The sequence below is a fragment of the Ornithinibacillus liuyingii genome (genome assembly GCF_055550225.1).
The window spans coordinates 57,672-115,002 of sequence record NZ_JBPWOS010000011.1 but is presented as its reverse complement, the minus strand read 5'-3'; the positions used below and the strand labels follow the sequence as shown (position 1 = coordinate 115,002).

61 protein-coding genes and 2 pseudogenes (2 of these 63 only partly in view) are annotated in these 57,331 nt (G+C 36.8%); 37 read left to right on the top strand and 26 right to left on the bottom strand.

Going from position 1 to position 57,331, the window contains the following annotated elements; genetic code table 11:
- Positions 1-1,094, top strand: the 3' portion of a protein-coding gene (locus tag ACSKT4_RS15450) for an ABC transporter permease (RefSeq protein WP_186869335.1). The gene continues 115 nt to the left of window position 1, outside the view; the window shows 1,094 of its 1,209 coding nt (coding positions 116-1,209); its start codon lies beyond the left edge, outside the window; its stop codon occupies positions 1,092-1,094.
- Between the two features lie 267 nt (positions 1,095-1,361).
- On the opposite strand, the gene ACSKT4_RS15445 is transcribed toward ACSKT4_RS15450, so the two are convergent.
- Positions 1,362-2,531 (bottom strand): M20 metallopeptidase family protein, encoded by a 1,170-nt coding sequence (locus ACSKT4_RS15445; protein ID WP_465823654.1) that lies wholly within the window; start codon positions 2,529-2,531, stop codon positions 1,362-1,364.
- 130 nt (positions 2,532-2,661) lie between these two features.
- Here ACSKT4_RS15445 and ACSKT4_RS15440 point away from each other — a divergent pair, with 130 nt between their 5' ends.
- From ACSKT4_RS15440 to ACSKT4_RS15410, 7 genes are all read left to right on the top strand, one after another.
- Positions 2,662-3,306 (top strand): phosphatase PAP2 family protein, encoded by a 645-nt coding sequence (locus ACSKT4_RS15440; RefSeq protein WP_465823653.1) that lies wholly within the window; start codon positions 2,662-2,664, stop codon positions 3,304-3,306.
- 40 nt (positions 3,307-3,346) lie between these two features.
- Positions 3,347-4,627, top strand: a complete 1,281-nt coding sequence (locus ACSKT4_RS15435; RefSeq protein ID WP_255488098.1) for an MFS transporter — start codon at positions 3,347-3,349, stop codon at positions 4,625-4,627.
- Between the two features lie 13 nt (positions 4,628-4,640).
- Positions 4,641-5,393, top strand: coding sequence for a cell wall-active antibiotics response protein LiaF (liaF, locus tag ACSKT4_RS15430; RefSeq protein ID WP_186869337.1), 753 nt, complete (start codon positions 4,641-4,643; stop codon positions 5,391-5,393).
- A 15-nt stretch (positions 5,394-5,408) separates the two neighbouring features.
- Positions 5,409-6,446: a sensor histidine kinase gene (locus tag ACSKT4_RS15425; protein WP_186869338.1), complete on the top strand. Its 1,038-nt coding sequence runs from the start codon at positions 5,409-5,411 to the stop codon at positions 6,444-6,446.
- A 42-nt stretch (positions 6,447-6,488) separates the two neighbouring features.
- A complete protein-coding gene (locus ACSKT4_RS15420) occupies positions 6,489-7,127 on the top strand; it encodes a response regulator transcription factor (protein ID WP_186869339.1) in 639 nt (212 codons plus the stop codon).
- 75 nt (positions 7,128-7,202) lie between these two features.
- Complete coding sequence (locus tag ACSKT4_RS15415; RefSeq protein ID WP_186869340.1) at positions 7,203-7,628, top strand: disulfide oxidoreductase; 426 nt, start codon at positions 7,203-7,205, stop codon at positions 7,626-7,628.
- A gap of 3 nt (positions 7,629-7,631) precedes the next feature.
- The gene (locus tag ACSKT4_RS15410) at positions 7,632-8,108 is read left to right on the top strand and encodes a thioredoxin family protein (protein ID WP_186869341.1); all 477 of its coding nucleotides are present in this window, start codon (positions 7,632-7,634) and stop codon (positions 8,106-8,108) included.
- 148 nt (positions 8,109-8,256) lie between these two features.
- Here ACSKT4_RS15410 and ACSKT4_RS15405 read toward each other — a convergent pair whose 3' ends face one another.
- Positions 8,257-8,745: an antibiotic biosynthesis monooxygenase family protein gene (locus ACSKT4_RS15405; RefSeq protein ID WP_211741733.1), complete on the bottom strand. Its 489-nt coding sequence runs from the start codon at positions 8,743-8,745 to the stop codon at positions 8,257-8,259.
- Positions 8,746-9,180: 435 nt separating this feature from the next.
- Between ACSKT4_RS15405 and hemE the strand changes: the two genes are divergently transcribed.
- Genes hemE through hemY form a run of 3 tightly spaced genes read left to right on the top strand, consistent with a single transcriptional unit; the run spans position 9,181 to position 12,585 of the window.
- Positions 9,181-10,209, top strand: a complete 1,029-nt coding sequence (hemE, locus tag ACSKT4_RS15400; RefSeq protein WP_211741732.1) for a uroporphyrinogen decarboxylase — start codon at positions 9,181-9,183, stop codon at positions 10,207-10,209.
- A 37-nt stretch (positions 10,210-10,246) separates the two neighbouring features.
- A complete protein-coding gene (hemH, locus tag ACSKT4_RS15395; RefSeq protein ID WP_211741731.1) occupies positions 10,247-11,182 on the top strand; it encodes a ferrochelatase in 936 nt (311 codons plus the stop codon).
- The gene (hemY, locus tag ACSKT4_RS15390; RefSeq protein ID WP_211741730.1) at positions 11,182-12,585 is read left to right on the top strand and encodes a protoporphyrinogen oxidase; all 1,404 of its coding nucleotides are present in this window, start codon (positions 11,182-11,184) and stop codon (positions 12,583-12,585) included. The genes hemH and hemY overlap by 1 nt, the downstream gene beginning before the upstream one ends.
- Before the next feature lie 84 nt (positions 12,586-12,669).
- Here the strand turns inward: hemY and pepF are convergent, their stop codons facing one another.
- Both pepF and yhfH read right to left on the bottom strand, forming a co-directional pair.
- Positions 12,670-14,484 carry an oligoendopeptidase F gene (pepF, locus tag ACSKT4_RS15385; protein WP_186869346.1) on the bottom strand — a complete coding sequence of 605 codons (1,815 nt, stop codon included), beginning with the start codon at positions 14,482-14,484 and terminating at the stop codon, positions 12,670-12,672.
- A gap of 454 nt (positions 14,485-14,938) precedes the next feature.
- Complete coding sequence (gene yhfH / locus ACSKT4_RS15380) at positions 14,939-15,067, bottom strand: protein YhfH (RefSeq protein ID WP_186869347.1); 129 nt, start codon at positions 15,065-15,067, stop codon at positions 14,939-14,941.
- A 101-nt stretch (positions 15,068-15,168) separates the two neighbouring features.
- Between yhfH and ACSKT4_RS15375 the strand changes: the two genes are divergently transcribed.
- The 3 genes from ACSKT4_RS15375 to ACSKT4_RS15365 all read left to right on the top strand — a co-directional run bounded on the left by ACSKT4_RS15375 (position 15,169) and on the right by ACSKT4_RS15365 (position 19,287).
- A complete protein-coding gene (locus tag ACSKT4_RS15375) occupies positions 15,169-15,900 on the top strand; it encodes an MBL fold metallo-hydrolase (protein WP_186869348.1) in 732 nt (243 codons plus the stop codon).
- A gap of 79 nt (positions 15,901-15,979) precedes the next feature.
- Entirely contained in the window at positions 15,980-16,975 is a 996-nt protein-coding gene (locus ACSKT4_RS15370) for a lipoate--protein ligase (RefSeq protein ID WP_186869349.1), read from the top strand.
- Positions 16,976-17,085: 110 nt separating this feature from the next.
- Complete coding sequence (locus tag ACSKT4_RS15365) at positions 17,086-19,287, top strand: YhgE/Pip domain-containing protein (RefSeq protein ID WP_465823652.1); 2,202 nt, start codon at positions 17,086-17,088, stop codon at positions 19,285-19,287.
- Between the two features lie 143 nt (positions 19,288-19,430).
- Here the strand turns inward: ACSKT4_RS15365 and pssA are convergent, their stop codons facing one another.
- From pssA to ACSKT4_RS15350, 3 genes are read right to left on the bottom strand one after another with little or no spacing between them, the layout of a single operon-like run.
- The gene (gene pssA / locus ACSKT4_RS15360; protein WP_186869413.1) at positions 19,431-19,967 is read right to left on the bottom strand and encodes a CDP-diacylglycerol--serine O-phosphatidyltransferase; all 537 of its coding nucleotides are present in this window, start codon (positions 19,965-19,967) and stop codon (positions 19,431-19,433) included.
- A gap of 42 nt (positions 19,968-20,009) precedes the next feature.
- Positions 20,010-20,792 carry a phosphatidylserine decarboxylase gene (locus tag ACSKT4_RS15355; RefSeq protein ID WP_465823651.1) on the bottom strand — a complete coding sequence of 261 codons (783 nt, stop codon included), beginning with the start codon at positions 20,790-20,792 and terminating at the stop codon, positions 20,010-20,012.
- A gap of 11 nt (positions 20,793-20,803) precedes the next feature.
- On the bottom strand, positions 20,804-21,418 hold the full coding sequence (locus ACSKT4_RS15350; protein WP_186869352.1) for a DedA family protein: 615 nt from the start codon (positions 21,416-21,418) through the stop codon (positions 20,804-20,806).
- A gap of 236 nt (positions 21,419-21,654) precedes the next feature.
- Here ACSKT4_RS15350 and ACSKT4_RS15345 point away from each other — a divergent pair, with 236 nt between their 5' ends.
- Positions 21,655-21,807 carry a hypothetical protein gene (locus ACSKT4_RS15345; RefSeq protein WP_186869353.1) on the top strand — a complete coding sequence of 51 codons (153 nt, stop codon included), beginning with the start codon at positions 21,655-21,657 and terminating at the stop codon, positions 21,805-21,807.
- A gap of 120 nt (positions 21,808-21,927) precedes the next feature.
- On the top strand, positions 21,928-22,449 hold the full coding sequence (locus ACSKT4_RS15340) for a competence protein ComK (RefSeq protein WP_246521448.1): 522 nt from the start codon (positions 21,928-21,930) through the stop codon (positions 22,447-22,449).
- Here ACSKT4_RS15340 and ACSKT4_RS15335 read toward each other — a convergent pair.
- A complete protein-coding gene (locus ACSKT4_RS15335) occupies positions 22,397-22,786 on the bottom strand; it encodes a YhjD family protein (protein WP_186869354.1) in 390 nt (129 codons plus the stop codon). The two genes, ACSKT4_RS15340 and ACSKT4_RS15335, sit on opposite strands and share 53 nt — an antisense overlap.
- A 224-nt stretch (positions 22,787-23,010) precedes the next feature.
- Between ACSKT4_RS15335 and ACSKT4_RS15330 the strand changes: the two genes are divergently transcribed.
- The 3 genes from ACSKT4_RS15330 to addA all read left to right on the top strand — a co-directional run bounded on the left by ACSKT4_RS15330 (position 23,011) and on the right by addA (position 30,979).
- Positions 23,011-23,667 carry a TVP38/TMEM64 family protein gene (locus ACSKT4_RS15330; RefSeq protein WP_186869355.1) on the top strand — a complete coding sequence of 219 codons (657 nt, stop codon included), beginning with the start codon at positions 23,011-23,013 and terminating at the stop codon, positions 23,665-23,667.
- Between the two features lie 78 nt (positions 23,668-23,745).
- The gene (gene addB / locus ACSKT4_RS15325) at positions 23,746-27,246 is read left to right on the top strand and encodes a helicase-exonuclease AddAB subunit AddB (RefSeq protein ID WP_186869356.1); all 3,501 of its coding nucleotides are present in this window, start codon (positions 23,746-23,748) and stop codon (positions 27,244-27,246) included.
- Entirely contained in the window at positions 27,239-30,979 is a 3,741-nt protein-coding gene (addA, locus tag ACSKT4_RS15320) for a helicase-exonuclease AddAB subunit AddA (RefSeq protein WP_186869357.1), read from the top strand. Before addB ends, addA begins: the two co-directional genes overlap by 8 nt.
- A 90-nt stretch (positions 30,980-31,069) precedes the next feature.
- On the opposite strand, the gene ACSKT4_RS15315 is transcribed toward addA, so the two are convergent.
- From ACSKT4_RS15315 to ACSKT4_RS15285, 7 genes are all read right to left on the bottom strand, one after another.
- On the bottom strand, positions 31,070-31,288 hold the full coding sequence (locus tag ACSKT4_RS15315; RefSeq protein WP_186869358.1) for a spore germination protein: 219 nt from the start codon (positions 31,286-31,288) through the stop codon (positions 31,070-31,072).
- Between the two features lie 78 nt (positions 31,289-31,366).
- Positions 31,367-31,735, bottom strand: coding sequence for a spore germination protein GerPE (locus ACSKT4_RS15310; protein WP_186869359.1), 369 nt, complete (start codon positions 31,733-31,735; stop codon positions 31,367-31,369).
- 9 nt (positions 31,736-31,744) lie between these two features.
- Positions 31,745-31,921, bottom strand: a complete 177-nt coding sequence (locus ACSKT4_RS15305; RefSeq protein WP_186869360.1) for a spore gernimation protein GerPD — start codon at positions 31,919-31,921, stop codon at positions 31,745-31,747.
- On the bottom strand, positions 31,918-32,517 hold the full coding sequence (gene gerPC / locus ACSKT4_RS15300) for a spore germination protein GerPC (protein ID WP_186869361.1): 600 nt from the start codon (positions 32,515-32,517) through the stop codon (positions 31,918-31,920). The genes ACSKT4_RS15305 and gerPC overlap by 4 nt, the downstream gene beginning before the upstream one ends.
- Positions 32,518-32,608: 91 nt before the next feature.
- Positions 32,609-32,824: a spore germination protein GerPB gene (locus ACSKT4_RS15295; RefSeq protein WP_186869362.1), complete on the bottom strand. Its 216-nt coding sequence runs from the start codon at positions 32,822-32,824 to the stop codon at positions 32,609-32,611.
- Between the two features lie 19 nt (positions 32,825-32,843).
- Positions 32,844-33,056: a spore germination protein gene (locus ACSKT4_RS15290; RefSeq protein ID WP_186869363.1), complete on the bottom strand. Its 213-nt coding sequence runs from the start codon at positions 33,054-33,056 to the stop codon at positions 32,844-32,846.
- 314 nt (positions 33,057-33,370) lie between these two features.
- Positions 33,371-34,567 carry an ornithine--oxo-acid transaminase gene (locus tag ACSKT4_RS15285; RefSeq protein WP_186869364.1) on the bottom strand — a complete coding sequence of 399 codons (1,197 nt, stop codon included), beginning with the start codon at positions 34,565-34,567 and terminating at the stop codon, positions 33,371-33,373.
- A gap of 210 nt (positions 34,568-34,777) precedes the next feature.
- Here ACSKT4_RS15285 and ACSKT4_RS15280 point away from each other — a divergent pair, with 210 nt between their 5' ends.
- The 7 genes and pseudogenes from ACSKT4_RS15280 to ACSKT4_RS15250 all read left to right on the top strand — a co-directional run bounded on the left by ACSKT4_RS15280 (position 34,778) and on the right by ACSKT4_RS15250 (position 39,756).
- Positions 34,778-35,143 (top strand): YisL family protein, encoded by a 366-nt coding sequence (locus ACSKT4_RS15280; RefSeq protein WP_186869365.1) that lies wholly within the window; start codon positions 34,778-34,780, stop codon positions 35,141-35,143.
- A gap of 621 nt (positions 35,144-35,764) precedes the next feature.
- A complete protein-coding gene (locus ACSKT4_RS15275) occupies positions 35,765-37,264 on the top strand; it encodes an alpha-amylase family glycosyl hydrolase (RefSeq protein ID WP_186869366.1) in 1,500 nt (499 codons plus the stop codon).
- A gap of 140 nt (positions 37,265-37,404) precedes the next feature.
- Positions 37,405-37,833: pseudogene (locus tag ACSKT4_RS15270) on the top strand (DUF1801 domain-containing protein).
- A 62-nt stretch (positions 37,834-37,895) separates the two neighbouring features.
- Positions 37,896-38,372: a hypothetical protein gene (locus tag ACSKT4_RS15265; RefSeq protein WP_465823650.1), complete on the top strand. Its 477-nt coding sequence runs from the start codon at positions 37,896-37,898 to the stop codon at positions 38,370-38,372.
- A 60-nt stretch (positions 38,373-38,432) separates the two neighbouring features.
- On the top strand, positions 38,433-38,876 hold the full coding sequence (locus tag ACSKT4_RS15260) for an NUDIX domain-containing protein (RefSeq protein WP_465823649.1): 444 nt from the start codon (positions 38,433-38,435) through the stop codon (positions 38,874-38,876).
- Positions 38,854-39,348 (top strand): GyrI-like domain-containing protein, encoded by a 495-nt coding sequence (locus ACSKT4_RS15255; RefSeq protein WP_186869369.1) that lies wholly within the window; start codon positions 38,854-38,856, stop codon positions 39,346-39,348. Before ACSKT4_RS15260 ends, ACSKT4_RS15255 begins: the two co-directional genes overlap by 23 nt.
- 3 nt (positions 39,349-39,351) lie before the next feature.
- Positions 39,352-39,756, top strand: coding sequence for an NUDIX hydrolase (locus ACSKT4_RS15250; protein ID WP_186869370.1), 405 nt, complete (start codon positions 39,352-39,354; stop codon positions 39,754-39,756).
- Between the two features lie 28 nt (positions 39,757-39,784).
- On the opposite strand, the gene yppF is transcribed toward ACSKT4_RS15250, so the two are convergent.
- The 3 genes from yppF to ACSKT4_RS15235 form a co-directional block, all read right to left on the bottom strand.
- Positions 39,785-39,973 (bottom strand): YppF family protein, encoded by a 189-nt coding sequence (yppF, locus tag ACSKT4_RS15245; protein ID WP_186869371.1) that lies wholly within the window; start codon positions 39,971-39,973, stop codon positions 39,785-39,787.
- Between the two features lie 170 nt (positions 39,974-40,143).
- Positions 40,144-42,390: a beta-propeller domain-containing protein gene (locus ACSKT4_RS15240; protein ID WP_186869372.1), complete on the bottom strand. Its 2,247-nt coding sequence runs from the start codon at positions 42,388-42,390 to the stop codon at positions 40,144-40,146.
- Positions 42,391-42,588: 198 nt separating this feature from the next.
- Positions 42,589-43,452, bottom strand: a complete 864-nt coding sequence (locus ACSKT4_RS15235; protein WP_186869373.1) for a DegV family protein — start codon at positions 43,450-43,452, stop codon at positions 42,589-42,591.
- A 97-nt stretch (positions 43,453-43,549) separates the two neighbouring features.
- Between ACSKT4_RS15235 and ACSKT4_RS15230 the strand changes: the two genes are divergently transcribed.
- Together ACSKT4_RS15230 and ACSKT4_RS15225 are read left to right on the top strand one after the other, a co-directional pair.
- Complete coding sequence (locus ACSKT4_RS15230) at positions 43,550-44,392, top strand: YitT family protein (RefSeq protein WP_186869374.1); 843 nt, start codon at positions 43,550-43,552, stop codon at positions 44,390-44,392.
- 15 nt (positions 44,393-44,407) lie between these two features.
- On the top strand, positions 44,408-44,809 hold the full coding sequence (locus tag ACSKT4_RS15225; RefSeq protein ID WP_186869375.1) for a hypothetical protein: 402 nt from the start codon (positions 44,408-44,410) through the stop codon (positions 44,807-44,809).
- Between the two features lie 114 nt (positions 44,810-44,923).
- Here ACSKT4_RS15225 and ACSKT4_RS15220 read toward each other — a convergent pair whose 3' ends face one another.
- From ACSKT4_RS15220 to ACSKT4_RS15205, 4 genes and pseudogenes are all read right to left on the bottom strand, one after another.
- A complete protein-coding gene (locus ACSKT4_RS15220) occupies positions 44,924-45,187 on the bottom strand; it encodes a NifU N-terminal domain-containing protein (RefSeq protein WP_186869376.1) in 264 nt (87 codons plus the stop codon).
- 405 nt (positions 45,188-45,592) lie between these two features.
- Positions 45,593-45,772: pseudogene (locus ACSKT4_RS15215) on the bottom strand (DUF3813 family protein); the annotation flags it as partial.
- 19 nt (positions 45,773-45,791) lie between these two features.
- Positions 45,792-45,941 (bottom strand): hypothetical protein, encoded by a 150-nt coding sequence (locus ACSKT4_RS15210; protein WP_186869378.1) that lies wholly within the window; start codon positions 45,939-45,941, stop codon positions 45,792-45,794.
- Positions 45,942-46,120: 179 nt separating this feature from the next.
- Positions 46,121-46,954: a Cof-type HAD-IIB family hydrolase gene (locus tag ACSKT4_RS15205; protein WP_186869379.1), complete on the bottom strand. Its 834-nt coding sequence runs from the start codon at positions 46,952-46,954 to the stop codon at positions 46,121-46,123.
- A 143-nt stretch (positions 46,955-47,097) separates the two neighbouring features.
- Between ACSKT4_RS15205 and ACSKT4_RS15200 the strand changes: the two genes are divergently transcribed.
- The gene (locus tag ACSKT4_RS15200) at positions 47,098-47,856 is read left to right on the top strand and encodes a prolyl oligopeptidase family serine peptidase (protein ID WP_186869380.1); all 759 of its coding nucleotides are present in this window, start codon (positions 47,098-47,100) and stop codon (positions 47,854-47,856) included.
- Between the two features lie 68 nt (positions 47,857-47,924).
- The gene (locus ACSKT4_RS15195) at positions 47,925-48,236 is read left to right on the top strand and encodes a metal-sulfur cluster assembly factor (RefSeq protein ID WP_186869381.1); all 312 of its coding nucleotides are present in this window, start codon (positions 47,925-47,927) and stop codon (positions 48,234-48,236) included.
- Positions 48,237-48,319: 83 nt separating this feature from the next.
- Here ACSKT4_RS15195 and ACSKT4_RS15190 read toward each other — a convergent pair whose 3' ends face one another.
- Positions 48,320-49,132 carry an undecaprenyl-diphosphate phosphatase gene (locus ACSKT4_RS15190; RefSeq protein ID WP_186869382.1) on the bottom strand — a complete coding sequence of 271 codons (813 nt, stop codon included), beginning with the start codon at positions 49,130-49,132 and terminating at the stop codon, positions 48,320-48,322.
- 98 nt (positions 49,133-49,230) lie between these two features.
- On the opposite strand from ACSKT4_RS15190, the gene ACSKT4_RS15185 reads away from it, so the two are divergent.
- Positions 49,231-49,569, top strand: coding sequence for a hypothetical protein (locus ACSKT4_RS15185; RefSeq protein ID WP_186869383.1), 339 nt, complete (start codon positions 49,231-49,233; stop codon positions 49,567-49,569).
- A 77-nt stretch (positions 49,570-49,646) separates the two neighbouring features.
- Here the strand turns inward: ACSKT4_RS15185 and ACSKT4_RS15180 are convergent, their stop codons facing one another.
- On the bottom strand, positions 49,647-49,826 hold the full coding sequence (locus ACSKT4_RS15180; RefSeq protein ID WP_186869384.1) for a YjzD family protein: 180 nt from the start codon (positions 49,824-49,826) through the stop codon (positions 49,647-49,649).
- 126 nt (positions 49,827-49,952) lie between these two features.
- Here ACSKT4_RS15180 and ACSKT4_RS15175 point away from each other — a divergent pair, with 126 nt between their 5' ends.
- From ACSKT4_RS15175 to ACSKT4_RS15150, 6 genes are all read left to right on the top strand, one after another.
- Positions 49,953-50,573, top strand: a complete 621-nt coding sequence (locus ACSKT4_RS15175) for a hypothetical protein (protein WP_186869385.1) — start codon at positions 49,953-49,955, stop codon at positions 50,571-50,573.
- A gap of 14 nt (positions 50,574-50,587) precedes the next feature.
- The gene (locus ACSKT4_RS15170; protein ID WP_186869386.1) at positions 50,588-51,550 is read left to right on the top strand and encodes a BMP family ABC transporter substrate-binding protein; all 963 of its coding nucleotides are present in this window, start codon (positions 50,588-50,590) and stop codon (positions 51,548-51,550) included.
- 120 nt (positions 51,551-51,670) lie between these two features.
- A complete protein-coding gene (locus tag ACSKT4_RS15165; RefSeq protein WP_186869387.1) occupies positions 51,671-52,609 on the top strand; it encodes a beta-ketoacyl-ACP synthase III in 939 nt (312 codons plus the stop codon).
- Between the two features lie 60 nt (positions 52,610-52,669).
- Positions 52,670-53,911 carry a beta-ketoacyl-ACP synthase II gene (gene fabF, locus ACSKT4_RS15160; RefSeq protein ID WP_186869388.1) on the top strand — a complete coding sequence of 414 codons (1,242 nt, stop codon included), beginning with the start codon at positions 52,670-52,672 and terminating at the stop codon, positions 53,909-53,911.
- Between the two features lie 225 nt (positions 53,912-54,136).
- Positions 54,137-54,343: a YuzI family membrane protein gene (locus ACSKT4_RS15155; protein WP_186869389.1), complete on the top strand. Its 207-nt coding sequence runs from the start codon at positions 54,137-54,139 to the stop codon at positions 54,341-54,343.
- Between the two features lie 140 nt (positions 54,344-54,483).
- Complete coding sequence (locus tag ACSKT4_RS15150; RefSeq protein ID WP_186869390.1) at positions 54,484-55,257, top strand: YjbA family protein; 774 nt, start codon at positions 54,484-54,486, stop codon at positions 55,255-55,257.
- Positions 55,258-55,263: 6 nt separating this feature from the next.
- Here the strand turns inward: ACSKT4_RS15150 and trpS are convergent, their stop codons facing one another.
- A complete protein-coding gene (gene trpS, locus ACSKT4_RS15145) occupies positions 55,264-56,262 on the bottom strand; it encodes a tryptophan--tRNA ligase (protein WP_186869391.1) in 999 nt (332 codons plus the stop codon).
- 41 nt (positions 56,263-56,303) lie between these two features.
- Positions 56,304-57,331 carry the 3' portion of a recombinase family protein gene (locus tag ACSKT4_RS15140; RefSeq protein ID WP_465823648.1) on the bottom strand. 916 nt of this gene lie beyond the right edge of the window, so only the last 1,028 of its 1,944 coding nucleotides appear in the window; its start codon lies beyond the right edge, outside the window; the stop codon is at positions 56,304-56,306.

Below are 57,331 nucleotides of genomic sequence, written 5' to 3'. Positions count from 1 at the left end.
TTGCAGCTATAGCTTATTATTATCAACAGTGGTTATCCACTTTACCAGAGAATTTTCCAACTGCTTGGATAATGGGGGGCGTATTGGGGATTGTTGTTACCTATAGTCCAGTACGCACACTCCTCAAGGAGCCGGATTTAGTATTCCTAATTCCAGCTGAGCATCAGATGGGGGCATATTTTAGAAACTCACTAATCTATAGTTTTGTTATTCAGCTTTATATTGTTGCTATCGTGATGGCAGCATTTGGCCCATTGTACGCGACAAGTTTTGAGAACCGAGGAAATTATCTCGTAATCATTGTTGTGGTGCTAATTTTTAAGCTGTGGAATTTAATAGCTAATTGGTGGATATTAAAAATCCGTGAGAAAAATATTCGTGTGATCGATCAGGTAGCTAGACTGTTACTGAATATTTCGGTGTTTTATTTCCTTATTAATGGAAATATGATTCTTGCGAGTATTACAACGATTTTGTTCACGATTGTCTTTTTATATAATTTTAGCCTGTCCAGAAAACAAGCGGGTGTTAACTGGGAATTATTATTGGAAAAGGATATACACCGTCTGCAATCCTTCTATCGATTTGCTAATATGTTTACGGATGTACCACATCTAAAAAATAAAATAAAATCGCGGCAATGGTTAGTTTCCATGATTGAACGAAACATTCCCTTTGAACGGAAGAGTACCTATGACTACTTATATCGAATAAGCTTTATTCGTGGTGGAGACTATTTATCAATGTATATTCGGTTAATTATTATTGGTGGAGTATTTATTTACTTTTTACCGAATATATGGATTAAGATTATCTTTGCGATTCTATTCCTTTATATGACTATTTTCCAACTGATGACCTTATATCAACATCATCGCACAATTATGTGGTTAGATTTGTATCCTGTGGAAGTGGAAATGAGAAGAAAAGCTTTATTAAAGTGGATTATAGAGCTTGCGATTGTGCAAACGGTACTTTATGCCATCGTATTTTTGCTGGCCCAGGCTTATTTAGGGTTTCTCATTACATTGGTAGGGGGACTTCTGTTTACCTTTGGCTTTACCAATGGATTTGTAAAACGGAAATTAGTATAAGAAAAGCATTCTTAGGATCTCCCCTGAGAATGCTTTTTTCTAATAAGAGTTCAATTTCTGATTACTTTCTTGACCTATTGCCATAAAAAAATGCCGTTTTTCATAATTTGGTACCATAAAATATCCCCCTAATTTGTCTGTATACCGTTTATACGACTAATTTAAAAAAGGTTTCGAGATCATTGGTAACTGTTTAGGTATTGTCTTAAGGGAACAAATATATCCCAATCACGATAACCGTAATAGGGATAATAAGTAGGAAGCGGATTACTCTTCTTGGTACGAAAAGTAAGCACTGATTAAAGTTTTAGCTGCAATTGGCATAGCTTTTTCATTGAAGTCGAAATGTGGGTGGTGATGGGGATAGTGATTTCCATCCTTTTCTGCTCCAGTAAAGAAAAATGCACCCGGCTTTTCTTGCAGATAATAAGCAAAATCCTCTCCACCCATAACCGGAATAATTTCTTCAGCCTGTTCTACTTCCGGTAATTTACTACTAACATCAAGGATTAGTTCTGCCTCTTGCTTATGGTTGATTACCGGTGGATACCCTTTTTCGTAATGGAATGTATAGGTGCATTCATAAGAAGTACAAATCCCTTTTACAACTTTCTCCATTTCTTGTATCACTTGCTCCTGTATATCGGTATTTAAATACCGTACCGTTCCAATTAATGTAGCAGTATCCGCGATAACATTAAATGCATCACCAGCTTCAAACTTACCTACGGTGATGACGGCAGTTTCTAATGGATCGATTCTTCTACTAACAATTTGTTGTAGTTGAGATACAACTTGAGATCCGATAACAATCGCGTCTTTTGTTTCATGTGGATAGGCGCCGTGTCCACCTTGGCCTTGAATCTTAATTTCAAATTGGTCAGCACCAGCCATGAGGACATCTTTTGCTGTTTGAATAACCCCTAAAGGAGTGGTAGCCCACAGGTGGGTACCAAATATGGCATCGACATTTTCTAATACACCAGCCTCAATCATTGGTTTTGCCCCACCAGGTGCGTATTCTTCTGCATGTTGATGTAGGAATACGATGGTACCTGGTAAATCTTTCTGAAAGGATTTCATCACTTTTGCTAAAACTAGGAGAGTGGCTGTATGGCCGTCATGTCCACAAGCATGCATGACTCCATCGACTTTTGATTTATAAGGAACATCTTTTGCATCTTGAATTGGAAGTGCATCAAAGTCTGCCCGAAATGCAATAGTTTTCCCGGGTTTTCCCCCTTTTAAGGTTGCGACAACCCCATTTCCACCTACATCTTTTATATAGGGGATATCTAGGTCTTTATAGAAATTTGCTATGTATGCAGCTGTTTTGTATTCCTGGAAAGATAGTTCTGGATATTGATGTAAATAACGGCGTATTTCTACCATTTCTGGATATAAGTTTTCAATTGCTTTATGAATCTCTTGTAGCATAATCGTTCCCCCCTTGTTAGTTTTTATTATTATAGCATCTTTTGAAACAGTGCAAAAATTAATTTGAAATTGTTAGGAGATAGGCTATGATTAAACCAATAGGAATTTATTAATCAGGAGGTTCTATTAATTGAAGAAGCGACATATTGTACAGGCTACTTTTTTAGGTGTCATGTTAGCCATTATAGGAGTTTGGATTGTGAGGATTGTTCGTGGAGAGTTACCGTTTGTTGATCAATGGACAAGAGCTCTCGTTGACACCTTTCCAGATACATTTATATATACGTTCTTTCGAGGTATAACTAACTTAGGATCAGAACCGTTTATGTATCCTTTGACCATTATTATAGCTGCGCTACTAATTATTTTATATCGGGATTGGTTACCTGGTGTATTATTTGGATTAGGTATCTATGCTACTCATTTACTAAACAAGCTAATGAAATATCTTGTAGCAAGAGAACGGCCAACGATTATGGAGGAGGCGAATGCAATTGGGGAGAGCTTTCCATCTGGACATGCCATGATTCCAATGGTTTGTTACGGATTACTAGCTTATTTCCTTGCTAAAAAAATTAAGTCATCTACTGTTGGATTATTTGTGCAGATTTTCTTTGCTTTATTAGTATTCTCAATCGGAATTAGCCGTTACATCATTAATGTGCACTATTTGACGGATATTGTAGCAGGCTTTGTCTTTGGATATTTATGCTTGTTAGGACTGATATATCTGTATGAATTCATACAACGGATCAGGACTCGGTCTCAAGACTGAGACAAAAGCGTTCTTGAGATGGTTTTCCCTTCTTCGAAAAATGACTAAGATAAAGGTAACGAAAGTGGAGAAGGGAGCAATAGCTATGGATACTGTGGCTAAGCAAGAGGAATTAAAGATTCCAATTTTTAAAAATCGTAATTTTGTACTCCTATTAATAAGTGCTTTATTTTCATCACCAGGGTACTTTGTTTATTTAATTGGTGCAGAGTGGTTGATGTTGAACATAACCGATAATCGTTTTTATTTTGGTCTATTGTTTTTTGTAGCAGCTATCCCCAGATTAATTTTATTAGTTGTTGGTGGATTAATTGCTGATAGGGTGAATAAACGGACTATCCTTTTTTGGTCTGATTTTTCACGAGCGGTACTGATTGGCATATTAGTTATATTAATTTTAACGGATTTGGTAGCTATCTGGCATTTACTAGTTTTGTCTGGATTGTTTGGCATTTCCGATGCATTTAGTTATCCAGCTATGAATTCGTTAATACCAACTTTATTAAAGGATGATCAATTGCAACGTGGGAATTCCTTTATCCAAATGACTTCGCAGATCAGTCCTATTCTTGGTCCAGCATTAGGTGGTACGCTGATTGCCCTTTTAGGATTTGCAGGAGTATTTTCAGTAGCATTTGGAATGTTGTTAATCGCGTCTATTGCTGTAATCTTTATTCGGGTGAAACTGGAAAAGCAAGAAGAAGAGAAGCATACACCGTTGACAGATTTAAAGGAAGGCTTTCACTATGCGCGGAAAAATGAGTTGGTCATTTCCGTTGTTGTAATGGCGTTATTTTTAAACTTATTCTTCTCCGGACCGATTGCAATTGGCATGCCGGTTATTGTGAAGGATGTGTTTGCAGGTAGTGCAGTGAGTCTAGCAACGATTCAGACTTCAATGGGGATTGGGGCATTAGCTGGCGCAATCCTTCTAGCGAGCTGGAAGCTTAAGAAACCTGGTAAAGTTGTAATAAGTAGCTTGATTAGTTTAGGAATTGTATTTAGTACAGTTGGACTTTCTGCGAATGTTTGGATGATGGCAGGTTTAGTTGCACTGATGGCGGTATTAACACAGATTATTAATATTCCTATCATTACTATGTTACAGCAATCAACAGATAAGAAAATGCTAGGTAGAATGATGAGTATGTTTATGACCGTATCAACAGGCCTGACCCCGGTTTCATATATCATCACATCCTCATTAATTGCTTTAGGTGTAAGTATTCAATGGATTATCGTGGTGTGTGGAATTATTATAACCCTTATAGCAGTCTATAACATAAGAAACAAAAAAATACTAGAATATCAATTAGTATAAGGGAGAGAAGGATATGAGAGTAGGATTCTTTCGATATATAATTGCTGCAGTACTAATCATTTGCGGTGTTATACTCGTGTTAGAAAATATTGGAATAACAGAATTAAGTACTAAGAATATATGGGGGTACATTTTTCCATCATTAATTGTACTAATCGGTCTAAAATGGATGATTGATCGGATGAGACATAAAGGAGGAAGCTGGATATGGGGGTCCTTCTTCTTCATCTTTGGCTCCTTGCTCCTATTGGACAAATTTGATGTCATCGAATTTGCTATTAAAGATGTATTTAAACTATGGCCATTATTAATTGTTTACTTTGGATTTCTATTTATAGGAAAGTCAAGTAAGCCTAAAGTGACGATCTACAATGGTGGATCAAAGGTTGAGAAAGATGATAATTACTCTTTTTTTTCAGTAGGCAATCATGAATTCAATCAACCGAACTGGAAGGTTGAGCCAACTACGGTCAAGACTTTAGCTGGCGATTTCTATTATGACTTTTCTAAAGCTTATATTCCAGAGAAGGAAATCCCGATTACGATTAGTTCTCTCGCTGGTGATGTTCATATTTTGGTTCCTGAAAATCTTGAGTTTCAAGTCTATGCTTCTGTTAAGGCGGGAGATATTGACATCGTTGGGCAATCAGTGGATGGTATTAATCGCTCCCTTAGTTATGTTACACCTAATTATGATTCTGCAACGAGAAAGATTAACTTAACATTGAAATTAAAGGCTGGCTCTATACGAGTGGATTATGTATAAGGGGGGGAGCGAAGGATGAAAAATCGCTTTTCAAGTATTCGCTTTAGCTATATCATTTCACATTTAAATGGGTTCTTCTTGACACTAATTACGATATTAGCTGTTTTGCTTTCTATTTATGTTTGGTTTAGCCCAGAGTGGCTTACATCGAATAGTATTTTTCTCTTTATTGGCCTATATTCCGTAATTGCTTTTGTTGTTTCTGTATACGTAGGATTTCGTTCTAGTGGAGACCTGAAGCAAAGGATGGATTATTTATCAGTGCTAATTACACAGCTGGCAAATGGAAACTATCAGTCGAAGATCTATTTTAATGAGGGAGACGAGCTCAATCGAATTGGGAATGAGTTAAATGAACTTGGAGAAAAGCTGCAAAACCAAGTAATATCCCTTCAGCGTTTAGCAGATGAGAAGGCGGAATTAGCAAAATCTGCTCATAAGTCGGCTGTTATTGAAGAAAGACAGCGAATTGCAAGGGATCTTCATGATGCTGTTAGCCAACAGCTTTTTGCTTTAACGATGATGTCGGAGGCTGCTATTAAACAGCTTGATTTAAATCCTAATGTCGCGAAGGAACAGATGACAGAGGTTGCCAATGCGGCTCACCAGGCACAGTCGGAGATGCGAGCATTATTACTTCATCTACGACCAGTGCATCTATCTGGCGATCCGTTACCGCGTGGAGTGAGCAAGTTAGTAGAGGAATTAAAGCAGAAATCACAAATTGATTTTCATTTAACAATAGATGATTCTTTAACCCTATCTGAGGCTACGGAAGAGCATGTATTCCGAATTATACAAGAATCGCTTTCTAATATTCTTCGCCATGCAAATGCAACAGAGGTGAAAATAGAGGTTATTAAACGGGGTAGGGAGCTCTTCTTACATATTGCTGACAATGGAATAGGATTCGACTTATCGAATGATAATGCCAAAAAGACTTCCTATGGACTTAAGACAATGAAGGAAAGATGTGAAGAGTTAGGTGGAAATTTTACTATTCGTTCGAATATCGATGAAGGAACCTATATCGATATCCGCATACCATGTTAATAATAGTAGAATTGAAATTAGAAAGAGTCAGGGGGATGACAAATGATTCGTGTTATGGTGGTAGATGACCATGAAATTGTTCGAAAGGGAATAATTGCTTACCTACAAACGGACCCAGAAATTGACGTAATCGGTCAAGCGAGTAGTGGTAATGAAGGAGCAAAGCTTATTCTTAAAGAAAAACCAGATGTCGTATTAATGGATTTAATGATGGATAATGGCACTGGAATTGATGCAACAAAGCTAGTAATGAAGGACTATCCAAGTTGTAAGATCATTATTCTGACAAGCTACTATGATGACCAACAAGTTTTTCCAGCGTTAGAGGCAGGGGCGTTTAGCTATATTTTAAAAACATCTTCAGCAGATGAAATAGTAGCTGCTATTAAGAAAGCGGCAAAAGGGGAAAATGTCATTGAACCAAAGGTAGCTAGTAAGATGATGACGAGCTTTAGAGGTACTTCTCGAAAACCGCATGATGAGTTAACCGAGAGAGAAATGGAAGTATTGCTTTGTATAGGCAATGGCATGACAAACCAAGAAATAAGTGATCATTTGTATATCGGCATCAAGACGGTCAAGACCCATGTTAGTAATATATTAGCTAAGTTGGATGTACATGACCGTACACAGGCAGCGGTGTATGTTCATAAAAACAATCTTTTATCAAAAGAGGGATAAGCCCTCTTTTTTGTTTTTTGTACGAATTCCTAGTATAATACTAAGGAAATTAAAACGGATAAGGAGAAACCTTACATGAAACTGACGAAGAAAAAGGAAAATATCCTTCTTGGTATTTGGGGAATATCTGTTATTGCGACATTAGGTAGCTTGTTTTTTTCAGAAATACTTGGCTATGAACCATGTAAGCTTTGTTGGTACCAACGAATCCTCATGTATCCACTTGTCATCATTTACGGTACAGCATTATTTAAAAAAGACCTATCCATTGCTTTACCAGGTCTTATCTTAAGTGGAATAGGTATGTGTGTATCTACATATCATTATCTCATACAGAAATTACCTACATTAGAAGCTGGTGGGGCTTGTGGAATAGTTCCATGTAATTTTGAATATGTAAACTACTTAGGGTTTATTACCATTCCATTTATGGCAGGTACAGCATTTATTTTAATATTCGTGACACACGTAACTTTATTAAAAAAATCCAGGGGGAAATAATCCATGCAAAAGAAAATGATCATTATTATAGCAGCAATTGTTGTGTTGTTTTTTGCGCTGTATTTCGTAATAGATTATAAGAATAATAAAGCGCTTGAAGGAAATAATCCGTACGGCAAGACAAATCTTGAACAAGCAACCATTGATCAATTAAATGATCCAAACTACCAAAACCAGATTGTACCAGAAGCACTTAACGAAAAAGTAGAAAATGGTGAATCTGTTACCGTTTATTACTACAGCCCAATCTGCGTCTACTGTAAGGCAACAACACCATATTTAGTTCCTTTAGCGGAAGAAATGGGTGTGGATATGGTCAAATTAAATCTATTAGAATTCTCTACTGAAGGGAACAAGTATGGAATTCAGTCAACTCCAACCCTTGTTCATTATGAGGATGGAAAAGAAGTAGCCCGTCTGGAAGGGCAGCAAGAGAAGGAAGTGTATGCTGCATTTTTTGAGGAGTATGTGCTGAAGTAAAGCAGCGGACTTATCGTTATGTAATCAAAAACACCCGAACTAATTCTTATTAGAACTAGTTCGGGTGTTTTTGGTAGATAGAATAGTGTTTCTTGCTAGCATTAGAAAAACTAGCATATTGCTACAGAGAAATGAATGGAAGCTTTTTCTAATCTCTTTCTATCATGCTATAAGTAGTTACAAACGGGCGGTCGGCAAAGTATGCGGGAGGCTTTGTTTCTGCGTGTGCTTTTTTAAAGGCTTCTGAGTTTTTCCATCGCTCATAGCTTTGCGCAGAATCCCATTGAGTAAACACTATATATGTATTACCTGACATTGGCTTTAGTAAACGAAAGGCTTGAAATCCTGGTTGGCTGTCTACCTCTTTTTGCCTTTTCTTAAAATTATCTTCAAATAATGGTCTGCCCTCATCTATTACAGGAATATTATTCAGCACAACATAACCAGTTTCCATTATATCGCCAGATTGAACAATTACGTCATACTCTCGTCCTGCTTGAAAGATTTGTTGATCTGTTCCCTCATAATAGGCAATATCATTCGATGGCCCATTCATAAAGTGAAAATGAATTGCTGGGTATTTTTTAGCGAATTTGATTAAAAAATCAATCGTTCCATTGGTTAAATAGGCTTTCATAGGAAAAAACTCCTTTTTTAAAAAAAATTATCTATAATAATTATTAAAAAGTAATTCTTATTACTTTAAGTTTAGAAGAAATATCTATATAATAATGATTGTTGGAACATCAGGATTGTTCGTTATGATCTATTTTACCGTATAATGAATGGAATTATAACCGAATCTGCTTAAATATTGGTCTGTTCCGGACAACATAGATTGCTAACGACTATATTCGACAAATATTTCCCAGGTAATAATTTTCTGTACGTTGTTTTCCCTAAAAATGGGGCATTTGAATCATGTTAAAATTAGACAAATTGATGACAATAGCCCCTTCTTTCTATACTTATTATGTCGAAATAGGTATAGTAGAGAAGGAAACTAATGGATAGTTAATTATTATTATATTACTACTTAAAAAGGACTGGATAGATCCAAAAGGGTGAGAAAATGAAGCTAAATGATACGATTATTCGCGCGTATAAAGGCGAAGAAACAGATTACACACCTGCATGGTTTATGAGACAAGCAGGTAGATCACAACCTGAATATAGAAAGCTTAAAGAAAAGTATTCTCTATTCGAGATAACACATCGACCAGAAGTGTGTGCCTATGTGACAAGACTTCCTGTTGAACAATATAATGTCGATGCTGCAATACTGTATAAAGATATCATGTCCCCATTACCGGCATTAGGTGTTGATGTAGAAATTAAATCTGGTATTGGTCCGGTTATTGGGAACCCGATTAAAACGATTGAAGATGTAGAAAAACTGGGAAGAATAAATCCTGAAGCAGATGTTCCATATGTATTGGAAACGATACGACTGTTAACAGAAGAACAGTTAACCGTACCATTAATTGGATTTAGTGGTGCACCATTCACTTTGGCTAGTTATTTAATAGAAGGGGGACCTTCTAAAAATTACGGTAAAACAAAAGCATTTATGTACGCAAATCCTGATGCATGGTTTGCTTTAATGGATAAATTAGCTGACATGACGATTACGTATGTAAAAGCGCAGATTAATGCTGGTGTTAAAGCTATTCAAATTTTTGATTCTTGGGTGGGAGCTTTAAATGCTCGCGATTACCGAATCTATATTAAACCAGTTATGACGAGGATATTTGCAGAATTGCAAAACGAAGAAGTACCACTTATTATGTTCGGTGTTGGTGCAAGTCATTTACTATTGGAGTGGAACGATTTACCACTTGATGTAATTGGGTTAGACTGGAGAACTTCGATTAAAGAAGCAAGAGAATTAGGGGTAACAAAGGTATTGCAAGGTAACTTAGATCCGGCAATTCTACTTGCGGATTGGGATACTATTGAAGCTAGAACAAAAGAGATTCTAGACCAATCTATGGAAGATGGCCATCACGTGTTTAACCTAGGACATGGTGTGACACCTGATATAAATCCAGAAACACTAAGGAGATTATCTGATTTAATTCATTCGTATTCAAAGCGATAACACTTGAATCAAAACTTTCATGAAGAGGTGTAGGAAAATGGAAAGAAAGAAATTAGGACTTTTAGTAATGGCGTATGGAACTCCATATAAAGAGGAGGATATTGAACCATACTACACGCATATTCGTCATGGTAGAAAGCCTTCTGAAGAAGCGTTACAAGACTTAAAGGATCGTTACAAAGCTATCGGAGGGACCTCTCCATTAGCTAGAATTACAGAGGAACAGACAAAAGCACTAGAAGCTAAACTAAATGAAAGCCAAGACGAATATGAATTCAAAGCTTACATCGGTTTAAAACATATTACACCATTTATTGAGGATGCCGTTGCTGAAATGGCTAAAGATGGTATTAAAGAAGCAGTATCTATCGTATTAGCACCACATTACTCTACTTTTAGTGTTAAGTCATATAATACACGTGCTAGTGAAGAAGCAGAAAAACATGGTATTTCAATTAAAGCAGTTGAAAGCTGGTATGATGCTCCCGGTTTTATTCAATATTGGGCAGAACAGATTAATGGAGAATACACAAAAATGTCTGCTGACGAACGTGAAAAAGCAGTACTTATTGTTTCTGCACATAGTCTTCCGGAGAAAATTTTACAAAACGGTGATCCATACCCAGAACAATTAGCGGAAACAGCAAGATTAATTTCTGAAAAAGCAGGAATCAAAAATTACGAACTTGGATGGCAAAGTGAAGGGAATACACCAGATCCTTGGCTGGGACCAGATGTTCAGGATTTAACAAGAGCACTATATGAAGAGAAAGGCTATCGTGCATTTGTATATGCACCAGTTGGATTTATCGCTGATCACTTAGAAGTTCTTTACGATAATGACTATGAATGTAAAGTAGTATGTGATGAATTAGGAGCAAGCTATTTCCGCCCAGCTATGCCTAATACACATCCTTTATTTATTGAGACGTTAGCAGGTGTTGTACAAGAACGAGTAAAGCGTGATGCGTAATGAATAAGCAAACAATCGTGATAATAGGCGGTGGGATAACAGGGTTATCCGCTGCCTATTATTTACAAAAAGCGATAAGAGAGAAGGATTTACCATATCAGGTTCGATTGGTAGAAGCAAGTAGTCGTGTGGGTGGAAAAATAAACACGTTAAAGCGTGATGGCTTTATTATTGAACGTGGTGCAGATTCTATGATTGCTAGAAAGAAACCCGGTGTTAAGTTAGTAGAAGAGCTTGGATTAAAAGACGAGATGATCCGAAACGGCACTGGGCAGTCTTATATTCTCGTGCAAGGGAAGCTACATAAAATGCCAAAGGGCGCTTTTATGGGAGTACCGAAGAAAATCGGACCATTTTTACGTTCAGGTCTTGTATCGCCTACTGGAAAGATACGTGCTTTGTTTGATTTGGTAAAGGCTAAAGGGCCAGAACAGCCAGATCAATCACTAGGTTCTTTTTTCAGACGCCGTTTTGGAAATGAGTTAGTCGATAATGAAATTGAACCTTTACTATCAGGCATTTATTCAGGTGATATTGATGAAATGAGCTTAATGGCTACCTTCCCTAACTTTTATCAATTGGAGCAAAAGTATGGTAGTTTAATAAAAGGATTAAAACAAACGGTACCAACTCCACCAAAAACAACTGGCAAAACACCGGGTGCGTTTTTCTCTTTTAAAGGTGGACTGCAAACGATAGTAGATAAACTAGTAGAAAAACTAGATGAAAACACCATTTTACTTGATTCGATTGTGGATCACATTGAGAAAAAGGATACAGGCTATCATGTATTGCTGGACAGTGGGGATGTAATCAAGGCTGTTAGTGTTATTACGACAACTCCACATCAAACATTACCGAAGATGTTTAGCCAATTTAATTTCCTCAAGCCATTTGATGATGTTCCATCTAGCTCGGTAGCTAACGTAGCAATGGGCTTTGATCAGTCAGCAATTAAGCAGGATATTGATGGTACAGGATTTGTCGTTTCAAGAAATAGTGATTTTCGTATTACCGCGTGTACATGGACACATAAGAAGTGGCCATCCAGTACACCGGAAGGAAAAGCATTGATTCGTTGTTATGTTGGTCGACCACATGATCAAGAAGTTGTAGATTTACCGGATGAGGAATTAGTTCAACTCGTTTTAAACGATTTAAATAAAACGATGAATATTACTGCTGAACCAGAATTTAGTGTGATTTCTAGATGGAAAAATATCATGCCACAATATACTGTTGGTCATATAGAGAGAATTGAAAAGGCGCGTCAAGAGGCAAGTGAACAACTTCCAGGAGTATATTTTGCAGGTAGTTCCTTTGAAGGTGTCGGGATTCCAGATTGTATTGACCAAGCGGAAAAGGCAGTTCATCAAGTAATCGATTTTCTGCAAACTAAATAAAATGGAAAGAGGCACTTGTTATTTTAGTAAGTCCCTTTTGTACGAAAAAATAGCCTACGTTTCTAGTAGGCTATTTTTTTGCTATTATTCATAACTCTTTTCAAGTTCATCTACTAAGGAACCAACAAAGGCAACCGCTTCACGGATAGCATCTGGCTTAGACATATCGACACCAGCTTTCTTGATTAAATCTAACGGTTTTAATGTTCCTCCGGCTTTAAGCACTTCTAACCAACTATCCACAGCAGGTTTCCCTTCTTCTTGAATTCGGTTTGCTACTGCAGTAGATACGGTTAATCCCGCAGAATACGTATATGGATATAGCCCCATGTAATAATGAGGTTGACGCATCCAAGTAAGTCCAGCCCCTTCATCCAATGTAACAGCATCACTCCAGAAGTTTTCAAGTGCTTCACGTTTTTGTTGTGTTAGTACACTTGCAGTTAGTGGAGTGCCTGCCTCTGCTAATGCATATACACGACGTTGATATTCTCCTTCTAATAAGTGTGTTACAAAGTTATGGTAGTACGTCCCTAATAATTGTGTAATAACCCATCGCTTCATACGTTTATCATCTGTAGAGCTCATTAAATGATTAGCTAATAGTAATTCATTAATCGTAGATGGTGCTTCTACAAAGTAAGTAGAAGGTCTAGTATTAAATAAGGATTGATTTTTACCTGCAAGGTAGAAATGTCCTGCATGTCCTAGTTCGTGTGCTAATACGAATGCTCCTCGCATCGTGTCAGTCCAAGTAATAAGGATATAAGGATGAACACCATATGGACTTGAACAAAATGCCCCTGTTGCCTTGCCAACATTATCAGCTAAGTCTACCCAACGGTCGTTAAGACCTTTTTCCATTATTTCTGTATATTCAGGTCCCATTACTTTTAAAGCCTCTAAAATAACTGATTTTGCTTCTTCATACGTTGTTTTTGGATTGAATTCTGGATCAAGTGGTGCTTTTAAATCACTGTATCTCATTTCATCAAGGCCTAGTTTTTCCTTTTTCAATTTAGCATAGCGGCGCATATGTGGCGCTAGCTCTTCTTGGATGACATTTAGCTGATTATCATACATTTCTTTTGTTACTTGTTGCGGTGCTAGTAGCATGTCTGTTACAGATTCATAATTGCGTAGACGAGACATGGTTACTTGTTTCGTTACTTCTGTAGCATAGGTTGCTGCAAAGGTATTTTTATATTGGTTTAATGTTTTAGTAAAAGAGTCATATGCATCACGACGCAGCTTAGTGCTTGCTTCTAACTCATAGCGGTCTTCATATAATGCTGCAGACATTGGTAATTCATTACCATCTTCGTCTTGGATAGAGTCAAATACCATGTCACTTGCTTTACTACGAGAGTAGATCATATAAGGAGCATCATGTACTTCACCTAGTGCAGCTAATGTTTCTTCAATTTCAGGTGCTAATGTATGTGGTTTGTCTTCTAAAATATCATCTAGCATCTTCTTATAAAGTTGAAGTGCATCTTCTTCGTTCATAAATTGTTCGATTTGTCCTTCTGGTAAAGCTAGAAGTTCAGATTGTACGAAGGATAATTTTGCTCCGATAGAGGCACCAGCAGAAGAAACTCTTGCAGAATCACGTTGGTTATCTGGATCACTCCCATCAGCACTGGACTTCAGGCTAGCATATGTAAATACGCGAACAAAACGCTCACGGTATTTTTCTAGTGTTGTAAGGCAGTTTAATAATGTTTTTGCATCATTTCCTAGCTTACCCTTATACTTGGTAACTTCCGTGATATCAGCTTGTACAGCTTGTAGTTCTTTTTCCCAATCCTCAAATGTTGGGAATAAGTCAGTCAGGTTCCATTTTTGCTCTTCAGGTACTTCAGAGCGTAGTAGTCTTTTAGTTTGTGTTGTTGTCATAATACAATCCCCTTCCTTAAAAATATTTCGGTAGTCTAAATATTATAATACAAAAATTACTAGAAGGATATGATTTAGTTGTAATTTTTTAAAAATTTATTAGGAATTTATGCTCCTAATTTAGTAGATGAGAAAACTTAAGGCGATAAGGCATGCTCCAAAGGTGAAAATTCTGGATAGTTAAATAGAAAAAGAGACGGAAGCATCTAGTTCAAACTAATGATTAGAAGTGTTCAATTAATTACGTGAGACAAGAATTTAAGTTAATTAAACGAATAAAGAGGTAATCAATGAGAAATCATATTCTCCTCCCGATGATGGAGAAAAATTCAACTGGTATACAGTCATTACGATCTGTCTAAATAAGTAAAAAAAATACAGCTATCTGTTAATAGCTGTGCAAAAGTTGTATCCTATCTTTTTTAAGATTACAATTGGGAGGAAAGTAGATAATTTATCGTGCTGGGTGATCGCAATCTTCACAAATGGAGATATAACAATCTGCCTGTTCGGTTATTTCTAGACCGCATTTCTGACACTTTTTCTTTGGTAGGTTTCGGAAAAACTCAAGCACACTGATCAATGAGGTTTCCTCCTTTTCCTTTATTAAATATATTGTATTATAACAGTATTCACAAGGTCAATTCTGTGTTACAACAAAATAAGATTATGAGGTGATCAAACATGAAGTTAACGGTAATTGGTTATTGGGGTGGGTTCCCTGCTCCTGTAAGTGCAACTTCTTCTTATTTATTAGAAAAAGATGGCTTTTCTTTATTAATTGATGTAGGAAGTGGAGCGTTATCTAGATTACAACAATTTAAACACGTGTTAGATATTGATGCGGTTATACTTTCTCATTATCACCACGATCATGTAGCTGATATAGGGGTGTTACAATATGCTTGGTTAGTACAGTCTTATGTAGTAGGGAACAAGGATATTTTGCCAATATATGCACATACAGAAGATAGAGAAGGCTTTAATAAACTTACCCATGAATATACGGAAGCCATTGCATATAATCCAAGTGAAACATTAACAGTAGGTCCATTCCAGATTGATTTCTTAAAGACAAAGCATCCTGTACCATGTTATGGCATGAGAATTACCGACGGAGAAAAGGTTCTAGTCTATACTGCGGATACTAGCTTCCAGGAAGAATGGATTTCATTTAGTAGGGATGCAGATGTACTTATTACGGATTGTAATTTTTATGAGGATCAGGACGGATCACAGGCTGGTCATATGACAAGTATAGAGGGGGCAACTATCGCGAGGGAAGCTAATGTAAAAGAATTGATATTGAGTCATCTGCCTCAATATGGAAACAGACAAGAATTAGTGGAACAGGCTAGTAAGGTCTTTGCTGGAAGTATTCAACTTGCGGAAGAAGGACTTACATGGGGGAAGTAATCGCTTTTCATTGCCTAGAAAATCTTTTTTCGATAAACTAATATTTGGAAATGAACTAACTATTTAGGAGGGGTTTACGATGAAATTTATCGACAATCACGGTATAACCGATCCAATGATTAACTTAGCTATTGAAGAATATATATTGCAAAACTTTGGGGAGAAGGATACATATTTATTATTTTACATTAACAAGCCTTCTATTATTATCGGGAGAAATCAGAACACGATTGAAGAGATTAACACCGATTATGTGGAAGAAAATAATATTAAAGTAGTACGTCGCCTTTCCGGTGGAGGAGCGGTTTACCATGACGAACAGAACTTGAACTTCAGTTTTATCACCAAGGATGATGGGGAAAGCTTCCATAACTTTGCGAAGTTTTTAAAACCGGTTATTGAAGTGTTGAATGAACTTGGTGTTCCAGCTGAACTACAAGGAAGAAACGATGTAGTTGTAGACGGGCGTAAAATCTCTGGTAATGCGATGTTCTCTACCAGAGGTCGTATGTTTAGCCACGGTACATTGATGCTTGATTCTGAAATAGAAAATGTAGTAAAGGCACTTAAAGTTAAAAAAGAAAAAATTGAATCAAAAGGAATTAAGTCCATTCGTAGTCGTGTTGCAAACATCTCTGAATTCCTTGATGAGAAAATCACAATGGAAGAATTTAAAGAGCGTATTTTAAAACATGTTTTTCAAGTGGAAGATGTAAACGATGTTCCTCGTTATGAATTAACAGAGGAGGATTGGGAGAATATCCATAAGATCTCCGAAGAGCGATATCAGAAATGGGAATGGAACTATGGGAAATCGCCAGCATTCAATGTACAAGCATCTCATAAATTCCCTTCAGGTCTGCTAGATGTACGTTTTGATGTGAAAAAAGGAATTATTGAAAATTGTAAGATTTATGGAGATTTCTTTGGTTTAGGTGAAATAAAAGATCTTGAGAATAAATTAATAGGTGTTCGTCATGAAAAGCAAGCGATAGAAGAAGCGCTTGAAAATGTTGATGTTGAGCACTATCTTGGTAGAATTACAAAGGAAGATCTAATTAATTTACTGTATTAATTCAGAGACCGGCTCACCTCGTGGGCTGGTTTTTTGCGTAATTCTTAGTATTTCTCTTATGAAGTTGCTATAATTCTTATATTACTTCTTTAGAATAGGACGATGAACATATGAAGTCTACTTGGAACATTTTTTGGAATGATATAAAAAATATAGGAACAAATTGGGTAGCAGCGATTTTGATTGGTGGTTTAATATTATTACCTTCTCTATATGCATGGTTTAATATTAGTGCTTCCTTTGACCCATATGGTCATACTGATCAAATTCCTGTTGGTGTAGTGAATTTGGATGAAGGTGCTACTGTACGAGATGAAACAATCCATATTGGGGATGACTTAGTAGAATCTTTAAAAGAAAACAAGTCCCTAGATTGGCATTTTGTTGATAAAGATAAGGCTATGGAGAAGTTAGAGTATGGGGATTATTTTGCAGTAATTGTAATCCCAGAGGACTTTTCTGAAAGCCTTGGTACCGTGATTGAGCCTGAACCGAAAAAGGCTAATGTCGAATACTACGTTAATGAAAAAATTAATGCCATTGCACCAAAAATAACCGAAAAAGGTGCCAGTGTAATCGTACAAGAAATTAGTAGTAATTTTATTTCTACAGTTAATGGGATTATTTTTGAAAAGTTTAATGATCTTGGAATTGAACTGGAAGAAAATTTACCGGATATTGAACGATTTGAGGATTACATTTTTACTCTAGAAGATAACCTACCTGAAATTCATAGAATGCTTTCTGAAACAATAGATGATTCGGACGTCGCTAAACAATTAATAGATAAAGCCCAAGGTCTTATACCGAAAGTAGAAGAGACAACAACTAGTGGATTGGAAACAATTGATCAAACAACGGAATTTCTTCAAGAAGCAGAAGATCGATTAAATGAGATAGCACCAAAAATAGATGAGGAATTAGAACATATCCAGCAAATGATTACAGATACGAATGAGTTTGTTCGTACTTTCGATTCGACTAATCTTGATCTAAACGAAGGAAATCCGTTAGATAGTGATAGGGCAATTGGACAAATTGATGATATGATTCAATCGGTGCAAGCAGTTGAAGAATCTCTACGCGAGCTTCAACAGCAGGGTGATGATAATGGTGACCAACAAGAAGATGAGCAACCAGATGGTGGAAGTAACCAAGAAATAATGGAGCAAGCATTAGATGAACTAGAAAATATGGAACAAAATTTAGTTCAACTTCAGGAGCAAATGAAGGAATATCAATCATTCCTAATTAGTAAGCAGGAAGAAATTGATAGTATTGTCGATACGCTCAAGGATCGTACGGAAACTGTTAATGAGCAGATTGATGAATTCGTGAGCTATTATAAAGAAACAATCGAGCCTACCGTACAGGAAGAAGTATCCCGAGCTAAGCAGACACTTACAGAGGCTAGAGAGATACTGGTAGAGATTCAAACAACCATCCCTGAAGTGGAACAAATGTTGTCTAGAACAGATGCTAATTTGTCGGAAGGTCAGGATATGTTACATTATGTAAGTAATGAGTTTCCTTATGTTAATGATAAAGTGAAGGAAATCGCTGAACGAATTCGTGACCTTCAAGCTGATACCGATATGGATGATTTAATACAACTACTGCAAAATGACCCAGAAGCAGAACGAGGATTCTTTGCAGAGCCTGTCGTATTAAATGAGAATAAATTATTTCCGATTCCAAATTACGGAACGGGTATGACACCATTTTATACCGTATTATCCATTTGGGTAGGTGGCTTGTTACTAATTTCACTGTTGTCGACAGATATTCATCACCATAGAGAAGCGTTTACTGGAAGACAAATTTATTTCGGTAGATTGCTCACATTTATGAGTATTGGATTTTTACAGACGATTATTGTGACGTTGGGAGATAATTTATTACTCAAAGTAACAGTAAGTGAGCCAATTTGGTTTATTCTGTTTGGGCTGTTGTGTAGTGCAGTATTTATCACGATTGTTTATACGCTAGTCTCTGTATTTGGAGATGTTGGAAAGGCTATGGCTATTGTATTACTTGTTTTACAAATTGCAGGATCAGGTGGAACATACCCAGTAGTACTTTTACCTGAATTTTTCCAAGCGATTAACCCGTTTTTACCATTTACGTATGCTATTGATTTAATGCGTGAAGCGGTGGGAGGAATTGTTTGGAGACGTGCCTTCCATGATATCTTATTCCTGTTATTATTTGGATGTATCGCTATTGTTTTAGGCGGTTTTCTTAAAGAAACGATTAATAAACATACAAATAAACTAAAGGAAAAATCTAAGAAATCCGGATTGTTTCATTAGGAGGAGTAGATTAGCTAGACCTTGAGTAATAACTATATAAATTAAGTAAAAAACCCGGACTCATTCAAATTCTAGGGATAGAATTTGAATGAGTCCGGGTTTATAGTTTCTATCGTAAAAACCATTTTAATAAACATCTGTTCTTACATCTTTGGAATACGTACATTACTAACCATTAATATGCTTAAGATCAGGGTTAATAATACAAAGAAATTGGTTGGTAAAACGCCTGCAAAAAAGGAACCTAACACCATTATGATTCCAGCAACCGTAGTAGGAACACCGTAAAATGCCCCGTCAAATTCTTTTACATTAAAGCGTGCAAGGCGAATTGCGCCAGTTAGAATATAAAGGGTTACAATTAGCATGCCTAATTCTGGCAATCTCTCCTGAAAGACCATGTAGTATATTAGGACAGCAGGCGCAATGCCAAAGGACACAAGATCACTAAGGGAATCTAATTGTTTCCCGAATTCCGATTCAATATTAAGTTTCCTAGCAACAATACCGTCAAAACGGTCAAAGAACGCTGCTAATATAATGAAAAACTGACTCAAATGAGTAAATCCTCTAAACACCAGTATCGTAGCTATTATTCCATAACTAATATTAAGTAACGTAAGGCAATTTGCCGTTTGGGATCGTAATTTTAAATTTTCAATTCTTTTGATAAGAAACATATTAACCTCCATGATGATTTTTTTTCCTGTCAACTTCCTAAGTCAGCGATTCCATTCACCAATCGATTCTCCTACTTTTACTTCAGAATCCGTGTGAATCTTAGATTGAAAGGAGTCGTTTTTCTCTATAAATAAAACAACGGTGGAACCGAAGGAAAAATAACCTAATTCTTCTCCTTTTAAACAGGTTTCAGAAGAATGATAGAGTTGAATACTATTAATATTTAATGCACCAACTTTTACTACGGCTACTCTACCAAATCTAGTTGAAAGTTCGGATATTATTCTGTAGTTAGTAGAGAGTGGATTATTTCCATATCTCATTCCTAAGTTATTGACTGGGAATGATTTTTCCCCCAAGGCATACCGCGAAACTAATGTTCCATCCACTGGGTAATGAATACGATGGTAGTGACTAGGTGATAGATAAAGTACGTAAAAATAGCCATCTTTATATCTATCAGCCTTTTTTACATCTCCAAAAATATCATTTGCACTGTATGGTCGATTCTTGATAGAAAAAGTATAATCCGAGCTTACTCTACCGAAATCACTTATTACCGCATCTACAGGTGAGATTAATGTATTTGGGGATGGGTCTATTGGTCGTACATTCTCCTTTAAACTACGAGTAAAAAATGAATGCAAGTTTTTATAATGTGAAATAGGGTATTTCATTTCTTGCGTGTCTATTCCATAAATTTTAGAAAATGGACCGATTAATGGTCTGCTTAATGGCGATTTTGTAAATGATTTTAGTATGGTAGAACTTATAGGATTACCTGTTAGTTCTACAAGCGATTTTAAGAGCGTTTTTTTTAACATAATAGATTCCTTTACCTTTTATTAACCATATATGAATTTTTTCTGCGATTATAATAAAAAATACCAATGCCTAGAAGAATTAGAATAATAGCAATTGGAAGTATGTTCCACATGTGTTTATGAATGAAAACAAATACAACATTCCAATTACTCCCTAATTGGTTACCTAACACGATAAACGTAGTTACCCAAATAACGGCTCCACTATAAGCAAACAGAGCGAAACGTCTAAATGGAAAGTTGGAGATTCCACCGATATATGCTGCTACATGTCTTACTCCCGGAACGAAATAGCAGATTACTAGGACAAACGATCCAAACCGATTAAATAATCTATTCGTTCGATTAATCATCTTTTCATTGATAAAGAATTTCGAGCCAAATTTTCTTAGGAAGGGTTCTCCCAATTTAATACCAAGGAAATAACTGATGGTAATACCGCATACTGCCCCGGAGAGCGCTGCTATATATGTTAGTACATAGTCCATATTCCCTAATGAGATAACGTATCCAAGATAGGTTAGCAACACCTCATCTGGTACAGGTAGCCCAATAATTCCTAAGGTTAATAGAATGAATATGGCTATGTAGCCATATTGATTAATGAAATCAAGCCAATTTTCCATAAGTATCCCGCTTTCTTTTCTCTCTCTAAAGCATCAAAATTTAAGGTTTATGTATTAATTATACTATATTGGTCAAGTTTATATAAGATGAGTCGATGAATTTATAAAATTTTGTACGGCAGGAATGTCTTGTACGCAATTTAGAATGTAACTTTTAGGAACGGTTTAAAATGGAATTGTACTTAGTGTGAGGCGTATAGAAGATATCCATACTAGTAGAAAAGGAGGGCATAACAGTGAAAAAAAGAAAGAAAAGTCCAGAGCTGGAGACTTTTACATTACTAAATCCTAATTTCTTGTTATCGGTAGAGGAAAACCACGTGGAAACAAATCAAGAAAAAATATTCTCAGATGGAAATATTTCTGAAAATCTTCTAAATGAGGAATAAAAAGTGGCTAATATTTTATTTTGTTGAAACTTGTCGCTGGTATGTTTCAATTTATAAAAAAATCTGTTAAATTAAATGTAGCCTCACCCTTTCATCTAAATATGAAAGGATGATTAAATAATGAATATGGAAGAATTGTATTCCCCATTACATGAAATTACTCCATTAACCTTAGCAGTTGTTGCTAAACAGGATGAAGCTGGAAATGTTCGTACCTATGTTCTTGAGGAAGAAACGGAATATACGGTGGAACAATCTCCAAGTAAGCTTATCGATTATGCTTGCAGATTCTTTGGCTCAAGTCTCAAAGGCAGACAGGATGGAACTAGAGATATTTGTGGTATAACACATAAAGCGCCAATTTCAATCGATCCTTCTAGCGGCATGTACTTCTTTCCTACGACATCACCCACCAATGCAAAATGCTCGTGGATTGCCCATTCGCATATTGATCATGTAACACGTACAAGGGATAAAACTGATATCGTGTTTAAAAATGGAAAAAAACTGAGTCTTGATGCGTCTTATGGCTCCGTCATGAATCAAATTCATCGTACGGCACAATTTCGGTATCAATTAGACAACCGAATCAAGCATTTGCAGCTGCATAAGACTGGCCCTCGGCCAAAGCCTTCAACATAATGTCCTGTACAATTTCCTCAACTTTTTTTCGTATAGCCGGGTTAAAGTAATTTCGTTTTTCCTCTTTTCCTCTACATAAAAAGAGGTAGGAAGAAAAAGAGTCATTTTTATTAATTAGCATTACTTGGAGCTTTTTCGCTTCCATTTTTCTCCGTAATTGTCTACGTTCGTCAAGTGCATTTGCATTCATCTTTTCTAAGAGCTGTATATATGGTTCTTTTATTTTGAAGGCCCCCTTTTGGATGTGCTGAATATCCTGCTGAATTACGACAATTGCCATCGAAAGAAAAAGAAAGCGTGAAGCGATTTTTAATTCTTCATCTGTTAGATAGCGCATAAATCCCCCTCCAAACAAGAACATTTGTTCTTATTATACGCCAATGTATTTAAAAAATACACTATAAAGGTTAAAAAATTAATTGGTAAATATCGGGAAGGGTGAGGCTATACTTATAATGGCGTTAGTTAGAAAGAATATATCTTTCGTTAAGCTTTTCATAAAATGAAATTTACATTACAATAAAGTTGTACATTTAGGCTTTGGATAGGGAGTCTTACTAGATGAATTTATACAGTATCATAACAGACTGGAAAATCGCTTTACAAAATGACGAATTAGATCAATATATAATGGAACTGCTTCGAAGTTATGAAAGCTTGGGCCCATTACCGGGAATATTGCTTCCATTTATCGAAGCATTTCTTCCTTTCTTACCTCTAGTAGTTTTTGTAATGGCAAACGCTGCTGCCTATGGATTACTGGAAGGATTTCTTTTATCCTGGGCAGGATCTAGTTTAGGTTCGATTATGTTATTTTTAATCATACGGAAACTCGGTGATAAGAAAATCTTTGTCTCAGTACGTAAAAATAAACAAGTCCAAAAGGTAACAAGCTGGTTAGAGAGACACGGATTTGGACCATTGTTCCTACTAATGTGCTTCCCATTTTCACCATCGTCCGTAATCAATGTTGTTGCAGGGTTATCTAATATTAATGTGTACCAATTTATATTAGCGGTATTACTTGGTAAATCTGTCATGATATTCTCTATTTCCTATATTGGTTCAAGTATCGTGTCATTTGCCCAAAACCCAATAAAAACCATCATTGTAGGTGCTTGTATTGTTTTATTCTGGATTGTTGGGAAGCTTATTGAGAAGAAGCTACATCAAAAATCGAAGCAAAAAGAGGTACCAGATTCGGAAGAAGTTAAATAGCAATAAAAAAACAAAACTTCTGTATGGAATAATATAAACAGGAGTTTTTTTCATTAGATGTTAAAGGGGGTATTATTTGTGGGACTACGCTTTATATTAGGGAGATCAGGCACAAACAAAAGTGAGATAGCATTTGAGGAAATAAAAGAAAAATCGACCGCTAATCCACAAGGTCCGCCAATATTTTATATTGTTCCGGATCAAATGACCTTTGAGCAGGAATATGCATTATTCCGAGATGAATCGTTTCAAGGTAGTGCACGTACACAGGTTACAAGCTTTTCTCGATTAGCGTGGCTAATCCTGCAGGAAACAGGGGGAGCAACAAGACAATTTATTAGTTCTGTTGGAATACAGATGATGCTCCGTAAAATTATAGAAGAAAAAGAAGGGGAATGGAACGTATTCCAAAAAGCGGTTGAGAAACAAGGATTTTTAACCCAATTGGAAAAAATGATTACTGAATTTAAACGTTACGAAATTACACCAGATACATTATTAGCACATAAATATCAAATAAATCAGTATGCTCATAAAGAACCAGGGGAAAGAGCATTGGTAAATAAGCTAGATGATTTGCATTATATTTATAAAGAATTAGGACAGGCTTTAGCCAATGACTATATTGATAGTGAGGATCAATTAACATTACTGGCGGAAAAAATCCAAGAAGCAAAGAGTTTAGAAGGAGCGGAGATTTATTTTGAAGGGTTTCACCGTTTTACCCCGAAAGAACTAGTCGTCGTAGAGGCACTTTTAACGAAATGCGAACGGATAACCGTTACATTGACTGTTGATGATGCAGAGAATCCTAATTTATCTGATATGGATTTGTTTTATCAAACGAAAGAAACTTATCAAGTTTTAAAACAGATGGCGGAAACGAATCAAATTAAGGTTGAAAATAGTATAATTCTAAATCCGATAGATGGTATTTTTTATGACAAGCCTTATTTCGCACACTTGGAGGCAAACTTTGATGTTCGACCTGCACCAAAGTATGATGGGAAGGCACCGATTCAAATTGCTGAAGCGGTGCATCCACGTGCTGAAATAGAAGGGGTAGCACAGGAAATATTGCGATTAGTACGTGAGAAAAATTATCGATATCGTGATATAGCGGTGTTGATCCGCCAAACTGAAACATACCAGGATATTATTGGAACGATTTTTGAAGACTATAATATTCCAGTATTTATTGATGAAAAGCGAAGCATGCTAAATCATGCTTTAATTGAGTTTATTCGTTCTGCACTAGAAGTGGTCGATGCTAATTGGCGTTATGATGCTGTGTTTCGCATGCTGAAAACGGGATTTATACCAGCATCAGATGAGGAATATCCATTAACCAATGATGCGATTGATGAATTAGAGAATTATGTTATTGAATATGGTATCCGGTCGAGAAAGCAGTGGTTAAGTGAAAAGGATTGGATTTTCCAACGATTCCGTGGATTTAATCGTGTCGCTCAAACAGATGCAGAAATAGAAATGCAAACACGAATTAATCATTATCGAAATCAAGTTGTTCGGGCCCTAGGAGCATTTGATGAGCAAATTCGTAGTGCAACTACGATTCGGGAGCTTTGTTTTATTACCTTTACACTACTAGAAAAAATCGGTGCAACTCAAGCGTTAGAGGAAATGCGTCATATTTATGATGAAAATGGTCAGCTATCCAAAGGTCGTGAACAAGAACAGGTGTGGGACGCCTTGATTCATTTGTTTGATGAAATGGTAGAAATGGCCGGAGATGAGGAGATGACTTTACCGGTATTTCGGACAACTTTGGATGCAGGATTTGAAACGTTGAAATTTTCCCATGTACCACCAAGCATAGATCATGTAATAGTAGGGACCATTGACCGCTCTCGTATCAGTGGTATAAAGTGTTCATTCCTAGTAGGAGTTAATGATGGCGTTTGGCCACTCAAACCACCAGCTGATGGCATGATAAGTGAAAGTGAGCGAGAATTATTAGCCATTAATGGTATGAAATTAGCGGATACAAGTAAAAGGCAGCTTTTAGATGATTGGTTTTATATGTATCTAGCATTTACAGCTGCTTCAGATTATTTGTGGATAAGCTATCCATTAAGTGACGAACAAGGTAAAACAAAGATGCCATCCCAGCTGATTAAGCGAATAGAGAGTATGTTCCCAGCGTGTAAGGAGCATATTCTACTACAAGATCCTGATGAATTGTTGGAAGCAGATCGTTTTATTACAACCCCTGTTAAAACAAGGTCCGCACTTACGGCTCAGCTGGCAAGAAGTAGAAAAGGTTACCCAATTCAACCAGTATGGTGGCATGTCTTAAATTGGTATATGACGAATCATAAAAAATACGATACTACTTATAGAGTTTTACAAAGCTTATACTATGAAAATACGCCAACAGATATGGAAGAAGAGACAGTAAAACAGCTCTATCCGAAGCAATTAACAGCAAGTGTATCCAGGTTAGAAACGTATTTTAATTGCTCTTATAAGCATTTTGCTCAATATAGCCTCGGCTTGAATGAACGGAAAACCTATAAATTGGATGCGCCAGATATAGGGAACCTATTCCATGAAGCGCTGAAGATTATTACGGAGTGGATTACAGAAGAAGGCAGAGACTTTGCTCATCTAACTAAAAAGGAAGCTAATGCTTATGCAGAACGAGCAGTAAACAGTCTAGCACCAATATTACAGCATCAAATTTTACACAGTACGAATCGATATCAATATATCCAACGTAAACTTCAACAGACGATTGCTCGAGCAGCATACGTGCTTAGTGAGCAAGCAAGATTAAGTAAGTTTTCACCTGTAGGGTTAGAACTAGGTTTTGGATCAAAAGGGGACAAGCTTAATCCAGTATCCTTACGATTACCAAATGGATATGAAATTAAATTGCGAGGACGTATTGACCGAGTAGATAAGGCGATAGATCAAGAAGATTTATATTTGAGAATTATAGATTATAAATCAAGCAGTCGTGGGCTTGATATGGTCGATGTATATTATGGAATTGCTCTGCAGATGCTGACCTATTTAGATGTTGTATTATCTCAGTCGGAACAATGGCTAGGGAAAAAAGCGACACCTGCTGGGGTATTGTATTTCCATGTTCACAATCCTATGATATCTGGTAATACAAGGATGTCTGATGAGGATTTGGAAGAGGAGATTTTTAAACGATACAAAATGAAGGGACTACTCATTAATAATGACCGTGTAGTGCAAATGATGGATACCTCCATGGAATCTGGTAGTGATATTATTCCAGCTAAACTAAAGAAAGATGGAAGCTTTACGGCAAATTCTAAAGTAGCAGGTCAGGAAACTTTTTCTACTCTGCAGGAACATATTCATCGATTAATGTATAAAGCTGGAATTGATATTACCGGAGGGGCTGTCCACTTAAACCCATATCAACGTAAGCAAAAGGTTGCTTGTACGTATTGTCCTTTCTTATCGGTTTGTCAATTTGATGCTTCATTAGAAACGAATAACTTTAGAGGATTATCTGAAATGAAAGAAGATGAGGTATTAGAAAAACTTAGAAGTGAGGAGGGGGAGATCAATGGTTAGATGGACAAAGGAACAAGAGGCAGCGATCTATACAGAGGGGAATGATGTATTAGTTGCAGCAGCTGCTGGATCTGGAAAAACAGCTGTTCTTGTTGAACGGATCATTCAAAAGTTATTGAAAAAGGAAAATCCAGTTGATATTGATTCCCTTCTTGTTGTAACTTTTACGAATGCTGCTGCCCAAGAGATGCGAAATAGAGTTGGACTTGCACTAGAGAATGCGTTGGAACAGGATCCATCTTCGAATCATTTGAAAAAGCAGTTGTCATTATTACAACGTGCATCCATTTCAACACTACACTCTTTTTGCTTAGATATTGTAAAGCAGTATGCGTATTTAATTGATATCGATCCTAGTTTCCGAATTGCTAATGATATGGAAGCTGATTTAATGCAACAAGATGTTCTGGAGGACTTATTTGAGGATTGGTATGGTAGAGAAGGTGTAGACCAAGAGAAGTTCTTCCAGGTAGTCGAACGGTTTTCTGGGGATCGTAATGATGTCGATGTAGAAAAATTAGTACTAGCACTATATAACTTTGCTATACAAAATCCTTGGCCAGAAGCTTGGTTAGATAATCTGGCGGCAGTGTATGAAGTTCCGGAAGATTGGGCTGAGGATGATCTGCCTTGGCTTGAGATTATAAAGCGAGAAATTCGTGATAAGTTTAGTGGAATGGAACAGGAAATGAATCATGCCCTGAAGCTTACGAGAAAAAGCGATGGGCCTTATCATTACGAGGAAACGATTCTTGCTGATCTTGACATGCTTCAGCATGCTGTAGCTCGGATAGACAACTGGGATGAATTGCATGCGTATATGCAAGAGAAGCGCTTCGATGGGTTAAAAGCGAATCGAAGTAAGGATTTTAATGAAGATCTTAAAAATAGTGTTCAAAAGTTACGGAATAGTTATAAAAAACAATGGGAAAAGATGAAAGCTAGTTGGTTTAGTAGAAATCTTACCTCCCATGTAGACGACATGCGTGACTTAGCACCTGTGATCCGAGCTTTGACAGATATCGTGAAGGATTTTATAAATCGATTTGCTGTAGCGAAGCGCGAGAAGGCGGTTGTGGATTTTTCTGATTTAGAGCATTTATGCTTACAACTACTAATGGATGAGTCTTCTACGATGGAAGAGCCCAAGCCATCAAATGTAGCTGTGAACTTACAGAAGCAATTCAGTGAGCTTTTAGTAGATGAATATCAGGATACCAACCTAGTACAAGAGACCATTCTAACGTTAATCAGTGACCAAGTTGGTCCGGGTAATATGTTTATGGTAGGAGATGTAAAACAAAGTATCTACCGATTTAGACATGCGGAGCCATCCCTTTTCATTGAAAAATATAAACGATTCGCTAATGCAGATGACCCTGCTACAAGAATTGATTTAGCTAGTAATTTTAGAAGTCGAGAGCTTGTTTTAATTGGAGCGAATTATATTTTTAGACAAATTCTTGATGAACAGCTTGGTGAAATCAATTATGATGAGGATGCGGAATTAATCTATGCCAATAAAATGTACGATTCTCTACCGATAAGTGAGCCTAATCCGGAACTAATTATCATCGATCGTCAACAACCTGAAGACAAAAAGGTGACAGAAGATGAGGGAGAAGTAGGGGATGAAAACTATCTAGATCTTGAGTATGCACAACTAGAGGCCAGAGCGTACGCAATGAAAATTAAACAATGGATAGGAACAGAAGACAAAGCACCACTACAAGTGGTAGACAAGACGAGTGAAACACTACGAGATGTTCAATATCGGGATATCGTGATTTTACTCCGCTCCATGACTTGGGCACCAACTATTGTGGATGAATTGAAAAAGCAAGGAATTCCTGTTTATGCGGAGCTATCAACGGGATACTTTGAGGCTATAGAAGTGAAAATTATGTTGAATCTGTTAAAGGTGATTGATAATCCAAGACAGGATATTCCACTTGCGTCGGTGTTGAAATCACCAATACTGGGATTAAATGAGGATGAACTTGCTAAAGTTCGTTTAGCCGACCCACGTAATACGTATTTTGAAGCTGTAGAAAACTATCGTAAGAACCATAATGATGTGATTTCGTCTAAATTGAATCGTTTCATGGAGCTGCTGGAGCGATTCCGACTTGAAGCAAGGCAAGGAGCCTTGTCAGAATTAATATGGCAAATTTATCGGGAAACAGGCTTTTTCGATTTTGTTGGTGGAATGCCAGGTGGTCGACAACGCCAAGCTAACTTAAGAGCATTGTATGACAGGGCAAGGGGCTATGAAACTACGTCATTCCGCGGACTATTCCGATTTCTTCGTTTTATCGAAAGAATGGAAGAAAAAGGGGATGACCTAGGTGCTGCTAGAGCGTTAAGTGAGCAAGAAGATGTCGTTCGGATCATGACCATTCATAAAAGTAAAGGGCTGGAGTTCCCAGTCGTGATTGTGGGAGCAATGGATAAGCAATTTAATATGATGGATTTACGTCAGAATTATTTACTCCATAAAGATTTAGGGTTTGCAACGAAATATATTGACCCGGTGAAGCGGATTACGTACCCAACGCTGTTTTATCATGCTATTAAGGAAGAGAAAAGAAGAGAGCTGTTAGCGGAAGAAATGCGTGTGCTTTATGTGGCCTTAACACGAGCAAGAGAAAAGCTTGTCATGGTTGGAAATGTTGCTTCATTGGAAAAGAAACAGGAGAAATGGGAGTCTGTTATCGAGCATTCGGAATGGATATTACCAGCGCATTTTCGGATTGGTTCTCTCTCCTACTTAGACTGGGTAGGACCAGCATTAACCCGCCACCATCAAACAGAGGCATTGCGTACAGAAGAAATCCAGGATGTTATATTGGAAGAAATTCGAGTAGATCCTTCTGCATGGGACATTACCATTATTCATGGTAGTGAATTAACTAATTTAGATGAGGAATCACTGGAGGAAGATTTACAGCTTAAAGAAAAAATAAAAACATGGCAATCAATAGATATCGTTGAACCAGACTTAGACCGTTTCGTAGTGGAGCGCCTTTCTTACCGATACCCTTATGAGGAAGCAGCCTATTCACGAGCGAAGCAAAGTGTTACAGAAATTAAGCGGCAACGAGAAATAAAAGATGAATTTAGTGCAACACAGCTAGTAAAACCGTTTAAAACGCCAATCACTAAAAAGCCAATTTTTATGCAAAAGGAAAAAAAACTTTCAGCGGCAGAGAAGGGAACGGTTATGCATACGGTCATGCAACACCTTCCTATGTATAAAAAAATGAGCAAAACGGAAATAAACGAATATGTCGAAGGATTAGTTATTCGAGAGATTTTACGAAGAGAAGAAGCGGATTCTGTTGATATTGATGCAGTAGAGAGATTCTTTGACACGGAGATTGCTCACCTCATGATGGAAGCAGATAAGATTTATCGTGAGGTTCCATTTACGATTACACTTCCAGCCAAAGAAGTTTATGCAAACTGGGAGAGTAATACGAATGAGCAAGTCCTTGTTCAAGGTGTATTTGATGCGGTTGTTCCTACAGAAGGTGGTTGGATTATTTTAGATTATAAGACAGACCATATAACGGAAGAGGTTAATGAGGAGCTGATTTCAAGACTTATAAGTCGTTATAAAATTCAGCTCACATTATATCGACATGCGTTAGAAACGATTTGGAGAGCACCAGTACAAGAAACCTATCTCTACTTCTTCTCTAAGCAACTATTAGTAAAAGTACCTAAATAAAGACTCATGTCGCTAAGGGAGTAACATCATCTTGGCGACACGAGCTTTTTTTACAAGTAGAAAAAGTTACCCCAGCAAGCTGACCATGACTTAGGCATTGGCTGTTAGGTTTTGGTCATTTATATCTGGATCAAAGTGATTGGTCAGGTTTCCTCCAGTATTTGTGTTAATAAAGTCTCCAGTGTTGAGAGAGCCAGCACCAGTCACCGTTTTAGACGAGCTCTTTGGTGAAAGATAAAAAGAATCACCAAAATTGACAACGCCACCCCCAACACTATTAATTTTAACTGGTCCGACGATTGATGGCATGCAAAACACCTACTAAAATAAGAGTTTACTTTACAGTATGTTGCTTTCTAGGAACCTGTGTGTAAGTTTAGTACTTTTTTAATCTTTTAGTTTACGAATATGTTTAATTCTAGCCTCTGCATTAATATGCTGTAATCCTCCAATATGCACAGAAGAAGACTCACTCACCCCGGTAATTGAAACGCCACCTACATTAATCTGTCCATTCCGATGATAACGATGCATCGCAACAGGTAATTCTTCTTCTATCCAACTAGCTTCTCGTTGGAAAAGTGAAAAGTCTTCAAAGTCTAAGTCATAATCATCATTCCAAACAGTACCTTCACGTTGTACGGCAATACCATTGAAAGTTGGATTAAAGTGTACGGTATCCCCAATATTGAAGATAGAACTAAACGCAATAGAATTAACCGCTGTATTTAAAACCTGAACATATCGATGTTGCATATTCTCACCTCAAACAGGAGATAGTGGAACAATCGTACCAACGATATAAGATTCTGGCGGCGTATCATAAAAGGAAGCCAATTTAATTGTTTCATTATCACCGATTAAAAATACAGAGGAAGAAGCAACGGCTTCAATCGCAACATCTCCTACTGTTAATCCCCAATTATGCACTTCTATATTCATGTAGCCTCTCCTTCTTCACTATCAGTCGTTTCCATAAAGCGTTGTAATGAATGGTAGATTTCTTTTTTTATGTGATCCACGATAAAACTTTCCAATTCTGGTCTGTTGGTGAATTGATGTTTTTCTCTCGCTTCTTTTTCATAGAAGGCAATTCGGTTCGGAATTTGACCTAAAATATCATGAATCATGTCACCTTCTAATTTCTTATCAATCGGTTTATTATATTTTTGGGACAGGCTACGAATCATTTCTGGCCCTTGTTGATTCACAAAATTATTCAAGGTAGGAATAAGGTTTTGGTTTAGTGTTGATGGTGGATATTGCTGAACATTGGACATTTGCATAGTTGGAATCCCTAAGTCATCTATGTTAGCTAATTCATTCGGGGAAAGCCCAATGTGCAGTGTTCCGTCTAATCGTTCTATTTTAAGCTGATCAAAATGGTACTCTATTTTATCAACAGTTGGCTTAGAATTTTCTTGAATTTGCTTTTCTAAAATAGCTATTCTTTCTTCAAGTAATCTAATTTGTTCACTTTGTTTGGATGTAGCTTGCTGTATTTCATAGATGTATTTATTCCAATCATACATATTCATAGTCATTCCCCTTACCTGACAAACTATCTAAGGCTGTTGTTTATTCTCGTTTTAGGCTAATACCTATGAATATCCTATGCGGTAAGTGGAATTATGTGATAGGATTCAGTGGGCTAAGTTGCACTAGTGGACTAATCTGATCCTGTGCTTCCGCTTCTTCAGCGAATTCAGTAAATCCCCCTGTATTATATAACTCTGATTTCGCTTGTATTGCCCCGGTACTACCTATTTGTAATACGGAGGAGTTTGTAATCGAACCGACTTTTAATAGATTAATATGAATCGATTGATGAACGGTAATGTTCATGGATATTCACTCCAGTATGTTAAGCTGTTGGCTGATCAATAAAATCTTTATCATAAACATAGGTGTTGGATTGGCTTAAATTAATTCGTAATCCATCTCCAGTATTAAAAGATCCTCCACCAGCATAAGTCTTCGCGCTACTTACCGGATTCATCGCATACACGTCCCCAATGTTAAAAATACTAGATGACGATACATTGTTTACTTTTACTGCACCTACTTTTGCTGGCATATGAATCCTCCTCTTAGATAGTTTATGTAAAGGAACGGAATTGTTGAAAGTGGGGATTGTCTTAATTTATAGGTTGTGGCAGTGTAGAGTAGAGAGTGTGAGAATGGACTGAAACCAACGGGACATCTCAATTTGTAGTGTAATAACAATTATTACACGTAAAACGAGATGGAGCTTTAGGCACAAATGGATAAGGTAAAAGAAAAACCGAATGAGTAGCACAAACTTGAAGGTCCCCGATTTTACCGGAGCTAGTATCGTGCATCATTCGGTTATATGTCTAATATTTAGTTATATCTTGGTGCACGAAATGATTATCCTTTTAATACTTCCTTAATATGTTCAAGCGCCCAATCCAAATCCTTTTTTTCAATAACAAGTGGTGGTGCAAATCGAATTACATTTTCATGTGTTTCCTTACATAGTAAACCTTTAGCTTTTAATGCTTCACAATATGGACGTGCAGATTCAGTTAGCTCAACACCAATGAACAGTCCTTTTCCGCGTACTTCTTTTATTTTTGGATTGTCGATGGAACGTAATTCCTGCATCATATATTCTCCAAGTTCTAAAGAACGCTCTGCTAACCTCTCGTCCTCTAGCACTTCAAGAGAAGCTAAAGATACGGCACAAGCTAATGGATTACCACCAAATGTGGAACCGTGTGAGCCTGGATTAAATACGCCTAAGATGTCACTATTAGCAACAACACATGAAATCGGCATGACGCCTCCACCTAATGCTTTCCCTAGGATAAGCATATCAGGTTCAACCTCTTCCCAATCACATGCGAACATTTTACCTGTACGTGCTAAGCCAGCTTGGATTTCGTCGGCAATGTATAGAACATTATTTTCTTTACATACTTCATATGCTTCCTTTAAGAATCCTTCTGGTGGGATAACAATTCCCGCTTCGCCTTGGATAGGCTCAAAGAGAAAACCAGCTGTGTTTTCATTAATGGCGGCCTTAAGAGCGTCAATGTCTCCATAAGGAATTAATTTAATACCAGGTAGCATTGGCCCAAAACCACGCTTATATTCTGCTTCAGATGATAAGGAAACAGCAAGCATGGTACGTCCATGGAAGTTACCTTCACATGCGATGATTTCAGCCTTGTTTTCTTCAACACCTTTTACTTCATATGCCCAGCGACGTGCAGCTTTCACAGCTGTTTCAACTGCTTCTGCTCCAGTATTCATCGGAAGTGCCATGTCCTTATTGGTTAGCTTGCAAATTTTTTCATACCATGGACCAAGCTGATCATTGTGGAATGCTCGAGAGGTAAGGGTTACTCTTCCAGCTTGCTCTACTAAAGCATCAATAATCTTAGGGTGGCGGTGCCCCTGGTTAACAGCAGAATATGCACTTAGCATATCCATATAACGATTTCCTTCAGGGTCCTCAACCCATACTCCTTCTGCTTTCGCAACAACCACTGGTAGTGGATGATAGTTCTTAGCGCCATATGTTTCGGTTTGGTTAATAATTAATTCACTCGTTTTCGTCATAAAAAATCGCCTCCTATATTAGCAATGTACCATAATTTAACAAGTTTATAAAATTATATCTTCAAGTATAAATATACAATAAAATGAATGATTATATCTACTATTTCTTTTAATAACTTTATAAAAAATATTTCATATAAGCTGAACTTCTTTATATGGTGTGATAAGATATAATTGCGATAGATTTGTTTAAAAATTAGGAGGATAAGAATGAATACACATTTACATGTTACGGCTTGGGTAGTGGCATTCATACTGTTAATTGTAGCAATTGTGTTACATAAAAAAGGAAATGAGAAAGCAGCTAAAATTGTACACATGATTCTTCGTTTAGACTATCTAGTCATTCTTTATTCTGGTGGTGACTTACTCATGAATTACCTTAATGGTAGTCCATTGATGGCTGAAGCAATTGTAAAAGGAATTGCTGGTATCGGGGTAATAGCAGGGATGGAGATGACATTAGGTAAGATTAAAGATGGCGACTCTGCTAAAGTTGGCTGGATTGTACTGCTAGTATCATTTCTAATAACATTAGTCCTAGGATTTTTCCGTTTACCAGGTGGATTTCATTAAAACGGAAAGAGATGTCTCAGGAGATAATGAATCTTCTAAGACATCTTTTTTTGGCAGGTAGAGGTTGAGGGGCATAACGAAAAGAATTAAATGCAAAACTGAATGATATACAATACTAGCTCCGGAAATATACGTAGACTCCTGCGGGAGGATAGGGCAAGGTTGAGACCTTGGATGCACCTGTGTCTACTAGCAAAGCTACGAAGCGGGCTTCCTCGGTGCAAGGCAGCAAGGAAGATTATCAAGTAGTAGCCTGGCTAAGGCAGCCGCCCGGCGGTAAAGAAGACACTGCGAGGTCTTTTCGAGCAGATGTCGCACTTATGCTGTGATAAAGTGCAAGGTAGACACTGCGATGGTCTTTTCGAGCAGATGTCGCCCCTGTACTGGAAGCAACCGCAAGTATATTTCCGGAGCAGGGTCTTTGCTCATCAACCAGTTTTTCCTTTCAAATAGATTCTTTTGTCCCAGGCTCCATCAGCATAAGAAAGCTAACACATTCGTTTAAGAGTGAGCGAATGTGTTAGTTTTTCTAATGTTTTTTACAACTTAATAGACTATGTTGAATATATAGTGAACTAGGTAATAATGGATTAGAGAGAAATAATGCTGGAGGAATATAATATGAAAAAAATAGCAAGTATGCTTATAGCAATACTGGTATTGTTCCATACATATCCAGCTATAAGCTTTGCGGAAGAGAATAGCATCCAGGAAGAAATCATTTATGATATTTTAGTAGACCGATTTAATAATGGGAGTCAAGCATTTAGTGACCAAGTACGAATTGACGATCCATTAGCATATCACGGTGGAGATATTAAAGGAATCATGATGAAACTAGATGATATAAAGAAAATTGGTTTCACAGCTATCTCACTATCGCCTATTATGGCGAACGCCAAAGATGGCTATCATGGTTATTGGATTGAAGATTTCTATTCCGTAGAACCGCAATTTGGCACAATGGAAGAATTCCAGTCCTTCGTACAAGAGGCACATAATCGTGACATTAAAGTAATGCTAGAATTAGTGATAAATTATGTTGCAAATAGTCACCCAATAGTCACTGATTCAGACAAACAGGATTGGATTGTACAACAAGCGGATATAGATACGAGTAAGGAACCTTGGTTAGAAAATATTACTGTTTTAAATCAAGCTAATCCAGAAGTACAAGCTATGCTAATTGATGTAGCGAAGTACTGGATGAATGAGGGGAATGTAGATGGGTTTATTTTACATGCTGCAGACCAAGCATCTCCAGAATTTCTTGAAACATTGACAAGGGAAATAAAAGCAGAAAGCCCTAATGTATACATTATTGCAAATGTACTTGGGGAGGAAGTTTCTGAAGAACTCATGAATATTCAAACGATAGATGCAGTAGATAATCCAGAACTATCACAAACAATTGCGGATGTGTTTTCCCATGAGGATAATCCTGTAGAACAAATTTATACGAAATGGGAAGAATTAGGAATTAAGAACAGTCTTCATTATGTAGATAATAAAACACTAAACCGCTTTACCCAGGTTGCTGCTGAAAATAAACGAAATGATATCAATACATGGAAGCTTGTACTTGTTTCATTATTGACTACTCCTGGCGTGCCTATACTATTCCAAGGTTCTGAAGTGCCGATGTATGGTGCGGGGATAGAACAAATCCATAGTTTAGTAAACTTTAATAGTGGAGAACCAGATCTTGAAGAAGTTTATACGAAGGCGCTAGCATTACGAAATTCATTCCCTGCTCTACAGTATGGAGATTTTGAATTGGTTGGTTCGAATGAAGGAATGAGTGTTATGAAGCGCACGTATCAAGATGAAATCATGTATATTGCAATTAACAATGATAGTGTCTCTAGAGCGGTATCCATTACAGATCTTGCTCCTGATTTACAGTTAAGGGGTCTTCTAGGTGATAACCTTGTAAGAGAAATACATGATGGAGAATATAAGCTAGGCTTAGCAAGAGAGACGGCTGATGTCTTTATTGTAGAAGAAAATACAGGTATAAATTGGGGATTTGTTGCTCCTATGATTATCATTCTATTATCATTTGTCTCTGCGGTAATTTATTTAACTAGGAAGCAAAGAAAGCGCGAAGCAACAGAATAAGGTTCAATGAATAGTATTAGGCGGCTAGTCTAATGCTATTTTTTATTGTTATAATTCCGAATATTGACTACAATGGAAGGTAACTATGGTATGGGTAGTTCTACGGGCACAATGGGGAGAACGAGAAAGGGGAATTGGAAATGTACGAGTTAAAGACGAAACAAAATGATGATAGTGTGATAGAATTTATCGAAACGGTTGACAGTCCGAGGAAAAAAGAGGATGCCTATCAATTACTCGATATCTTTACATAGGTAACGGGATATCCAGCTAAAATGTGGGGACCGAGTATTATCGGTTTTGGGTCGTATCATTATAAATATGATTCGGGTCATGAAGGCGATGCACCACTAGTTGGCTTTTCGCCACGTAAAGCGAAAATTAGTCTGTACTTTGCAACAGGAGATCCTAAACGAGAAGAACTGCTCTCCAAATTTGGAAAGCATACTTCAGGTAAAGCATGTGTTTATATTAACAAGCTTGCTGATATCGATGTAGAGGTGCTAAAAGAACTGATTAAACAGTCTATGACATTTTTAAGAGAAATCTATCCAGACGTGAGTAACTAAAAGAGAGGTCTAAGGAATGTTTCTATGATTGGGGGGAGAACAATTTGATTAGATTAATCCTAATGACTATAGTATTTCTCCTATTATACGGTTGTTCTCCTGATATAGAAAAAGAGGAAGTAATGCTATCTTCTGGTGTTCAATATATTGGAGATAATGAATCGATGGTACAAGCATTCGAAAAGCTTCCAATCCATGTGAAGTATTCCTTTGTGATTGATAACTCATTAGAAGATTATAAGCTTGTCATCATTGAGCCTCATTATATAAAACATATAACAAAAGAAAAATTAATCGAGTCTATTCAGGATGGCTTTTTCATCTTTTTTATCAATCTAGATGATAGGAATTGGATACAAGAAGCATATTTCGATCAGATAGGTTATGCGGAGAAGAAGTTTGATAAGGTATGGACAGAGCATATATACCTTCATAATGGTCAACTCCAGTCTGTTACTTTAAGTACTAATCCTGATATAGAGAACCAGCTAATAAAATGGCTTCAATACTTTGATCGGTATAAAGAAGAAAGCTTATAAGTGGGGATCGTAATGATACAGAGGAAGAAGAATGGTTTTCGATTTCTTGATTTTTTAATATTGGAAGAAAAAGATATGAGTAGCTTTGAGATGCTAGCAGGATCCTATGCTATTTTACCATGCGAAGATAAGTTTTTGCTTTGTTTTAATAAATGGCGAAATCAGTGGGAAATTCCAGCCGGAAGTCGAGAGGGGCAGGAAAGTGCTAAGCAATGTGCAATCCGTGAACTTTATGAGGAAACTGGTCAGCAAATTAGCGATATGACATTTCAAGGACTCCTTAAGTCACAGAATATCGATGAAGGTACATTCAAATATAATCCAGTTTATTTCGCTTATGTAGATAGGATAGGGGATTTTGTGGAAAATGAAGAAACATCAGGCATTATACTATGGGATATGGTGAAGGAAATTGGCACTATTGATGAGGTAGATACTAGATTACTTGATTATCTCTTTAAAAATAAGGGGGGAAGCTCCATTGAAAGAGAATGTATTCAATAGTAAAACCATTATACCATTGGATGAATTAAAGCTTGTTGGTTATAGGGTTTTATGTCCAGGTGATCAGTATAGTGTGGAAATTCCAAAAGCAACAAGACGGTTGGAGCAAGAGAGAGGGAAAATAAGGCATTTAAAAAATCCAGCTATAGAAATAGGAGCATTCGTAGTGGATAGCGATACGGATGAGGAGGACGGTTATTGGATTTGTATGGAAGTAGAGGCGTTTGAAGATATACCTGAAGGGATGGTGACGTTAACCATTCCCGCTCAAAGCTATGCTGTTTGGGAACACCGAGGACCTACCACGGGAATTATGAAGTCATATGAAGAATTACATCAGTGGATAGATGAAAATCATTATAACCGACTAACCAGCAGTTGGCATCTTGAGATTTATTATCAATGGAGGGATTCCAATAATCTGAACGTTGCTCTGCTAGATACAGTTCAAGATAAGGAGAAGGGAGCTTAAAGGATGGAGGAGTGGAGAGGTTCGGCGGCTATTTGTATCAATAATAATAGGGAAGTGTTAATGGTTAGAGCAAAAGGGAGTAGCCAATGGGCAGTCCCTTCTGGTGGCATAGAGGAAGGAGAGACACCAGAGCATTGTTGTATACGGGAAGTGAAAGAGGAAACGGGCTACACTGTTACGATTAAAGAAGAAATTTATGTTAAAAAAGTTGTTAAGCAGGGTATTTCCGTTACGACACATTATTTTGTAGTGGATAGGATTAGTAACAGTAGTGGAATTAATGATCCTGACCAATTGATTGAGGAGATGGCATGGTTTTCATTAGAGGGTTTAGCGGGGATTGAGCATGCCTATCCTGAGGATGAAAAATTAATAGAAAAGTGCTTAAAAAGCCAGATGATAGATTAGTACTAACATCTGGCTTTTTTGTTTAATATTAGTAGCTGTATTCATGTGCGGAGGTGGCACCTTGCTGGTGTAAATAGTTGTATACATCACGATAAAATCGAATATCTATTTCTCCTGCAATATATTTCTTTTGATAGTAATCTAATATATCGTTCAATGTTTTAGGAGATTCTTTTCGTTCCATCTCATAGTCAGAAACTAATTCATTGATTAGCATATAATGCCCTCCTTATCAAAAAGTTGCTAGTACAACTGTATAACATGTATATGTTTCAGTGTGGGATATCATGATAAAAAGTTGCTAATTATTGGAGGGACTTACTTAAACGCTTTATGTGAAATGGTAAAAAATGAGGAGGAACGAGCGATGCTTCCTCCTACCAATCCTCAATATTCAAACGATAGCTCAGGTAATTCTATCGTTTTCAACATTTGCTTTTGCTTTAAATCATACACCTTCATTTGATCCCAAGATAAGGTGTAAAGGCTATCTTCTACCGAAACAATTCTTTTAATCTCAGAAGTCCATTCTGGGTAGTTGTTAAACGTTTCCTGGTGTGTAATCGTATCCAGTAGACGAATCCCATCTGGGGTAATTTCATATAGTAATGCCCCTTCGAAAATAACACTGTATTCCTCGTAGCTTATATCACCTTTATGGACCGTCTTTGTTTCGGATAGTGTTGCAGGAAAGCCATAAATATTTTCGGTTGGATGCTTATACAGTACTTTGTGATTATAGAGTAGTTCAGAATAGGAACCACCTTGACCAATTACTTCTGAGAATTTTTCCTTCGGGTTGGTTGGATCGGTCACATCAAAGACGGAAATCTTTAATCCATTTGTAAGAACGATTGGTTCGTTCATGCCGTCTTCTTTTTCGACTTTCGTATCTTGCCCAAATCCTATGACATGATTCTCATCGAGCGGATGCAAGTAGTTACTAAACCCAGGAATCTTTAATTCTCCGAGAACAGTTGGATTCGATGGATCTTGTAAATCGATGACAAACAGTGGATCTACTTCTTTAAATGTAACCATATAAGCTACTTCATCCATAAAGCGAACACTGTAAATCCGTTCGCCTTCTGCTAATCCCTCTAAAGCCCCAACAGGCTTTAAGTTTTCATCAAACGTATATAAATTGTTAGTAGATAACGATGCTTCATCCCAAGTATTCCCTTTAGTCGTCGCCACTCGGAATATTCCATTTCGTTCGTCCATTGCAAATTGGTTGATTAGTGTACCACTTACTATAGTTGATGCATGGTATGTCAACGTACCTTCCTCAATATGGAACTGTGAAATTTCAGTATCTGCTTCCCTTGGGAGCCATATCATCATGTCACTAGAGACAACTTCACTAGTATCGGTTCCATCGTTTTCGGTTTCTTCATTTTCCATTTCCTTATATTTATTAACCGCTATATAAAGATTGTTATGAGACATATAGATTTGCTGAGATGCACCAAGGTAGGTCTCCATATTTGCTTCCTTTTCCATATCGTTAAGGTCTATGGAAGTAAGAATTAGAAATTGTTCTTCCGTACTATCTGGAAAGAAATACATATCAGGAAAAGCAACAGGTTTGCTTTCGTCACCAACAGTAGAATCCTTTATAAATGGCCTTACATCTACATCCTCATTTGAACTTAAAATATGGTATGGAGGGTATTCGTTAGCAATTAAATATAAATAACCATCTAGAATTCTGGATGAACTATAATATCCTTCTTGACTCACTTCACGAATTTGTTTTGGATTTTTAGGATCTTTGACATCATAAATTAAGGTAGAAGTCTGGCTGAAGAAAATAGGCTCTACGATACCAACTTTATTTTTCGTTGAGTTTAATTCCTTATCTCGAAGTGGTTCTGATTTTTCTCCAATGACAATTAAAAGGTCATGATGTAGGTAAATTTCTTGTGGGTAATAATTCTCCACTTTTATTTGGCTTAATAATTGGCTGTTTTCCTTATCTGTTGATGTGATGAGAATATCTCCATCACGTACGAAGAAAAGAGAATTGCCATCAGTCTTTATGATGTCTCCTTCATCTACTCCTTCTACTTGAACATTTGTCGTAGAGCTTTCACCATCTCCCATATGTCCGCTACTTGCATCAGCAGCAATATCCGCAGATTCTTCCTGCATGGTAGAGAAGCTTTGGTTCCTTTCATTTTGTTGTGTCATTCGTTCTTTCAATAACGTGAGAAGTTGTTTTTGATCTTTAATGTTAGGTAACTGTGTTACTGCAGTGAAGGCATGTTGTAATGGCTTGGCGAGTTTATCACCGTCTGCGGTTTTGACATTACTAGTAATGGTAATATCATACGATTCATCAACAGTATAACCATTCTCAGGTGCGAAAAGTGTTAGTATCGTGTATGAATCATTCCACTCTAACTCGGTTGGAATTCGTTCACCTTGATTATTAGTAACGATTACCGTTTCTTCCGTAAAGGTCTTTGGATCCATCGATTCTGAAAAGTGTATGGTCCAATCTTTAAATGTTGGAACAAAACTAGATGCAGATGGTATCTCTGCTGTAATTTTGTTAGAGAATCCAAACACCACGAGTAACCAAACACCAATAATGGAAATGATACTGATTAGTACTATCTTTTTATACACATTCTCCACCTCATTCGTATAGGAAAAATGAACCTTTACGAATAAGACGTAGACAATTTCCATAATGTTTCAAGATCCCAATAAAATATCGTAATCGTAGCTTATACGAAGATTTGCTTGACTTGCTGATAGAGGGAAAGGTTACCACATCAAAGAAGCATGTGGAAAATAGTACTATTCCACATGCTTCCTGAATTTTTATTGGAATGATTTATTTAAGAAAAATAGTGCAAGTGTACCAGGACCAGAGTGAGCACCAATTGCAGATCCAACAAATTCGATAACAACTTCTTTAACACCAAATTTATCTTTAATCATTTTTGCAAGTGCCTCTGCCCGTTCTAGGTCATCACCATGACTAATACCAATAACTTGGTTTTCGAAATTACCACCACGTTCTTCCATCAATTCAACCATACGGCCAAGAAGTTTTTTCGTCCCACGCATCTTTTCGAGAGGGATTAATTTGCCGTCTTCCACATGTAGGATGGGCTTAATATTTAATAAGGTTCCAACAAAGGCTGCTGTTTTACTTACTCTTCCACCACGTTTTAAATATTCTAGGTCATCTACTGTGAAGATGTGTTCCATATGAAGTGCCCGTTTTTTCGCATCATCCATTATTTCTTCTTTACTTTTACCCTCTTTAGCTAATCGAGCCGCATTTAGCACGACTAAACCATAACCAATCGAAGCGCATTTTGTATCGATAATGGATATGTCTGCATCAGGATAGTCTTCTTTTACTTCCTGTTCCATCATTTTTGCTGTTTGATATGTACCGGAAAGCTCTGAAGAAAATGCCAAATAGATTAATGTTTGATTAGACTTGGCATATTCGGTGAAAATAGATTTAAAAGTCTGTGGTGAAACCTGGGAAGTCTTTGGGGATTTTCCTTCACGCATCGCATCAAAAACGTTCTTAGGTGTAATATCGATCCCGTCTTTATAATCCTTATCTTCTAAATGAACCGTTAAGGAGACCATTTCCATGCCATATTCAGTGAAGTAGTCTTTTGTAAGGTCACTAGCTGAATCAGCCATAATTGTAACATTAGTCATCACTATCACCCTCAATTCTTTACAAATATTATATTATGTTTAGTTTATAGCTATAATGTGATATAGTCAAAATTATTGTTAATAAAAGGAGACTGTTATGTTTTTAATAGAGGCGAAACGTATCTTAATTGTTATTATAGGTTCTTTACTGAATGCCTTATCTTTAAATTTATTTTTAGAAAGTGCTAATGTATATGCTAGCGGATTTACTGGTACTGCCCAGCTAATCTCCAGTGTATTTAATGATTTTATAGGAGTGAATGTATCAACAGGTATTCTGTTATTTCTACTTAACATACCTGTATTTATTCTAGGCTGGTTTAAAGTTGGAAAAGGATTTACAATCTATAGTATCGTTTCGGTAATCTTTTCTTCGATATTTCTACAATTCCTACCAATTGTTCAACTATCTAGTGATATTATTTTGAATGCCGTATTTGGTGGGCTAGTAGCAGGTATCGGTGTAGGAATTACCTTGAAAATTGGTGCATCTACAGGTGGAATGGACATTGTTGCCATGGTGTTATCTCGTATGAATGATAAACCGATTGGTGTTTATTTTATTTCCTTGAACGCTGTTATTATTGCACTTGCAGGATTTCTTTACGAACCAGAGAATGCATTATATACAATGGTTGCGCTTTATGTGACAACACGAGTAATTGATACGATACATACTCGTTATAACAAATTAACAGCAATGATTGTAACGAAAAAAGCGAAAGAATTACAAAAAGCAATTCATGACACGATGGTTCGGGGAATCACCATATTACCTGCAGTGGGAGCTTATACGAATCAAGATAAACATATGCTATACCTCGTTATTACACGATATGAATTATATGATTTAGAAAAAATTATTAAGGAAGTGGATCCAGAAGCGTTCACGAATATTGTCCAGACCGCTGGAATTTATGGATTCTTTCGAAAAGAGTAAGGGGGAATGATGTAAATGAAAAAAGCGTTTATGATTATAAGTACTGTTTTCATCCTTTCAGCATGTGGAAATCAACCTGATAAGGCTTCAGATCCAATCACAGAAACTACCCATGATGTATATGCCAATTTTCAAAACGTGGATATTCAACTTGAAAATAATCAAGCAATCATTACCGGAAACGTGAACGCATCCAATGATGAATTTTATTTTCAAGTGGAACAAGAGGATCACATTTTAAAAGAGGAAGAGAAAGTTACAGTTGATGGTGAGTGGAGCGATTTCAGCTTCCGTATAGACATTACGGACGAAATGAAAGAGCTAGATGAGGTGGTCATCGTAAAGATGTACACGAAAGGGGAAGACGGTAAAATAATTAATCCAAACTATATTCCGTTAGATTTGAAAGAGGTATAAAAAACAACATAATTCCTAGCTAGCACTTAAGTTGTTGCCAAAAGAATAGGGCTACTTATATAGAAAAAACTAGAATTCATCACACAATGGAATTCTAGTTTTTTCTTACATGTATTAATAACCATGCTTCTCAAAAACTTCTTTCACTTTCGGGGTAACCTCGTCCCATTCCGCATCGAAGCTTTTGTTAACGGTAATGAAATTTTGATAACCGAATACGTTATCTACACCTTCAAGTTTCAATAAATCATTCATAATTTCATGTTCACTTGTATCACCTGGCATAACGGAAATACTGTTTGTCCCTTCAAAGATGAGCTTATCTGTTGTAAACTTTATTGCATTTGGATTTGGTGTTGATTCAGCTCTTACTCCCATTTGTTCTACCTCCACATGAATCCTTTTAAATCTATATTAGCAGAAAAGTGGGGAAGAAAAAAGGAAAATAAGGAAAAGAGGCTGAGACAAAACTATTTCTAACATAGGATAAACCGAACATGAAAGTTAGTGCATCAAACCCACCCCGGAAATATACTTGCGGTTCGTGGGCGGCTGGTGAGCCTCCTCAGAGCTAAAGCTCTTCCAGGGTCTCAGGCAGTGCCCTTTCCTCCCACAGGAGTCTCCGTATATTTCCGGGTAATGATAGTGATTGTTCGTTTTTTATTACCTTTGTTTTCGTTTTGTCCCAGCCTTGTCATCCTACAGCTTGTTTCATCAGCAATTCCTTTTCATCCGAAGAATGAATTGGATATTACCATCACAGGCTTTTTAATTTGATGGAGGTTAGCTAAGTTGATGCTGTTCCAATTGCTGTTGTAACTGTTGTAATTGTTGTTTTTCTTCTGGTGTCGCATCATTCATAGCAGCTTGGATCGCATTATGAGCAGCTTGTTTATCTTGTGCTGAAGCGTTGCCACCAGTAATATTGCTTGTAAATTGGGTAACGGCATCTTTGGCTTGTTGGAATAGATTTTTTTTGCATTTAGAATCCTCCTACTGTATGATTATCTGCTTCATCCCGTTTTCGTTCTGCATCGGTGAAGTTAGAACGATATGGGAACTTCTCTGCATGTCTTTTTACAGCATCTGCGCTTTGTTGGCTGAATCTTTTTGATTTACTCCCTTTGCCCAAGTAAGATTCCTCCTTAGAAAAACTAGCATTCGTTCGAATGTGTTCGTTTTTCTTATGTTGGCAGGTGAGATATTTATACTTTCCTATCTGCCAACAAAAAAGTGAACGTTTTTACGTTCACTAGTTAGTATGGAATGATGAAGTTTTTTTATAGTAGGTAAAATACGGTACACCTGTTTTTACTTTACATTCGAATTAAGGCTTAAGTATTCTTCTAAGAACAAGCCAATACCACTTTCTTCATTGGTAACCGTTACATGGTTGGCAATGGATTTTAACGGTTCAATCGCATTACCCATCGCTACACCGACACCTGCATAATCAATCATTTCTAAATCATTATCCTCATCGCCAAATGCAATAATGCGACTCTGTGGAATTTGATAATAATGCGCAATTTTTTGTAAACCTACTGCTTTATTAATTCCTTTTTTGACGATTTCAATCACGTTCCATGGAGCTCCCCATTTTCGATGTTCGATTACTTCTGCATGATATTCATCTAAATGGTCACGTAATGATGTGATATGATCCTCTTTAGGATGGATTAACAGGGAAGTAGGATCTTCATTTAACTTACTCTTTAAATTTCCAATAATAAAAGGGGTGTCATCTCCCGTTTCATAAAAGATATCGATCAAATCTTGACTATATTTATCAAGATAAACTTGATTTTTTACTTCTGCCAAAACATTATAGACATCTAAGTCATAACAAGCTTGGACAATACTTAGAGCAGTTCTTTTAGGCATTGGATTGTGAAGAACATCCCACTTTTTATCTTCTGGATGATGTATTAATGCACCATTAAAATTGACCATTGGGGTTTTTAATCCTAGTTCATGATAATATTGAATGCTTGCACGATGTGGTCTACCAGTAGCAATCACGACAATATGTCCATCTGCCATGGCTTTAGAAATGACTTTCTTATTTTTTTCACTAATGACCTTATTGTCAGAAAGTAATGTACCGTCTAAATCTAACGCGATTAAATGTTGTTGTTTTGTCATATACTCACCTCATATGAATTAAGTTTATTCGTGTTTACCACAGATGTAAAGGAATATAAAGTAATCTTTACGTTAAATTAGTTTAATTATTTGTAAAAAAATACTATCATATTATTAACAGGACAAATAAGGGGATTATGCAGATGATTGGAATAACTAAAAAAAGTGTTGGAGGAGTGCCAAGTTTAGTTGTAGTTGATACAGAGAAAGCTAAAGCTTCTCTACCAACAATCGTGTATTTTCACGGTATAACAAGTGCAAAGGAACACAATTTACCACTGGCGTTTTTATTGGCAGAAAAAGGGATGCGAGTTATATTGCCTGATAGTTTGTATCATGGTGAAAGAGAGACAGATGAAGTATCGGATGTTCGTTACTTTTTATTCCATATTGTGTTACAAAATTTGAAGGATTTACATAGCATTAAGGTGGAATTAGAGGAACAAGGCTTACTTTTAGATGAAAGAATTGGAATTGCTGGAACGAGTATGGGTGGAATCACAACCGCTGCTGCCTTAACCCAGTTTCCTTGGATTAAAGTAGCAGGAGTATTAATGGGATCTCCCAAAATTACGACTTTCGCAAGAGAACTGGTGGCATTCTATTCGAAGGCTGGAGATCTCCCATTAACGGAACAGGAAGTTTCACAGTTATATAATTCGCTTGCAGATTATGATTTATCGCTTCAAGTTGAGAAATTAAATGAAAGGCCTGTACTATTTTGGCATGGAGATCAAGATCCTACCGTTCCATTTGATCATTCCCATAGCTTTTATCAACAGGTTAGGAACGAGTATCACGATCATGATAAAATAAAATTTATTCGTGAAGAAGGCCGAGGTCATAAGGTCAGCAGGTATGCTATTTTAGAAACGGTCAAATGGTTTGATATGCATCTGTAATGCAAATCATTTAAAAAACAAGCAAAATATGTTTAAATGAAGATATGAAAGAATAAGGAGGGAAGACCATGGATGAAGCATTAAAAGAAAATCTCATGGGAGCTCTTGAAAATGTTATTGACCCCGAATTAGGTATTGATATTGTCAACCTTGGGTTAATATATGATGTAGATCTTGATGATGATGGTGTATGTACAGTAACGATGACACTTACAGCAATGGGATGCCCACTTTCTGCCCATATTGAAGCTGACGTACAACGTGCTCTATATGATTTACCAGAAGTAAAAGAAACAAGAGTTAATATTGTTTGGGACCCACCATGGGGCAAGGAAAGAATGTCTCGTTACGCAAAAATTGCTTTAGGAATTCCGGATTAATAATTAGGGTATACCGTAATATGCCAACATAAAACAATCCCCTACCACGATTAGCATGGTAGGGGATTGTTTTATGTTTATCTTTATCTTAAGAAGAATAATGCGAAAGCACCTACAATGAAGCAGTAGAATGCAAAGTATTTTAGATTTCCTTTTGCCATAATATTCATAAACCATTTAAGCGCAAAGTATGTCGCGATAATGGATGCTATAAATGCAATTAAATACGGAATCATTAATGAATTTAATTCTGGATCAGTTACAATATCTTTAGCAGAAAGCAACCCAACCCCTAAACTAACCGGAATATATAATAGGAATGAGAAACGAAGTGCTGTTTCCTGCTTCATTCCGAGTAACATAGCAGCGACAATGGTTGCTCCAGATCGGCTAATTCCTGGGAATAATGCTACAGACTGTGCAAGGCCAGCAATTACCGCATCTTTTACCGTAATTTGTTTATCCCCTTTTTTACCACGTAAATTACGAATGATCCAAAGGGCAATACCGGTAATGATTAATGTAATACCTACTAAATATGGCTTACTTATATTCCCTACCACATCTTTCAATAAAATTCCTAGTATACCTGTAGGGATTGTTGCTACAATTAGCATGAGAATAAACTGGAAATCACTTTTAGCATCAGGATCACGAGAAACGATGTAGCGCAACCCGTTTTTTATTAATCGAACGATGTCTTTGAAATAAACCATAATAACTGCTATTAGTGAACCGAAGTTTACAAATGCTTCAAAGGATATTCCCGGTGTACTTACTCCTAATAGATCACGTGCTAATATAAGATGGCCACTTGATGAAATAGGAATTGGCTCAGTAAATCCTTGTAGTAAGCCTAATAATAAATATCTAAGTAAATCCAATAAATTTTCCATTTTTTATACTCTCCCTAGTTATCAGTTACTTAATTGGCTAATACTGTCACCTCTAATTAGGCATATGAATAGTCTAGTTGATGAGGAGGTCGATCAAAATGTCTCATAAAAAACAGGTTTATGACTTATGTAAGACACATATGCATTCTTATGTATTAGCCCAATTAGATGACGGTACCAGCTTTGATGGTATCATAACTGGTTTAGATGATGATTATGTTTACTTTGCTATACCAATTGATAGTGAAGCAACTCCGCAATTACAGCCATACATGTTAGATCAGCGTCAGTTTGGATATGGTTATCCGGGTTATGGCTTTCCAGGGTATGGTTTCCCAGGCTATGGAGGCTTTTACGGTAGACCACGCAGAAGGTTTAATCGACTAGTGTTACCACTTGCAGCACTTACTGCCTTAACCTTATTACCTTGGTATTAAATTCTTAATTGTAAATACCGGGAAGCAGCAAACCCTTGCCATGTAGTTCAAGGCAAGGGTTTTGCTTTCGAGACGAGTTACTGCTCTTTCTTTTCCTTCAATAAACCGTCTCCTAGAATGAAGATAGCAATGGAAAGAATCGCTGCCATTACTAATGTAGCTACAAGGTCTAATGATCCTCCACCCATACTGGATAGTACGTAGGATAGTACGAACGTTATTAATACAGCCCAAAGAATGGTTGCAATGTAACGCATATGTAACACCTCAATTTCTAATCTACTTTTAATTTAGCGTAATACACAATTTCTTTATTAAGTTTACCAAATGCACACATAAATGAAAAGTATTTCTTCATAGTTTACATAGAGAGGAGGCTGCCCATGTCGATTAGCATTTATAATTGTTTTTCTTGGATTGGGTATCATTATGTCCATTACTTTTTAGAAAAGGGTATAGAAGTAAACGGAATAGACAAAATTGATTCGGAGAAAAAAGAAAATCTCCATATGTTAGTCGGTAGGAATAGTTCGTTTCGCTTGATTCCACCAAATAGTATTCCGAAAGACCTTGTGGCGTTAGTCATTGGAGGTACAGAATTACCAATTTATGCGGATAGAATCATTCAAATTAGAACGAGAGAAATGAAAAAAAAGCTATCCAATGCTATAGTAATTAACGCACCTATCCTTTTTGGAGAATGGATGGAAATGACGGAGGAAGATATCAAGGTAGGAAATCGCAATGTTCGCTTTCATTCAAGAGAATTTCAATCGGACGCTATTTATATTAAAGATTTTGTTAAAGCAACAGCTCCACTTTTCCATTCAAGCAATAAACCTTCGGAACTTAGTGTCTTTTCAAAGAAAGTTTTCCTAAATGAAGCGGTAAAACTTGAAAATTCGATTTATATTCGTGACAATATACCTATAGAAGAAAACGTTAGAAAGGTACTAGCTCATTATCGACGCTATAAAGATTTGTATGAATACGATAGAAAATGAATGGAGTGCAGAATTTGAGAAGAACGTATAGTATAGCAATACTATTAATACTCGGAATAATTTTAGTAAGTGGTTGTAGCAATAAGGTAGAATCAGGGAATCTTTATAAGGCAGCTATGATTATGGAAGGGAAAATGGAAGATAAACCATGGAATCAAAAGGGCTATAAAGGTCTGTTAGAGATTGAGAAAAAACTAGGAGTGGAAATTGAGGTCATAGAAGATGTTAGTACGGAGGCTGAATTATCTAAGGCGGTAAGTGATCTTGTTGACGAAGGGACCAATCTAATTTTTGGGCACAGTAGTAATTATGGGGAAGCATTTTATAATTTATCTCAAACCTATACCGATATCCACTTCGTTTATTTCAATGGGAACTACTACAGAAATAATTTAACTAGTATGAACTTCAACTCGCATGGAATGGGATTTTTCGCTGGAATGATTGCAAGTAGTACAACGAAGACTAACGAAGTAGGCATTATTGCTGCTTATCAATGGCAGCCTGAAATCGAAGGCTTCTATGAAGGAGTAAAATATCAAAATCCACAAGCGAATGTAAGAATGGAATTTATTTATGATTGGAATGATAATGAAGCAGCTTTAGATGCATATGATCGATTGAAAAATCAAGGGGTAGATGTGATTTATCCAGCAGGAGATGCTATCAGTGAGGATATTATTAAACTTGCAGGGGACGATGGTATATATGCTATTGGATTCGTGTCCGATCAAATAAATGTCGAACCGGAAACGGTACTAACTAGTACAGTGCAACATGTTGATCGTTTGTATGTACTAGCAGCAGAGAAATTCAACGAGGGAGACCTTAATGGCGAAATAATGACATTTGATTTTGCGGATGATTATATTACAATGGGTGAGTTCAGTAAATCTGTCCCTAAATATTTTCAACAAAGATTAGTTGATTATATTGAGAAGTATAAAGAAACAGGCTTGCTTCCTAACCAATATTGATTTGCTGGTTTGATTTTCTAGTAAGGATAATTAGACCTTGCAAGTCTGTCTTTTTTGCATTAAAATTAGTACCAAGTCATAATATTTGATAACAACTTATAATGTTAGGGGATGTATTATATGGGTGTAGGAGTTATAGGAGTAGGTCATTACACACCTTCCAAAGTCGTAACGAATAAAGACTTAGAAAAAATAGTAGATACAAGTGATGAGTGGATCCGTACTCGTACTGGTATAGAAGAGAGAAGAATTGCCGAGGATGATATGGATACTTCTGATATGGCTTACCATGCATCACTTAGTGCGATAGAGGATGCTGGTATTAAACCGGAAGATATTGATTTGATTTTAGTAGCTACCGTTACTCCAGATACACCTTTTCCATCTGTATCTTGCATGCTACAGGAAAAGCTTGGTGCATGGAATGCAGCAGCAATGGATGTCAGTGCAGCATGTGCTGGCTTTATGTATGGGATGATAACTGCGAAGCAATTTATCGAAACAAAAGTATACAAACATATATTAGTTGTCGGAGCTGAAAAGCTTTCGAAGATAACAGATTGGTCAGATCGTAATACATGTGTACTATTTGGTGATGGTGCAGGTGCAGCGGTTATGGGAGAGGTTTCAGAAGGAAAAGGAATCCTTTCCTTTGAATTAGGTGCCAACGGTTCTGGTGGCAAACACTTATATCAAAAAGACGACGGATTTATTACAATGAATGGTCGTGAAGTTTTCAAATTTGCTGTTAGACAAATGCCTGAATCATCCTTAAATGTATTGGAGAAAGCTGGATTACAAAAAGAAGATGTAGATTATTTAATTCCTCACCAAGCTAATATTCGTATTATGGAAGCGGCAAGGGAAAGATTAGACATTCCAGAGGAAAGAATGGCTAAGGTTATTACAAAATATGGGAATAATTCTTCTGCTTCTATACCTATGGCTTTATCAGAAAGTGTTAAAGATGGTAAAATTAGCGATAATGATGTCATTGTATTAGTTGGATTTGGTGGAGGTTTAACATGGGGAGCATTGGCATTACGCTGGGGAAGGTAATGGATACCTGCCAGTAATGTCTGCTCTTTAATTTCTAATAATTATAGGAGGAGTACCGAAATGTCTGATAGAAGAGTAGTAGTGACAGGGCTTGGAGCTGTTACCCCAATCGGAAACGATGTGAACACGATGTGGGAAAGTCTCCTAGCTGGTAATTCTGGAATTGATTTCGTAACACAAGTAAATAAAGATGATTTTCCAGCAAAAGTTGCAGCAGAAGTAAAAGAGTTTGATCCAACATTATATGTCGATAAAAAAGATGCTCGTAAAATGGACCCGTTCACCCAGTTTGCTGTTGCTGCATCGATGATGGCGTTAAAGGATGCTAAACTTGAAATAACAGATGAGAATGCTCAACGTGTTGGTGTATGGATTGGGTCTGGTATTGGTGGAATGAAAACATACGAAGAACAATTCACTAAATTTATGGAAAAGGGTCCAAAGCGTGTAAGCCCATTTTTTGTACCGATGATGATTCCGGATATGGCTGCAGGACAGGTTTCCATCCAAACTGGTGCTAAAGGAATTAATTCCTGCTCAGTTACCGCTTGTGCTTCTGGTGCAAACTCTATTGGAGATGCGTATAAAGCTGTACAACGTGGGGATGTCGATTATATTATTGCTGGTGGTACAGAAGCTCCAATTACGAATATGGCATTCGCAGGATTTAGTTCTGCAAAAGCATTATCCTTCAACGATGACCCGAAGACAGCTAGTCGACCATTTGATAAGAATCGTGATGGCTTTGTCATGGGTGAGGGAGCAGGGATTCTGATATTAGAAACATTAGAATCAGCTCTTGAGCGTGGAGCGCATATTTATGCGGAAATAGTAGGCTATGGTGCTACTGGAGATGCATACCATATTACAGCTCCTGCTGAACACGGTGAAGGTGCTGCTCGTGCAATGCAACAAGCTCTACGCGATGCAGGATTACAGCCAGAAGAAGTGGATTATATTAATGCGCATGGTACAAGCACCGATTTAAACGATAAATTTGAAACAGAAGCAATTAAAACTGTTTTTGGCGAACATGCTTATAAACTCGCTGTATCATCAACTAAATCGATGACAGGTCACTTATTAGGAGCTGCTGGTGGAGTAGAGGCAGTGATTTCCATTAAGTCCATTGAGGATGGAGTAGTTCCTGCAACAATTAATTATGAAACACCAGATCCAGATTGTGATCTAGATTATGTGCCAAATGAAGCTAGAAAACAAGATGTTAATGTAGTCTTAAGTAATTCCTTAGGCTTTGGTGGGCATAATGTATCGCTTATATTTAAGAAATATCAATCATAAAATGATGAAGGACTGACTAAATGGGTCAGTCTTTTTTCATACTAGGAGAATGATGGGTTTCATGAGCTTGAATCCCGAAAATATAGATATTTTCTTTACAATGGAAACAGTGTGCGTCATAATCTCTTCATTAAAAATCTCCCCCTCTATCTTTTCTATCATGCCATGTAAACCACTAGCATATAATGAATTATAATCTATAGGACAAGCATAGGTGGTTGTATTATGGGATATATTCTTTTATTTTTAATCGGATTTGGACTTAGTGTCACCGGTGGTGTTACATTGATTGCCTATATGAATTTTTTACCGGCCGGTGTATCCTGGACCGAGTATTTTCTATTTGTAAGTGGTCGTTTGGAATGTTATTTTCTTCCCGTTGGCTTATTCCTTATGACATTCGTTGTATATTCATTTCCTCATCGATCTTAATCCATATTTTGCATACACTCGAATAAATTTTTAAATGATGGTCATAATGTATTTTAAAGTGAGTGTTCAAAAATTATGGTATAGATGGTAATTTTTTGAACAACCTCAGAGTGATTCATTTGGGAAGTGAGGGGTGTTGTATGTTATATTTACACGATGTTTGGGTGAACTGGTTTGAAGGAGAAGAAAACGGCTATAATGTATGTTATTTTCATGAATGGCGTAAGGATGACGGAATTGAGTTACTAGACCAAGTGCCATTACTATACATAACGGACTCACTATATCAATACATTGAAAATGATATGCATGACTTACCTCAAGGCTTACTTGATGCCATTTATAAGCGGGCATATACTCGTAAAGGACAAGAACGATCAGTGGTAGATTATGCTTGTATAGTAACCGATGGTAATGATATAGTTGCGTTCGATACGATAGGGTATCGTATCCCAATTCGAAAGAGTCGGTTAATCCCAAGACAGGAACAATTAGTCTATGAAATGATTGATAAGGCGAAACCACAGGGCTTTGGTTTTGATGATGCTAATTATGTAAAAGAGTATCATATGCTTTCCATGTCTCCGGAACTTGTATTTGGATTAACGAGAAGAGAGCGACAATTGAAGCAATTACTAATGATGGGATTGGATCAGCTTCGTACATCGAATAATATTGAAGAATTACGTTATTGGTTAACGGAGTGGAATCCTAAGAAATATCCAGATATTCGATTTATGGACGAAAATGAGGTTTGGCAGGCATTGTATGATGGTGTCAAATCGGGTTGGAGTCTTGCCCATGAGGAACTATGTGAGAAGTTAATTAAGGGACAACCGTTCCTGGAGAAGATGTGGGAGCTTGAAAACAATGACGTAGAAGGTGCATCCAAACAGAAATCAAAAAATCAGTGAGGCTTCTCACTGATTTTTCTTTTTCACTCGGCCAAGGCCCATTGCTTTTTTAGCTTTTTGTATCGTTTTATTCGCAACTAGGGATGCTTTTTCTGCACCTTCATCTAAAATGTCGTCTAATTCACTGGATTCTAAGATTTCGTGATATCGGTCTTGGATTGGTTTTAGAACGGCAATGACCGCATCGGCTACCCCTTGTTTGAAATCCCCGTAACCTTTACCCGCATATTTTTGTTCTAGCTCAGCAATAGTCTCACCGGAGAATACAGAATGAATATCTAATAGATTAGAAACTCCAGGTTTATTTTCTTTATCGTATTTTACGATTCCTTCTGAGTCTGTTACTGCACTTTTAATTTTCTTTTCAATTTGTTTCGGTTCATCCAGCATAAAGATAGATGCTTTCACATTTTCATCTGATTTACTCATTTTTTTCGTAGGATTTTGTAAAGACATAATGCGAGCACCGACTTTAGGGATGCTGATCTCTGGGATGGTAAAGACATCTAAGAAACGATTGTTAAAGCGCTGTGCTAAGTCACGCGTTAGTTCTAAATGTTGTTTTTGGTCATCACCAACAGGAACTAGGTCTGCTTGATAGAGCAAGATATCCGCAGCCATTAAGGATGGATAGGTGAATAGCGCTGCTGATACAGCTTCTTTCCCCTCTGATTTATCCTTAAATTGGGTCATTCTTTCTAATTCACCCATATAGTTAATGGATTGCATCATCCAGCCTAGCTGTGTATGTGCCGGAACCTCAGATTGAATAAAGAGGGTTGCTTTCTCCGGGTCGATTCCAGCTGCCAAATATAATGCTGCAAGAGAGCGGATGTTTTGGCGGAGTTTCAAGCGATCTTGTGGGACAGTGATAGCATGTTCGTCCACAATACAGAAGTAACATTGATGAGTATGTTGTAGCTCAACGAATTGACTTATAGCACCAACATAATTGCCGATTGTTAACGAACCACTCGGTTGGATTCCTGAAAAAATGGTTTTCATATTAAACACTCCTTTATTTTAAACAATAAAAAAAGCCCATTCTATCCCCTTATCGAAGGGACGAATGAACCCCCGTGTGCCACCGTACCACTAAACTTTGGGTATTCCCATTCCTCATTCGTCCCGTTAAATTCCTCTAAAGCCTCAATTATAAACTTTATTATACTTGCCTCATCTTTCCCAATTTTATTAGGGTCTTTATCCCATAAGGTAGATAATAGGCTAAATAGGACTATTTGATTTTGTTCTTTTACTTTCTTTTTACTTACTCTGCCTTTTTCGGTTTTTAGTTCTTCTTTTAATTGATTAAACTTTTCAGTAGGTACGGTGGCGATACTCATTGCCTTTTTAGCAAACTTTAAATTAATAACAATTTCCTTATTTGGCTTATACTCAATTGATTCTATCACATGTTTTAAATAATTTCTTACTTGTTTAGTTGTTTGATTTTTATAAAAGATTTCAGGCTGTAGTAATAATCCTACAACTTCCTGCAATTCTACTTTTTTCATGCTTTGTTCTTCTTGTTCCTCGTTTAATTGGTTTTTCTGCTTTCTTAACTCTCTAATCTGTTTTGTTAATTCTTCGCCTTGTTTTATTAATTCCATTTTAAATTCTGGGTCAGAAGCTTGACCAATACTTGAGATAATACCCTCTCTTGATTCCTCAGCTTTATTTATTTTATTATCCAGCCCATTTATTTTCTCAAGATATACAGTATTATTTTCTAATGCATCCTTTTGATAATTGTACAATGTTTTTAATACATTTAGTAGTACAGTTGCATTACCAAAGATGTCAAGAATTAAATCATCGATTTTTTCACAACGGACCAATTTTTTATTACTACAATTTTTACCTTTACTCTTGATTGCGATATCACATTTGTAATAATAAAACTTAGACCTTGTCCCATCTTTCTTTACTTTCCCTAATGCATAATGTCCATTCATTGCTCTTCCACACTCGTTACATCGAAGCATACCAGAAAGTAAATAAGGACTATTTTCTCTTTGAGGGTCGTAGTGCTCTTGTTTTGGCTTTCTATCTTGGAGTTTTTGTTGAACCT

What these genes read in the sequence shown, in the direction of transcription:
- ACSKT4_RS15445 (WP_465823654.1), bottom strand. Translation starts at nt 2,531, where the DNA reads ATGCTACAAGAGATTCATAAAGCAATTGAAAACTTATATCCAGAAATG.
- ACSKT4_RS15435 (WP_255488098.1), top strand. Translation starts at nt 3,347, where the DNA reads ATGACTAAGATAAAGGTAACGAAAGTGGAGAAGGGAGCAATAGCTATG.
- liaF (WP_186869337.1), top strand. Translation starts at nt 4,641, where the DNA reads ATGAGAGTAGGATTCTTTCGATATATAATTGCTGCAGTACTAATCATT.
- ACSKT4_RS15425 (WP_186869338.1), top strand. Translation starts at nt 5,409, where the DNA reads ATGAAAAATCGCTTTTCAAGTATTCGCTTTAGCTATATCATTTCACAT.
- ACSKT4_RS15420 (WP_186869339.1), top strand. Translation starts at nt 6,489, where the DNA reads ATGATTCGTGTTATGGTGGTAGATGACCATGAAATTGTTCGAAAGGGA.
- ACSKT4_RS15415 (WP_186869340.1), top strand. Translation starts at nt 7,203, where the DNA reads ATGAAACTGACGAAGAAAAAGGAAAATATCCTTCTTGGTATTTGGGGA.
- ACSKT4_RS15410 (WP_186869341.1), top strand. Translation starts at nt 7,632, where the DNA reads ATGCAAAAGAAAATGATCATTATTATAGCAGCAATTGTTGTGTTGTTT.
- ACSKT4_RS15405 (WP_211741733.1), bottom strand. Translation starts at nt 8,745, where the DNA reads ATGAAAGCCTATTTAACCAATGGAACGATTGATTTTTTAATCAAATTC.
- hemE (WP_211741732.1), top strand. Translation starts at nt 9,181, where the DNA reads ATGAAGCTAAATGATACGATTATTCGCGCGTATAAAGGCGAAGAAACA.
- hemH (WP_211741731.1), top strand. Translation starts at nt 10,247, where the DNA reads ATGGAAAGAAAGAAATTAGGACTTTTAGTAATGGCGTATGGAACTCCA.
- hemY (WP_211741730.1), top strand. Translation starts at nt 11,182, where the DNA reads ATGAATAAGCAAACAATCGTGATAATAGGCGGTGGGATAACAGGGTTA.
- pepF (WP_186869346.1), bottom strand. Translation starts at nt 14,484, where the DNA reads ATGACAACAACACAAACTAAAAGACTACTACGCTCTGAAGTACCTGAA.
- ACSKT4_RS15375 (WP_186869348.1), top strand. Translation starts at nt 15,169, where the DNA reads ATGAAGTTAACGGTAATTGGTTATTGGGGTGGGTTCCCTGCTCCTGTA.
- ACSKT4_RS15370 (WP_186869349.1), top strand. Translation starts at nt 15,980, where the DNA reads ATGAAATTTATCGACAATCACGGTATAACCGATCCAATGATTAACTTA.
- ACSKT4_RS15365 (WP_465823652.1), top strand. Translation starts at nt 17,086, where the DNA reads ATGAAGTCTACTTGGAACATTTTTTGGAATGATATAAAAAATATAGGA.
- pssA (WP_186869413.1), bottom strand. Translation starts at nt 19,967, where the DNA reads ATGTTTCTTATCAAAAGAATTGAAAATTTAAAATTACGATCCCAAACG.
- ACSKT4_RS15355 (WP_465823651.1), bottom strand. Translation starts at nt 20,792, where the DNA reads ATGTTAAAAAAAACGCTCTTAAAATCGCTTGTAGAACTAACAGGTAAT.
- ACSKT4_RS15350 (WP_186869352.1), bottom strand. Translation starts at nt 21,418, where the DNA reads ATGGAAAATTGGCTTGATTTCATTAATCAATATGGCTACATAGCCATA.
- ACSKT4_RS15340 (WP_246521448.1), top strand. Translation starts at nt 21,928, where the DNA reads ATGAATATGGAAGAATTGTATTCCCCATTACATGAAATTACTCCATTA.
- ACSKT4_RS15335 (WP_186869354.1), bottom strand. Translation starts at nt 22,786, where the DNA reads ATGCGCTATCTAACAGATGAAGAATTAAAAATCGCTTCACGCTTTCTT.
- ACSKT4_RS15330 (WP_186869355.1), top strand. Translation starts at nt 23,011, where the DNA reads ATGAATTTATACAGTATCATAACAGACTGGAAAATCGCTTTACAAAAT.
- addA (WP_186869357.1), top strand. Translation starts at nt 27,239, where the DNA reads ATGGTTAGATGGACAAAGGAACAAGAGGCAGCGATCTATACAGAGGGG.
- ACSKT4_RS15315 (WP_186869358.1), bottom strand. Translation starts at nt 31,288, where the DNA reads ATGCCATCAATCGTCGGACCAGTTAAAATTAATAGTGTTGGGGGTGGC.
- ACSKT4_RS15310 (WP_186869359.1), bottom strand. Translation starts at nt 31,735, where the DNA reads ATGCAACATCGATATGTTCAGGTTTTAAATACAGCGGTTAATTCTATT.
- ACSKT4_RS15305 (WP_186869360.1), bottom strand. Translation starts at nt 31,921, where the DNA reads ATGAATATAGAAGTGCATAATTGGGGATTAACAGTAGGAGATGTTGCG.
- gerPC (WP_186869361.1), bottom strand. Translation starts at nt 32,517, where the DNA reads ATGAATATGTATGATTGGAATAAATACATCTATGAAATACAGCAAGCT.
- ACSKT4_RS15295 (WP_186869362.1), bottom strand. Translation starts at nt 32,824, where the DNA reads ATGAACATTACCGTTCATCAATCGATTCATATTAATCTATTAAAAGTC.
- ACSKT4_RS15290 (WP_186869363.1), bottom strand. Translation starts at nt 33,056, where the DNA reads ATGCCAGCAAAAGTAGGTGCAGTAAAAGTAAACAATGTATCGTCATCT.
- ACSKT4_RS15285 (WP_186869364.1), bottom strand. Translation starts at nt 34,567, where the DNA reads ATGACGAAAACGAGTGAATTAATTATTAACCAAACCGAAACATATGGC.
- ACSKT4_RS15280 (WP_186869365.1), top strand. Translation starts at nt 34,778, where the DNA reads ATGAATACACATTTACATGTTACGGCTTGGGTAGTGGCATTCATACTG.
- ACSKT4_RS15275 (WP_186869366.1), top strand. Translation starts at nt 35,765, where the DNA reads ATGAAAAAAATAGCAAGTATGCTTATAGCAATACTGGTATTGTTCCAT.
- ACSKT4_RS15265 (WP_465823650.1), top strand. Translation starts at nt 37,896, where the DNA reads ATGACTATAGTATTTCTCCTATTATACGGTTGTTCTCCTGATATAGAA.
- ACSKT4_RS15250 (WP_186869370.1), top strand. Translation starts at nt 39,352, where the DNA reads ATGGAGGAGTGGAGAGGTTCGGCGGCTATTTGTATCAATAATAATAGG.
- yppF (WP_186869371.1), bottom strand. Translation starts at nt 39,973, where the DNA reads ATGCTAATCAATGAATTAGTTTCTGACTATGAGATGGAACGAAAAGAA.
- ACSKT4_RS15235 (WP_186869373.1), bottom strand. Translation starts at nt 43,452, where the DNA reads ATGACTAATGTTACAATTATGGCTGATTCAGCTAGTGACCTTACAAAA.
- ACSKT4_RS15230 (WP_186869374.1), top strand. Translation starts at nt 43,550, where the DNA reads ATGTTTTTAATAGAGGCGAAACGTATCTTAATTGTTATTATAGGTTCT.
- ACSKT4_RS15225 (WP_186869375.1), top strand. Translation starts at nt 44,408, where the DNA reads ATGAAAAAAGCGTTTATGATTATAAGTACTGTTTTCATCCTTTCAGCA.
- ACSKT4_RS15220 (WP_186869376.1), bottom strand. Translation starts at nt 45,187, where the DNA reads ATGGGAGTAAGAGCTGAATCAACACCAAATCCAAATGCAATAAAGTTT.
- ACSKT4_RS15205 (WP_186869379.1), bottom strand. Translation starts at nt 46,954, where the DNA reads ATGACAAAACAACAACATTTAATCGCGTTAGATTTAGACGGTACATTA.
- ACSKT4_RS15200 (WP_186869380.1), top strand. Translation starts at nt 47,098, where the DNA reads ATGATTGGAATAACTAAAAAAAGTGTTGGAGGAGTGCCAAGTTTAGTT.
- ACSKT4_RS15195 (WP_186869381.1), top strand. Translation starts at nt 47,925, where the DNA reads ATGGATGAAGCATTAAAAGAAAATCTCATGGGAGCTCTTGAAAATGTT.
- ACSKT4_RS15190 (WP_186869382.1), bottom strand. Translation starts at nt 49,132, where the DNA reads ATGGAAAATTTATTGGATTTACTTAGATATTTATTATTAGGCTTACTA.
- ACSKT4_RS15185 (WP_186869383.1), top strand. Translation starts at nt 49,231, where the DNA reads ATGTCTCATAAAAAACAGGTTTATGACTTATGTAAGACACATATGCAT.
- ACSKT4_RS15180 (WP_186869384.1), bottom strand. Translation starts at nt 49,826, where the DNA reads ATGCGTTACATTGCAACCATTCTTTGGGCTGTATTAATAACGTTCGTA.
- ACSKT4_RS15175 (WP_186869385.1), top strand. Translation starts at nt 49,953, where the DNA reads ATGTCGATTAGCATTTATAATTGTTTTTCTTGGATTGGGTATCATTAT.
- ACSKT4_RS15165 (WP_186869387.1), top strand. Translation starts at nt 51,671, where the DNA reads ATGGGTGTAGGAGTTATAGGAGTAGGTCATTACACACCTTCCAAAGTC.
- fabF (WP_186869388.1), top strand. Translation starts at nt 52,670, where the DNA reads ATGTCTGATAGAAGAGTAGTAGTGACAGGGCTTGGAGCTGTTACCCCA.
- ACSKT4_RS15155 (WP_186869389.1), top strand. Translation starts at nt 54,137, where the DNA reads ATGGGATATATTCTTTTATTTTTAATCGGATTTGGACTTAGTGTCACC.
- ACSKT4_RS15150 (WP_186869390.1), top strand. Translation starts at nt 54,484, where the DNA reads ATGTTATATTTACACGATGTTTGGGTGAACTGGTTTGAAGGAGAAGAA.
- trpS (WP_186869391.1), bottom strand. Translation starts at nt 56,262, where the DNA reads ATGAAAACCATTTTTTCAGGAATCCAACCGAGTGGTTCGTTAACAATC.